Below are 57,671 nucleotides of genomic sequence, written 5' to 3' on the forward strand. Positions count from 1 at the left end.
GGTGCTGAAAGCCCTAAATCTGAGAATTGTTTTGACATGTTTTCTGTTTTTGAAATTCTTGTTGTTTCTTGATATAGCCCGGATGGGAACGGCATCCTTTTCTTTTTTTTCTTTAAAAAAAGAAAAGATACAGTGTACAGCCGGAAAAAGCTCCTAAAAATTAATCTAATTCACTTAAGACTTTTTCTCTATATTTTTTACCAATTAATAAGGTAAGTTTTTGTTTGTAATCATCCACCAACCATTCGCGGTAGTTTTTACTACATTGACTAAGGCATTTTGAATAACGCTTGATACGACATTCAATATCTTCATCTAATTCTTTAGCCAACGCTCTAGCTTCTTGAGGGAGCTCAGCATTATCTACACACATAGAAGCATGTTGATCCAAGGATTTATCAAGGACAACTTTTGAACGTAAATTTTGTTTTATTGCCAGTTTATGTTCTTCATCAACATCAAAAGTGACTACTTCAGTTTTACTAAATTTAGCTCTTAATTCGGGCGACATTTGGTATTTGAAATGCAATTCTATTTCGTGATCATCTCTTAAATTTTCTAAATAAAACTCAGGAGATTTGAAGATATGTTGCCAATTTACAGGTTCACTCCATAAACCAAATCTTGCTGCATTATTTCCTAAATCGATAACTGTAAATTCATCTTTTCCTGGTAATTTTCTTGATCCACGACCAATCATTTGGAAATAAAGCGTCAACGATTTTGTGGCACGATTCAATATAATGGTTTCTACTGTTGGTTCATCAAATCCAGTAGTTAAAATCCCTACGGAGGTTAAAATGGCATCTGGAGTATGCTTGAACCAATGCAAAATTTCTTTTCGTTCATCGTTATTACTGGTATTGTCTAAATGACGAATAGGATAACCTGCCTCACGGAACGTTTCGTAAACGTACAAAGAGGTGTTGATACCGTTATTGAAAATTAAGGTTTTCTTACCTAAAGATTTTTCGGTGTAAGCATGCAATAATTTTTCTTGCATGGCCATGTTAGTGTATAAATCATCGGAAGATTTTACGGTATAATCTCCGTTGATTCCGACTTTAAGAGAAGTCAATCCTACATCATAACTATAAGTTACAGCACGAGCCAAGAATCCTTTGTCTATTAATGAGCCAATGGTATCACCAACAATCAATTCATCATAGCTTTGATGCATAGGTAATTTGATATTAGAACTCAATGGTGTAGCGGTAACCCCAAGAATAAAAGCATTCTTAAACGAACTCAATAATTTTCGAAAGGAATTGTAGTGCGCTTCGTCAATGATGACCAAGCCAATATTGTCTAAATGTAGTTTTTCGTCATTAATACGGTTTTTTAAAGTTTCGACCATGGCTACAAAACAAGAATAATCGTTTTGGTCTGGCAATTCTTTTACTTTACTATTGATGATTTTATTTTTTACATCAAATCCTTTGAGCATTTTTGAAGTTTGTTTGCATAACTCAATTCGATGTGTCAGTACAACCACTTTTTTGTCATGTTGTGATAAATACCTGCGAACTATTTCTGAAAAAACTACTGTTTTTCCACCACCTGTAGGCAATTGATATAATAGATGATGATTATTTGGAGCATTATCTATTCTTTCAAAAATTGCATCTATATCTCCTTTTTGGTAGGCATAAAGTTCTTTTTTATCTTCAACTCGAATTTCTAAAGTGTCTTCTAACATTGTATTTTCTTGGATTTTTGCAAAAATACACCGAAAAAAGAGTTAATCCACTACTATTAAAATAAAAAATATAGTTTTGATTAAATAATTTTATTTAAGAGGCGCTACAAAATTGATATTTTATCGATTAAGGTTTCAAAATCATAACGGTTTTGCCACTTTTTTGTTTTGGTTTCTTCCGCAATTGCTAGAATTCGGTTTTTAAAATCTGTGTAAATTCCATTAGCAATACAATAATTTGTTGCTTGTTCAAAAGAATTGAACATACTTTTATAAAAAGTCTCACTTTTAATGGGATTTTCTGCTGCAAACGTTTGTGCAATTTCTATTGCATACAGCATTAAATCAGTAACTACAAAAGGATCAACTCCTAAAAGAATAAAATGCTTGATAAACTTCTGAGCAACAGAGCGTCTCATTTTGGCTCTGGGCTTGCTCTTTCTGCTTGGGTTTCTTACTGGGAAATATTCATGAGTAACTTTGAGCTTTGCTTCTTGCAAAAGAGTATCTTCCTTTGGATTAAAAACAAAATTGTAATAGACTTTTACGGAACTGAATTTTTCATATAATTCTAGTACTTGTTCTTCCAATTGTTCTTTGGTTAATTGGGCTACATATTTTTTTAATTCGCGTTTACTCATTTTCAATCGTTATGGATTGTAAATGTAAATACTTTGACTTTACAAACGCTGAAATCAACAAGAATCCTTAATTTTGACACAATAAAAATTACTTAAATTTAAGAGATGCTCAAATTATTCAAAATTACTGCCATTTTAGAAGGATGTTCTTATTTAGTTTTATTAGCTAACATGTTGTTTATTAAACCCAACAATATGGATTTATACAAAACGCTCTTGTATCCGATAGGAATGAGTCACGGTGTTTTGTTTATTGGGTATGTATTGTTAGCTATACTATTAAAAAAAGCTCAAAAATGGTCCTTCCCTACTTTTGCTATTATTATTTTAGGTTCATTACTTCCGTTTGGTACTTTTTATATCGAAAAGAAATACTTGAGTAATGAATAAGACATTAGAACAACTCTTTAATTTCCTCTACCCTATTTTTAGAAAATGGGGATTGGGTTATTCGTTTTCTTCTTATTTGAGTTTGGTGTTGAACATCATTATTTTGATTGTTTTAACCTATACTATTTATATGTTTTTCAGGTTTTTGTTTGTTACGGCTATGGCTGTCATTGCGCTAAAAACAAAAACCAAGTTCGACGATTTAATCATATCGAATAAAACGGTGATTTACATCGCACAATTAATTCCGTTTACTTTAATTTATAAATCGGTTCCAATTATTTTAGAACGCTATGATTATTGGGAAGATATTTTCGGAAAATTAGTTGGGGTGTATATTGTATTATTAGTTCTTTGGATTATACGAACACTATTGAATACTACCCAAGATTATCTCAAACATATTCCAAGATACAGCGACAAACCTATTGATAGCTTTATTCAGGTAATTATGATTGTACTTTGGATGTTTGGAATATCGGTAATTATTTCAAAGTTATTTGGTATCAGTCAAAAAGAAATGCTCACCATTCTTGGAGCGGTATCAGCTATAATCATTTTAATATTCAGAGATACTATTTTAGGTTTTGTAGCTAGTGTTCAAGTGGCCATCAATGATATGGTTCGCATTGGCGATTGGATAACCATGGACAGATATGGCGCAGATGGCGATGTAATTGAAATCAATTTGGCTACGGTAAAAGTTAGAAATTTTGATAACACAACCACAACAATTCCGACGTATAGCTTAAGTTCTGATTCTTTTCATAACTGGAGAGGAATGCTGAAATCAGATGGAAGACGAATTAAAAGACATATATTGATTAAAGCAGGAAGTATTCGATTTTTAGAAGATACTGAATTAGATGAATTGCAAAAAATAGAACTTATTCGGCCTTATATTCAATCTCGTAAAGCTGAAATTGATCGGTACAATCGAGCTAATGCAGTAGATAAAAGTATAGCCATCAACGGAAGAAACATGACTAACTTAGGCTTGTTTAGAAAATACATCAATCAATACTTGCATCTGCATCCAGGATTGAATAAAAACATGATTATGCTTTGTCGGCAATTACAACTTACTGCTCAAGGAGTTCCGTTGGAGGTGTATGCCTTTTCTACTGACAAACGCTTTGAAAATTACGAATATATAATGGCTGATATTTTTGATCATGTCATTGCTTCAGTTAAGTACTTTCATTTGGAAGTATATGAAATGCCGTCTGAAAGCAATTTTCTAGATTACGAATTGCCTGTGAGAAAAACTAAAGGGACACTTTAATTGGTGTCCCTTTTTTTTATAGTCTGTTTTTAACATATTCAATTTCAGTTTTTCCATGCGCTTTTGGTTTACCATCAGGTCCAAGGTTTACCATTGTAGTTTTATCAATTGTTAGAATAGTTTCACGTGTCATCATGTTTCTGGCTTCACATTTTAACACTAATGAGGTGTTGCCAAATTGAATAACATCAATACCAATTTCAATAATATCACCTTGTCGAGCCGAACTTGTAAAATTGATCTCTGACATGTATTTGGTCACAATTCGGGAATTTTCGAGCTGAATAATCGTGTACAAAGCCAATTCTTCGTCAATCCAAGCCAATAATCGACCACCAAACAACGTTCCGTTTGGATTTAAATCTTCGGGTTTTACCCATTTTCTAGTATGAAATCTCATTTTTTTAGGTTTATTTCCAAATTTAAGAAATTACCAAAAGACTTTTTGATTAACTTTAAAGAAAAAACAATGAATCAAAGAGATCTTCTTCTAAAAGAATTAAGAGGTGAAGCCATTGGAACAATAACTCAGTACTCCTCAAACGAGGAAGCCTTTCAAAACCAAACACTTCGCCCTATTCTAAAACTTCAAAATGATTTATTTCTAGCTTCATTTGAAAATTATATAACTAAAAATAAAAAAGACTTTTATAATCTATCTACTGAAAAGAAACTGCTTTTGATTGAAAATTCAATTCAAAAGGATATTAAGTTTAGAAATGCTTTAAAAGGAATTGTTATTGGTCTTTTTACCTTGGAAGAATACCAAACCTATATTCAAAATTCATCCAATCTAAACAAACGAATGATGAATATGTTAATTGAAAGACTTAAAAGCCAAATTCAATTGTTAGACAAGTAAGTTCAAAAATCTTTAATGTCATTTTAACGCAATGAAAAACAAATTCAATCTTCTGATATAAATATTAATAAGATAAATAATATAAATAATTGTTTTTAATTCGTTTTAAAATGTTGTTGTTCAAAAAAGTACTCTTAAAAAAATTAATAAATCGTATTCATTTTCCCATCTTGATTCTATTCTTTCATCATTTTCTATAGAAATAAAATAATCATTGCTAATTATTTATTAATGATATTTAATTAAGATTAAAAAAAATAATCTGTCATTTTTTTACTTATTATTGTAATATATTGATAATTAAATTTTTTATTGATAAAAACCTAATCCTTTAAACTTTATTCAAATGGATCGAAGAGAAGCATTAAAAAAAGTAGCTTATTTGATGGGTGGCGCTATTTCTGCTACAACAATGGGTGTTTTGTTTGAAAGTTTTACAGTCTACGAACCAGGAAAAAGTCCTTATTTGTATTCGGCTTCCGAAGAAGAAATTTTAGCTGAATTTGCTGAAATAATTTTGCCTACCACTTCTTCCTCTTCTGGTGCTAAAGCAGCTGGTGTAGGAGCATTGATTCCTTTGATTGTAAAAGATTGTTATCCTCCAAAACTGCAAACGGTTTTCAAAAATGGGTATGAAGTCATGCTTGCAAAATCAAAAACAAAATTCAATAAAGAATTCTTGGCTTTGTCTACTGAAGAAAAAGTCCAATTGATGAATGATTTGAAGCAAGAGGCTATCGATAGTAATAAAGAACCTTCTTTCTTTTTGATAGCGAGAGATTTGACCATTTTAGGTTATTTCTCTTCTGAAATTGGTTGTACTCAAGCTCGTGAATACTTGCCTATTCCTGGAAAATATGATGGAAGCGCTCCCTATAAACCAGGACAAAAAGCTTGGGCCACATAAAAAGAACTGGAATTCAATTGTAGTATTAATTCAAAAAAAAGCAACTCGTGAATATCAATACCGATTTAAAAAAGCAAAATACTTATGACGCCATCGTTATAGGTTCAGGAATAAGTGGTGGTTGGGCAGCCAAAGAATTAACCGAAAAAGGTCTCAAAGTACTCATGCTCGAACGTGGTAAAAACATTGAACATATCAAAGACTACGATTCAGCGATGAAAGCGCCTTGGGAAATTCCGTATGCAGGCAAAATGACCGAGGAACAAAAACGCACACATCCGGTGCAAACCCGTGATTATCCGTACAATCAAGCAACCGAAAGTTGGTGGGTTAATGATTTGGAATGTCCTTATACTGAAGACAAACGTTTTGATTGGTATAGAGGTTTTCATGTAGGAGGAAAATCCTTAATGTGGGGGCGTCAGAGTTACCGCTTGAGTGACCACAATTTTGAGGACAATGCGAGAGATGGTCATGGTAATGATTGGCCTATTCGCTATAAGGATATTGCGCCTTGGTATGATTATGTAGAAAAATTTGCTGGAATTAGTGGGCAAAATGAAGGTTGGCCTTTGTTACCCGACGGACAATTTTTACCTCCTATGGATTTGAATTGTGTCGAGAAATCAGTGAAAGAACGTATCGAAAAACATTATAATAAATCTAGAATTCTAACGATTGGTCGTACAGCCAATTTGACCGTACCTCTTAATGGTAGAGGCAGCTGCCAATACCGAAATTTATGCAGCAGAGGTTGTCCTTTTGGGGCTTATTTCAGTACTCAATCTGCCACTCTACCAGCAGCAATGGCTACGAAAAAACTAACCGTTCGCCCCTACTCGATTGTCAATCATATTATTTATGACAAAGACACCAAAAAAGCCAAAGGCGTTATGGTCATTGATGCTGAAACTAATGAAACGATGGAATTCTATGCCAAAATTGTTTTTGTTAATGGTTCAACATTAGGTTCTACTTTCATTTTATTGAATTCTACTTCTGAGGCACATCCTAACGGTTTAGGAAATAGTAGTGGACAATTAGGGCATAACTTAATGGACCATCATTTTAGATGTGGTGCCGAAGGAACTGCCGAAGGTTTTGAAGACAAATATACTTACGGACGACGCGCCAATGGAATTTACATTCCAAGATACCAAAACTTTAATGGTGATAAACGCGATTATTTGAGAGGTTTTGGATACCAAGGAGGCGCTAGTAGAGGGAATTGGCATAAAGAAGTCGCTGAATTGGCTTTTGGTGGTGATTTTAAAGAAACTATGTCAAGACCAGCTGATTCTTGGACTATGGGTCTAGGTGGTTTTGGAGAAATGTTGCCTTATTACGAAAATAAAGTCTATATCGACCATTCGAAAAAAGACAAATGGGGACAACCTGTTTTGGCTATCGATTGTGAATACAAAGAAAATGAAGCCAAAATGCGCGAAGACATGATGTATGATGCCGCAGAAATGCTAGAAGCTGCAGGGTTAAAAAACATCAAAACTTATGATAATGGCTGTTTCCCAGGTATGGCCATACACGAAATGGGAACTGCTCGTATGGGGAACGACCCTAAGGAATCTGTTTTGAACAAATGGAATCAAATGCACGAAGTAAGCAATGTTTTTGTAACAGATGGTTCTTGTATGCCTTCTGTAGCTTGCCAAAACCCATCATTGACCTTCATGGCTTTGACTGCAAGAGCTTGTGATTATGCCGTAAAAGAATTGAAAAAGAAAAATATATAGAGACCAATTGTCAAGCATGAGAAAATTAAAAATGGGAATGATTGGCGGTGGTAAAAATGCTTTTATTGGAGCAGTACACCGCATTGCCGCCAACATTGATGGTTTGATTGAATTGCATTGCGGTGCGTTTAGCTCTAATCCTGAACTATCGATAGAATCAGGTCAGGCTTTGTTTTTACCAAAAAATAAATGTTACGGTTCTTACGAAGAGATGATTACCGCCGAAGCACAATTACCGCCCAACGAAAGAATGGATTTTGTATCGATTGTTACACCCAATCACGCACATTTTGCCCCAGCTATGATGGCGTTAGACTACGGTTTTCATGTGGTTTTAGACAAACCAATGACACTAACCCTTGAAGAAGCCAAACAGTTAGCTCAAAAAGTAAAGGAAACAGGATTACAATTGTGCCTTACACACACCTATTCTGGCTATCCTATGGTGAAACAAGCCAAAAGTATGATAGCCGATAACCAATTGGGTGCAATCCGCAAAATTATGGTGGAATATCCTCAAGGTTGGTTGAGTACTTCATTTGAAAAGGAAGGGAACAAACAAGCCGCTTGGCGCACTGACCCTTCTAAGAGTGGAATTAGTGGTTGTATGGGCGATATTGGAACTCATGCTGCTCATTTAGCCGAATACATTTCAGGATTGAAAATTACCCAACTTTGCGCTGATATCAATACCGTTGTAGCTAACAGACGATTGGACGATGACGGCAATGTGTTGCTCAAATTTGATAATGGTGCCAACGGAATATTAGTGGCCAGCCAAATTGCCGCTGGTGAGGAAAACAGTCTTAAAATTAAAGTATATGGCGAAAAAGGTGGCCTTGAATGGCACCAAATGGCACCGAATACCTTAATCGTAAAATGGCTAGATGCTCCAGCACAAATTTATCGCACTGGAAATGGTTATGTATCGTCCATCGCTGCATTTAATTCCAGAATTCCAAGCGGACATCCTGAAGGGTATTTAGAAGCTTTTGCCAATTTGTATAAAAACTTCGCTTTAACCCTTCAAGCACAATTAGAAGGTAAAGAACCAACTGCTGAAATGCTTGATTTCCCAACCGTTTCAGATGGTGTACGCGGGATGGCTTTTATAGAAAATGTTATTGCCTCAGGGCGTTCGACTCAAAAATGGACCGAATTTAAAATTTAAATCAAAAGAAATGACCACAATGCAAGGCCCAGCCGTTTTTTTAGCTCAATTTATCTCAGATGAAGCTCCTTTTAATTCATTAGACGGTATTTGTCAATGGGCGGCTGATTTGGGATTCAAGGGGATTCAAATTCCAACTTTGGATGCTCGCTTTATCGATTTACAAAAAGCTGCCGAAAGCAAAACCTATGCTGATGAACTTACAGGAAAAGTTGCCTCTTACGGACTAAAAATATCCGAATTATCAACTCATTTGCAAGGACAATTGGTGGCTGTACATCCCGCTTATGATGATTTTTTTGATGGATTTGCTCCTACTCATGTACGCGCTAATCCTAAAGCTAGACAAGAATGGGCAGTACAACAGATGCATTATGCCGCCAAGGCTTCTCAAAATCTAGATTTAGAAGCGCATGCAACCTTTAGTGGCTCTTTGTTATGGCAATATTTTCATCCTTGGCCTCAGCGTCCACCGGGATTAATTGAAGAAGGATTCAAAGAACTCGCCAAACGCTGGTTGCCCATACTAAATGCATTTGACGAAAATGGTGTCGATGTTTGCTACGAAATTCATCCAGGTGAAGACTTGTTTGATGGCGAAACTTACGAGATGTTTTTAAAAGCCGTTAACAATCACCAACGCGCTTGTTTGTTGTACGATCCTTCGCATTTTGTATTGCAACAATTGGATTACTTGCAGTATATCGATTTTTATCACGAGCGCATTAAAGCCTTTCACGTAAAAGATGCCGAATTCAATCCTACAGGAAAACAAGGCACTTTTGGAGGGTATCAAAGTTGGCTCAATCGCGCGGGGCGCTATCGCTCACCTGGTGATGGTCAAATTGATTTTAAAACCATTTTTAGCAAATTGGCGCAGTACAATTACAAAGGTTGGGCCGTAATGGAATGGGAATGTTGCTTGAAAAATCAAGAAGAAGGTGCGAGAGAAGGCGCTGAATTCATCAAAAAACATATCATTAAGGTCACCGATAAAGCTTTTGATGATTTTGCAGCAGTCAGTACCAACACCGAATTGAACAGAAAAAATTTAGGATTATAAATATAAAAGCAAGAAAAATGAAAATTAAAATAATGGCAGCCATCATTAGTGTAAGTGTTTTGAGCGCTTTTTCTGATTATGAACTCATTCCAAAAAACAAAGTAGTTCCAACAGAACAACCTTCAGAAGGTGAAAAGTTAATCGCAAAACAAGACTGCGCTACTTGCCATAAAATTGACAAAAAAGTAATTGGCCCATCGTATTTAGATATTGCCAAAAAATATCCAATGAATGATAAAAACATCAATTATTTATCGGATAAAATTATCAAAGGAGGTTCAGGTGTTTGGGGCGCTATTCCAATGGCTGCTCACGGTGCGTTGAAAAAAGACGATGCCAAAAAAATTGCGAAGTACATTTTATCATTGAACAAATAAATTGAAACCCATCTATGGATCAAGATTTTAACCCAAAAAAAGAGCCCGAATCCACAATTCGTAGGGATTTTCTAAAAAAAGGCGCACTAGCAACTGCAGCCTTTATGATTATTCCACGTCATGTAATGGGAAGAGGTTTTGTAGCGCCAAGTGACCGATTACTTATTGCGAGTATTGGTGTAGGCGGAAAAGGCCAGTCCGATATTGCTTCATTTGAAAAAAGCGGATTAGCCAACGTAGCTTATTTATGTGATGTTGATACGCGCAGAGCGTCCAATAGCGTAAAGGCCTTGCCAAAAGCAAAATTCTACAAAGATTGGCGTGAAATGCTCGATAAAGAGCATAAAAATTTTGATGCCGTTTCGGTTTCAACACCCGATCATAATCACGCGATTCAAGCCTTTGCTGCCATGCAATTGGGTAAACATGTGTATGTGCAAAAACCTATGACGCATGACATTTATGAAGCGCATATGTTGACTCAAGCTGCAAGTCGCTATAAAGTGGTAACTCAAATGGGAAATCAAGGGGCTTCGAATGATGGTACGCGATTGCTAAAAGAATGGTTTGAAGCCGATTTGATTGGCGATGTGCACACTGTTTATGCTTGGACCGACAGACCCGTTTGGCCACAAGGGATTCCGTGGTCTACTGCAAAAGCCGATATTCCAAAAGAATTAGATTGGGATTTGTGGTTGGGAACAGCACCAAGTAAAAATTATGTCGACAAACTGGTGCCGTTCAACTGGCGTGGTTGGTGGGATTATGGAACAGGTGCCTTGGGCGATATGGGATGCCATTTGCTAGAAGCACCATTTTCTGTATTGAATTTGAAATACGCTAAAGACGTTCAATGTAGCGTGGGTTCTGTGTATGTGGATGAATTCAAAAGAGGGTATTTCCCAGATAGTTGTCCGCCGTCGAGCCACGTGGTATTGACTTTCCCTAAAACGGATAAAACCAAAGGCGATGTCAAAGTACATTGGATGGATGGAGGCATTCAGCCAGAACGTCCTGAGGAATTAGGTGCCAACGAAATCTTTGGTGATGGAGGAAACGGAACTTTGTTTATTGGAACTAAAGGAAAAATGATTTGCGATACCTACAGTGAAAATCCAAGATTATTGCCTTTGAGTCGCAATGAAAACCTAAAGATTGCCGAGAAATATCCTCGTGTGAAAGACGGAGCCAGCGGTCACCAAAAACAATGGATTGAAGGTTGTATTGCTGGTTATGGCAAAAAAGAATTGAGTTCACCGTTCGAGATTGCAGGTCCGTTGACTGAAGCTTTATTGATGGCGAATCTTGCCGTTCGAGGTTATGATTTGTACAAAGAAGTATTGGGAGAAGATGTGTATCCAGGACGTTCGGTAAAACTGCTTTGGGACAATACCGCCAAAAAAGTAACCAATGTAGACGAGGTAAACCAATTTGTAAAACGAAATTACAGAGAAGGTTGGAAAAATTTGAGTTTTTAAGCTTGTAACCAAGAATTCAGCTTGTGGCTCCCTAGCCCCGATGGCAGCGGCATCCTTTGCTTTTTGGGTTAAAAAGCAAAGATATAGCGGACAGCGGGACTTTGACAACAAAAAAGCCTTTTCCTAACCGCTCCAAACAATTAAATGAACTAAAAAATAATCTATAGATATGAAGAAAATAGTAGCAACACTTATGGTTTTGGTAATCGCTCAAACCGTACAAGCACAAAAAGGATTTAAACCGATTTTTGACGGAAAAACAACAACCGGTTGGCATACTTACGGCAAAACTAACGTGGGTGCTGGATGGAAAGTAGAAGACGGTGTCTTGCATTTTGACCCCGAAGCAGCCAAAAATGGTCAAGGTGGCGACATCGTTACCGATGCGGAATACGAAAACTTTCACTTGAAAGTGGATTGGAAAGTAGCCCCAAAAGCCAACAGTGGGATTATTTTTTATATCAATGAAAATCCACAGAAATACAAAAACACGTATGAGACTGGTTTAGAAATGCAGGTGTTAGACAATGACGGTCATCCTGATGGAAAAATTACCAAACACCGTGCGGGAGATTTGTATGATTTGATTCAGAGTAAATCAGAACCGGTAAAACCTGTAGGGGAATGGAATACCGCAGAAGTAGTTTGTAAAAACGGCAAATTGACTTATGTTTTAAATGGTGTAATTATCGTAGAGACAGTACTTTGGGATGATGCGTTTAAAGCATTGGTAGCAGGAAGTAAATTCAAAGCTTGGCCTGGATTTGGAACCTTCAAAAAAGGAAAAATTGCCTTGCAAGACCACGGAGACAATGTTTGGTACCGTAACATTCTAATCAAAGAATGGAATACCATGGAAACCACAACAGGCTGTAAATAGCCCCTAACCCACTAGCTACTAACCTAAAAAACCACCTAAAACTATGAATAACACTATCCGCATTAAATTATCTGTCATGATGTTTCTTGAATTTTTTATCTGGGGGGCATGGTTTGTCACCTTGGGGACATTTTTAGGAAACAATTTAAAGGCTTCGGGTGCTGAGACGGCAGCAGTTTTCTCTACCCAATCTTGGGGAGCCATTATTGCACCATTTATCATTGGTTTGATTGCAGATCGTTATTTTAATGCCGAAAAGATATTGGGTATTTTGCATTTGGCAGGTGCTTTTTTGATGTATCAAATGTATCAATCGCAAGATGTAAGCTTGTTTTATACTTATGTGTTAAGTTATATGGTGTTGTACATGCCCACTTTGGCTTTGGTGAATTCCGTGGCGTTTAACCAAATGAAAGATGCTGAAAAAGAGTTTGCGAACATTCGCGTTTGGGGAACCATTGGTTGGATTTTGGCAGGGTTAGCGATTAGTTTTATTTTTCATTGGGACACGACCGAAGCTATTGGTCAAGGATTGCTCAAAAACACTTTTCTATTAGCAGGTATTGCGGCATTGATTTTAGGAATTTTTAGTTTCACTTTGCCTCAAACACCACCAAAAGTAAGCGACGAAAAAGTAAAAATCACTGATATTCTAGGACTAGACGCACTACAATTATTAAAAGACAAAAACTTCTTAATCTTCTTTATATCGTCAATCCTAATTTGCATTCCGTTAGCTTTTTACTATCAAAATGCACATCCTTATTTGACAGCAGCTGGTGTTGAAAATCCAACAGGGAAAATGGCAATTGGACAAATTTCAGAAGCCTTGTTTTTACTTTTGATTCCAGTATTTTTTGGGCGTTATGGCTTTAAGAAAACCATACTTGTTGGAATGCTTGCTTGGGCGATTCGTTACGTTTTGTTTGCGTATGGCAACGGCAGCGATTTGAGTTTTATGTTGATTATAGGTATTGCATTACACGGAATTTGCTATGACTTTTTCTTTGTTTCGGGACAAATTTACACCAACTCCAAAGCGGGTGAAAAATACAAAAGTGCTGCACAAGGCTTGATTACTTTGGCAACCTATGGTATCGGTATGCTGATTGGCTTTGCTGTCGCAGGTTGGATCACCGACAATTACAAAACAGTTGACGGAGGAACAAACTGGCAGATGGTTTGGATTATTCCTGCTGGAATTGCCTTTGCAGTGTTTTTGATTTTTGCCCTATTTTTTGATCAAAAAAAAGAAGTCAAAACAACGGTCACTCTTTAAAATCCAAAACATGAGCCAAAATTTTGATAGAAGAACCGCACTAAAAGGCCTTATAGCTGGTACTGTGGCTATAGGAATTCCTAGTTCACTTTCGGCTATGGCACAGACTGTAGAACCCCATACCTCTGATTTTATGACCAAAGGAAAAATAAACCATTCCGTAGCGCGCTGGTGTTTTGGCGATATGGAACTCGAAGCGCTTTGTATTGCAGCCAAGAAAATAGGCATCACAGGCATTGATTTGGTGGGTCCCAAAGACTGGCCCATCCTACAAAAACACCAATTAGTATCGACCATGTGCAATGGCGCCGAATTGAATCTCGTAGACGGATTCAACGATACTAAATTTCATGACCAACTCATAAAGAATTACACTGCTATGATTCCGTTAGTGGCTCAGGCGGGCTATAAAAACCTGATTTGCTTTAGTGGCAACCGCAGAGGCAAAACCGATGAAGAAGGCTGGAACAATTGTTTAAAAGGCTTGCAAACCTTGATTCCGTTGGCCGAAAAATACCAAGTAACCTTAGTGATGGAGTTGCTCAACAGCAAAATCGATCACAAAGATTATCAGTGCGACAGAACGTATTGGGGCGTAGAATTGGCCAAAAGAATCAATTCGCCACATTTCAAGCTCTTGTACGATATCTATCACATGCAAATTGATGAAGGCGATGTGATTCGCACCATAAAAGAAAACCACCAGTACATTGCCCACTTTCACACGGCGGGCGTACCGGGCCGCAACGAAATAGACGAAACCCAAGAACTTAATTATCCCGCCATCATGAAAGCCATTGCAGCCACTGGATTTACAGGTTTTGTGGGACAAGAATTTATGCCGAAACAAAAAGATAAAATGGCCGCTTTGCAACAAGCCATCACCATTTGTGATATTTAACACCTAAAAACGAACCATCATGATCAAGCGTAGAGATTTCATCATCAATAGTGGGTTGGCCTTGGGCGCCGTTGCCCTAGCTCCTTCCCTAGCCTTTGCGGCAAAATCTAAAAATATCGGAATTCAATTGTACACCTTGCGCGAAGCCTTTTCCAAAGATGTCAAAGGCGTGCTAGAACACGTTGCCAAAGCCGGCTACAAAGAAGTAGAAACCTACGGATTTGCGGGCGAAAAGGGCTTTTTTGGCACCTCGCCCAAAGACTTTAAAAAAATCCTAAACGACAACGGACTCAAAGCACCTAGTGGGCATTATGATTTCAAAACGTTTATCAAAGACAACAATGCCGACTTCCTCAAAGCCTCCATCGAGTGCGCCAATCAGTTGGGAAGCGACTATGTGGTGATTCCGTGGCTAGAAGACGCTTTGCGTAGCCAATTGGACGACTACAAACGTATCGCCCAAAAAGCCAACGAAGCCGCACTTTTGTGTAAAAAAGCAGGACTTAAACTGGCCTACCACAACCACGATTTTGAATTCACGAAATTTGGTGACCAAACCGGTTATGGCATTTTGCTACAAGAAACTGACAAGCAATTGGTCGATTTTGAATTAGATTTGTATTGGGTAGTGCGCTCCGGCAATGACCCTTTGCAGTTGTTCCAAAACCATGCTGGCCGCTTCACCATGTGGCACGTTAAAGACATGGACAAAAACAATCCCGCTTGGAATGCCGAAATTGGCGAAGGCAACATCAATTTCAAAGCCATTTTTGCACAAGCCAAAGCCTCAGGCATGCAGCACTTTTTTGTGGAGCAAGAAACCAACTACTCTCCCAACCCAATGGAATCCATCAAAACAAGTTGCCAGTACGTTAGTAAGCAATTGCTATAAAATATTTCCCTTTATTATTTAGGCATGACCCCGATGTACACGAATGTGTCAAAAACACGACAGTGCTACATCGGGGTCGCGCTGTACGCTATATCTCTTGGGGCGAACCCCGCCTCAAGAGGATGCCGCTCCCATCGCTCATGCGAAGTAAGTCGGCAGTTTGCAGAAGGCAGAAGGCGGTTTTCAGAAGGCAGATTTAAAGATGGAAAACAGGACGCTATATTTTAGAGAATCGTTGTGTTTTTTGAGGGGAAACGGTTATATTTGAAGGAATGAAGTTTGATTTAAAATTTTAACTAAAGGCAAACCAAAATTTAAATGAGATGGAAGAAATAATCATTATTGACAAACAAAAATATATAAATGAAAATTATCCTTTTGGTAATATTCCAGAAATAACAAGCGAAATATGTTGTATCCATTGTGATACAATTTATAAAGTTGAAGAATATAAAGTTTTTAGGGATGAAGATGGAGATGAATTTATTTGTTGCCCAAATGCACCTGATTGTGATGGAACAGTCATAGATTGGATTCCAATTGGCTAAAATAATTAAACAGCTAAATGATTAAAAACATAAATTACTATAAACGTGACTAAATTTCATTCTATTTGCCCGATAAATATAGTGCGGGAAAGTTGTGGGAAATGTGACCAAAAATCTAGAAAATACGAACTAAGATATTAAAGAAGATAAAAAATGACCAATGTATTAGAATTAAAAACAATAAATGAGTTATTAAAATATAACTTTTTTATTCCATCTTACCAAAGAGGATATAGATGGAGTGAAAATGAAATAATCGATTTATTAAATGATATTTCAGAATTTAAACCAAGAGAAGTTGAAAACTCAAACGATAAGACTTGGTATTGTCTTCAACCTATTGTAGTAAAAAAAATAAACAATAATTTATTTGAAGTTATTGACGGCCAACAAAGATTAACTTCAATTTATCTTATTTTATTCAGATTAAATCAATTCTCAGCAGAAGAACATCGAGAAACATTATTTGAATTAGAATATGAAACAAGGAAAGAATCTTCAACTTTTTTAAAGGAATTAGCTAATTTAAATGATGACAATTTAGAATATCAAAATATTGATTTTCACTATATATTTCAAGCTTATAAAGCTATAAAACAATGGTTTGCAGATAAAGGTAACTCTTTTAACAGATATGAATTCTTATCAAATTTTCAATATAACACAAAAGTAATTTGGTATGAAAATTTAGAAGAAGATTCTATTTCAATTTTTACACGTATAAATATTGGAAAAATTCCATTAACAAATTCGGAATTAATAAAAGCATTATTTTTAAATAGCTCAAATTTCGAAGATAGAAATAAAGAAAAAGTTAAATTAAGACAACTTGAAATTGCCACTGAATGGGATTTTATAGAACAATCTTTGCAAAGAAATAGATTTTGGTACTTCTTAAATGGAAAAGAAAAATCTGTAAACAGAATAGAATTTATTTTTGATTTAATGAACGATGAAGATGATAAAAATGATAAATATTCAATTTTTAGATTTTTTAATAAAAAGTTTCTCAATAAAACCAAAAGTACTATTGATAATAATTGGCAAGAAATTAAACAAAGGTTTCAAAGATTTAGCGAATGGTATGAAGAAAGAGATTTATATCATAAAATAGGCTACTTAGTTTGTATTAACCATAAAACTATAAAGGAGTTATATAATAAATCAATTGATTTCACTAAGTCAGAGTTTAGAGATTATTTGGACATTTTAATTAAAGATAGTGTTAAAAATATCGATTTAGAAAATTTACAATATGATGACAAAGAAAATGTTAAGAAAATATTATTACTGTATAATATTTTAACATTATTGAAAAGTAAAGTTGATAATTCTTATTTCCCTTTTGATTTATTTAAAAATGGAAAATGGGATATTGAGCATATAGCTTCAATTAAAGACCCAAATAATATGCCCGACAAAAATAGAGAATTATGGCTTAGCGAAGCTTCCACATTTATTGATACAGCATTTAAAGGTGGTTCAGAATTAAAAACTGAGACTACTAAATTTACTGATTTCAGAGATGATGATAAATTTAGATTATTATATGAAGATGTTATATCGCATTTTAATAATGATTTTATAGAAGAGGACACGAATCATATTTCAAACTTAACTCTTTTAGATTCAGAAACAAACAGAAGTTATAAAAATGCTGTTTTTCCAATAAAACGTAAAACTATAATCGATAGAGATAAGCTTGGTGTCTTTATTCCAATTTGTACTAAAAATGTATTTTTAAAATATTTCAGTGAATATCCTCCAAAAATATCTTTTTGGACACAAGAAGATAGAGAAAATTATGAAAAAGATTTATTCAATGTTTTAGAAGATTACTTAAAAAAATAAATTAAATGGACAATAATTATAATCACGACTCAATCACTTTTTTTGACTTAATAAAAAGTCAGGACAAAATTGAAATACCAATAATTCAAAGAGATTATGCTCAAGGAAGAGAAGACAAAAAGGAAATCAGAGATAACTTCTTAAATGCAATTTATGAAAATATCATTCAAGAAAACAATTTAAAATTAGATTTTATTTATGGTAGTAAAGTTGATAACATCTACCAACCTTTAGATGGACAACAACGTTTAACAACATTATTTTTATTACATTGGTATGCATCCATAAAAGAGGATAAAATCAATGAAGCTCAAGAAATACTTCTAAAATTTAGTTATGAAACAAGAATAACTTCAAGAGAATTTTGTGAAGCCTTAGTTAAAAACGATGTTATTATTTTATCTGAAAAAGAATTAGAAATTAGTTATCAAATAATAAATTCCAAATGGTTTTTTCTCTCTTGGAGAAATGACCCAACAATAAACTCAATGTTAAGAACATTAGATGCTATTCATAATAAATTTTACTTAGTAGAAAATATTTGGGAAAAATTAACTGTCAAAAATTTAATTTCTTTTTATAACATAAATCTTGATAACATTGGTCTTACCGATGATTTATATATTAAAATGAATGCCAGAGGGAAATTATTAACTCCTTTTGAAAATTTTAAGGCAAGTTTTGAAAAATATATTTCTGATTCTAAATGGGAACTTAATTTAAATCCTACACAAACTCTTGCTTTTAAAATTGACACTAAATGGACAGACTTTTTTTGGTCAAATTTTAGAAAAAACAACAAAATTGATATTGCTCTAATGAGATTTATATCAAGCTTATTAATGTATCGATTAGCAATTGAAAAAAACAATAATAGGATTCAAAATATTAGAAGCATTCAAGATAATCAAAATAACATAAAAATAAATTTTATAACACTAGAAAGCTATAAATACATATATAATGTTTTTGAACTATACTCTGAAAAATATAACAATTTAGATTTATCTATTAATTTTCCATTATTTAGCCATAATCCTAAATTAAACTTTTTAAAAGAAGTAGTTTTTGAAGAAAATGTTTTTTCTCCTAATGTCAATAGCGCATCATACTCTCAAAAAGTTTTGTTATTTGCTCAGATTGAATATTTAATCAATAATGAGAATTTTGATAAAGATAAATATTTAGATTGGCTAAGAGTAATAAGAAATATAATTGCTAGAGGAAGTGTTGAAAAAGGAGGTAAAAGACCTGATATAATTAGAAGTCCTGAAACTTTTGATGGTGTAATTAATCTAATTTTAGAATTATCAGAAGGCTGTGATGATATTTATAAATTTCTTTCAGCAAAAGAAAAATTTAGTTCAGCTTTTGCAAAAGAACAAATTGAAGAGGAAAAAAATAAAGCAAAATTGATTATTAAATATCCTGATTTCAAAAGTGCAATATTTGAAATGGAAGATTTAGTATTCTTTAAAGGACGTATTGATTTTGCTTTTAAATGTATTAGTTATAATTATAATTTAGACAATTTTGATATTGATTCGTTTGTCAAAATTAAAGATATTATAATTAAATATTTTGGAAATGATGAAAATAATAATGATTTCTCAAATGATATAAGAAGAGGTTTATTGACAATTGAGGTAAACAATAATTATAATTTTTATGATTATTGGTGGTCAAGATGGTACGTCGTTGATTCAATAAAAAGATGTTTAATTGAAAATTTTAGAGAGTTAGAGTATTACATATATAATACAGACTATTCTTTATTTTTAAACAAATTATTAAATAAATTGAAATTTGAATCTCTTGATAATATTATTGATAATTTTATTCCACCAGCTAATATGCCCAATTGGAAAGTAAGATTAATCAAAGAAAAAGATTTATTAGATAAACAAAGTAAATCAAACTATATAGCAATTGACGATCAAAATAAAGTTTGCTATCTATTAAGGAGTAAAAGACCTAGAGATATAGCAGGATGTATCGAAATAAATTAAGATACTTCACATAAGCGATTTTAAGAAATTGTGTTTTTAGAACTTACTTTAAAGTTTGTTTTGTATTTGGTATGATTTGACAAATCTGAAGAATGGGGCTTTGTTTAGTCTAAAACCCACTGAATAACAAGAACTTTGATAACAAGTTTAAAAACAAACTTACTTAAACATGAAGAAATTAATTCCATACTTGATATTGTTGATTCTACTCGGCTGTAAAGATTCAGAAATCATTAAGCATAAAGCAAAAAAAATAGAATTTGATAAGATTGACACTTTATACTTTAAAAGCTTTAATGCTGAAAAAAGTGAATTTTCACTATTAATTTTTGGCGGAGGTTATTTTAATTCTAAATTGTTGTAGTACCAGAACTCAAGCGACCAACTAAAAAATAACAGATATAAAAATTGATAAATTCTAGCAAAATATTTTCCGAAATACAACTTATAAATAATTCTATATTTAAAGTTTGCGGAATACAACTTGAAAACTTAGCAATTGAAAAAGAAAGTCAAGAATATTTTGCTCATAATTTTGAACTGAATAGACAAAAAGTGAAATTCAGAATGGCGAAAATTACGCCAACTAAGACTGGGCAATTTGTAACAATTTGGAAGCGGAATGAAAACGGTATAACTGAACCGCATAATGTTGACGACGAATTCGAATTTTACTTAATTGCAACTCGTCAAGCAGAAAAGTTTGGAGTTTTCATTTTCAACAAAACAGTTTTGAGCGAAAATAAAATTTTGACAAGTAAAAAAGGGGAAGGAAAACGTGGAATTAGAGTTTATCCAAATTGGAGCGTAACAGAAAATAAACAAGCACAAAAAACTCAAAATTGGCAAACAAAATATTTCGTAGAAATTGGAAACAGAATCGAAATTGACATAAACAAGCTAAAAAAGTTACTGAAAATAAATTAAGAAAATCACTTATATTTAGACGAAAAAGAAAACTAACCGTACAAAAAGAATACAAAACAAATAGAAAAGCATCAATTCAAAATCGATGATTTTAATTTTATAATCATTTAGTTTTAAACATCTATAAAAAAGTTAGTTAGAATTAAAACAAATTAAAGAATGAGAAATAACATGATTAAAATTACAGTACTGGTATTTTTAATATTTTTAAGTGCTTGTAAAACTGTGAAGTCTGAAACAAAGAAGAATAATCCTTTAGCAGAAGAGAATCTTTACTTTGGACATAAACCACCAGGATTAACCCCCGAAATTTTTGTTCCTAAAAAGAGCACCTCTCAAGATTGGGAATTATGTAATGCAGACTCTTTGAATATGGATGAATTTTATTTTACATATCAAGGTAACGACCCGTTTGAGCCTCTCGTTGTTGTGTATCGTAATGAAGGTAGCTATTACAAGGTTAATAAGTATAACTTTAAACATAATCCTAGCGATAGTAACATCTTATACTCTAGATGGAACTACATAGAGCGTACAGATTCTGGTTGGTCCAAAATTAAAAGCCTAGGTCCCATGTTTGATAGGGAAGATTTAGGTATTATGGTGATGTCAGTATCTTCTAAAGGCACTCTTGTTTTTGACGATTATAAAAGTAATGTCGGAATCCGTATATCAAGGATTATAGACGGAAAGCATGAAGAACCAAAACTACTCGGTAAGGGGATTAACTCAGGGGAATTGACAGCCCACCCCTTTATAGCACCTGATGAATCCTACTTAATATGGGATAGTGAGAGAGAAGGTGGACATGGCAAGTCCGACATTTATATCAGTTTTCGACAGCAAGATGGCTCATGGGGTTCAACTATCAATATGGGAGATAAGATAAATTCAGAACTAGTAGAAAACGGTGCAAGATTAACACCTGATGGAAAATATTTGCTTTTTGAAAGGTCAGAAGAAAAAGTAAGGGAAAATGGAAGCACATATTGGGAGTCAAAAAAATATTGGGTTGATTCTAAAATTATTGAACAGCTAAGATCTCAGCAATGATCTTATGTAAAAATGTAAGAGTATAAAATATAACTACCGCCAACACAAGTAGCTGTTGCGCAACTCTCTTAAAAAGCAAATTTTCAAAATCAGCATAAAAAAACAACCTCGTTTAAGGATATTTAAACGAGGTTTATTTTTGGTTTTGAGTTGTAGTTTTTAAAAAAGTAAGGCTGCTATCAAAAAGCACTAGACTTGTTTTTTTATGTTTAGACAACACATTTTTAAAGCCTTCTAAGGCTCTAATTTTTTGGAAAGTAAACCAAATTGCTTTTCACCGTAAATTATATTTTTGTAGTTTAAATCAACTATATTTACCTTAAAAACAACAAAAAACGAAGGTTTTTAGATAAACTGACGTTAGTGGGAAGCTATCCGAAAACAGCAAAAAAATCAATTCAAAAAGATAGAATCATCGAACAGCAAGAAAAATTATTTAGACATTTTGAAAACTACATCAAGTTAAACGATGGATTAAAAGCGGCATTAAGTAACAAAATAAGTTTTGTTTCTTTCAAAAAAGGTGAAATAATTCATCATGCCGACAAAATATGTACAAAATCATATTTTATTCAAAAAGGTTTGTTCCGTATTTATTTTATTAAAGATGGAAAAGAAATTAGCGAATATTTTCCAGCAGAGGGAGAATGGAGTAATTCGCCTAGAAGTTTTAGAACAAGAGCAATTGATATATATTATATTGACGCCATAGAAGATACTGAGGCATTATGTTTAGATGTAGATGATTTAATGTTTTTATTTGAAAGCTTTCCAGAAATGGAACGGTATGCCAGATTATCAATGGGTACCGTTTTTGGTCATTTTATGGAAAGAATTACATCCATGCGGTTTACAACAGCTAAAGAAAAATACAATCACTTTATTAAAACCTATCATGACATTCATCATAGAATACCTCTTGGAATGATTGCTTCTTATTTAGGCATTACCCAAGAAACCTTGAGTAGAATTAGGGCCGAAAAATGATTTTTTGATATAGGTCAAATGCTATTACATTTATTTGCTTCAACTTTGTCGAAACTTTTAAATTTAAAAAATGAATATTTCAAAATTAGTATTTATAGCATTTTTTACCATTAGTTCAATTTCTATACATGCACAAGACACTATTAGAGTAAAAAATATTGAAGCCATTTTATATCTCGGAAAAGGTAAAAAACAGCCTTTAATAGTTGGGTTGGGTGGCTCAGAAGGAGGAAACGCTTGGACAAGCGATTATTGGAAAAAAACTCGAAATAAATTTATAGAAAAAGGCTATGCGTTTTTAGCAATTGGTTATTTTGGCTGTAAAAATACGCCAGCTATTCTAGACAAAATTGCAATTGAAGATGTACACAACGCTATACAAGAAGCATCAAAAAACAAAAAAATAAACAAGAAGAAAATTGCTATTGTTGGTGGTTCTCGCGGTGCTGATTTAGCACTATTAATCGGAAGTTATTATAAAAACATCAAATGCGTCATTGGTTTGGTTTCAAGTCATGCTGTTTTTCCTGGACACACTCAAGAGTTTAATTCCTCTTGTTGGACGTTTCAAGGAAAACAACTTCCATTTGTACCTGTAAATGACGAAGCAGTTCCTTTTTTAATGAAAAGAGATTTGCGTGGTACATTTGAAGCAATGTTAAAAGATTCTGTTGCAGAAGAAAAAGCATTAATAAAAGTAGAAAATATAAAAGCACCAATTTTATTGCTTTCAGCAACTAAAGACGAAATATGTCCTTCAACACCAATGGCTGAAAAAATAATAAGACGATTAAAATCATTTCATTTTAAATACCATTTCAATCATATTTCTATCGAAGGAAGTCATTCTGAACCGCTGAACCACTTTGATTTAGTTTTTGATTTTTTAGAAAATAATTTTAGATAAAATAAAGTTAAATAAAAAAAGTTAGCCATTAACGTGAGATTTATCTGTACAGCCTACAACCTGCGCAGACACTTAAACTTAATTCCCCAAATGAGTTCAAACAATACCTAAAAGCATTGGACTTATTTTTTTATGTTCATACAACTCTTTTAAAGCCTTTTGTTTTTCTATTTTCTGGGCAGTAAACCAAATTACTTTTTACCGTAAATTATTTTTTTGTAGTTTAAATCAACTATATTTACCTTAAAAATAAGAAAAAACGAGGTTTTTTAGAGAAACTGGAGTTAGGCATTATTTTAGAACAACAGAAAACTAAAAACATATAAATTTAAAAAATGAAATTGAGGCAATTATTTTTAGGATTAATAATTTTAGGATTTTTATCATTCAATATTATTGAAAAAAAATCATTTGAGTTTATTTATCCAAAACAAAAGGACGTTAAAATAAGTTTATTGTCAGAGCATTTCAAAAAATTTGACAAAGAATGGAGAGGTTCTGACTATTATTACTTTGCTGAAAAAGATGGTTTTATTTGTTCTGTTTTATTTTACAAACTTAATGAACAAGAAAGGATCTCTTTAGTTGATCTACCAAAACTAGAATTAGGTAAAAAAATTAAAGAAGCAGGAAAAGAATTTCCCGAAAATTCTCCTTTGTTTGCTTATTCGTATTTTAAAAATTATTCGAACTTAAAAAATATGGAAACGAATGATAAAAGTTGGGGAGAAATGACAGATGATTTTATGTTTAGAGAAAACGTAATACATATCGAAGGAACTAAATTTACTCAAAATCATATGTACGGATATGCAATGTTTGGAAATGATATATTTGTAAACGTACATTTATCAAAAATGAATTGTACAGAAGATGAAATATTAGAAATGAAAGAAATTTTAAATTCACTAAAAAAAGAGAATAAATAAATAAAACAATTCCTAACAGGCACCACAACGGATTTACTTCATCTTTTGGACTTGAAGCCTCGGTTGGGCAATTGACTTAATGGAAAGTTATTTTTGTATTTGGAAGATTTGGCAAATCCGAAAATTGGGCATAATTTAGTATAAAACCCACTGTAGTAACAGAGCATTATATCCCATTTCCGAACCTACATATTTCATAGAAAATGAAACTAAAACTTCCAATTATTATTATTTTATTACTCACATTTATTTCATGTAATAGAAATATTTATGGAATATATACTAGTGGATATTTGACAGACAAAAGCTCATTACTTCAAATCAGAATAGATTCAAACTATACTGTTGAGAAAAATGAAATTCATACAATCAGAATTGACTCTAAAGGGACATGGAAAAAAGAAGATGGAAAGATAATTTGCTACTTTCATCCAACAGATACAGGATTTCCAGCCGATACTATGAATTTGAAAATTATTGGAAGTAATATGTACATTGAAAAAAAAGGAACAACCAACAATAAAGGGGTTTACTTGAAAAAAGTAAAATAAGGTTGTTTAAAATCGAAAAAGAAACAGCATATAAGAGCTACAACGGATTTGGGCAATTGACTTAATGGAAAGTTGGTTTTGTATTTATGTCCCAAAGTCTCACTTCAGGATAGTAAATCCGAAAATAGGCTTAATTTAATTCCAAACCCACCGTAATATCAGTACATTAGACACAAGCTAAAAGAACACCTTAAGTGAAAAAAGACAACTCTATTCAAAATATAACAATTGCGTCTGTAAAACGTTCAGCGATGGATATTGACACTTGGAAATATTCAAAAATAGTCACAGCTGAAACTGAAAATAAATATATTGACTTCGAATTGGATAAAAATGAGCTTCCAATCTTTGAAATAAAAAGTCAAACTAAACATACTTTAATAACAACTCGTCAAATTTTAGAAATAGAAAACAACAAAATTAAATCAATTGATTTTAAGTTGATTGATGATGTTATTTATGGAGATTTTAAAGGTAATCTACATAAACCAAAGTTATCAATCTTTAGAATTGTTGATATTTACGGAGAACAAATAGATTTTCAAATGGAAACTGGAAAAGCATCAATTGGGTTAATTAAAAGTATAAATACTGTTATAAATTTAAAAGGGGAATCTTTAAATGAATAGTAAAACTCAAAAATGTGACGAATGTAAAAGTCTTTACTTTTCAGAATCATCGAAAATGACCTCATTATGTCCTGAATGCTCATTTTATTTGTATGGAAAGAAAAATTGCGAACACAAATTTGAAAATGGTAGATGTATAAACTGTTATTGGAATGGAAGATCATCCAAATATATTAATAATTTAAAAAGCGATAAATAGCTTGAACCTAACCGCTTCAATCAATTAATTTTAGTTTTTACTCAATTAAATTATAACGTTATGCGTTATAATGACATAAATAGTGTTAAAAAAGAATGAAAAAAAACAGTAAAGCAACTTTTTCGTGGATATTTATGATATTATTCTATTTGGGATATACATATTTCATTTTTGCTAAACCCAACATAATTGAAAGTAAAAACTTAATTGAAATTAAAGCAGAATTGGCTGAACTGCCAATTTATTATGAATCTACAGGAGACAATGTTCCTTCCCTAGATTTTAAAATTGTGGGTACACCAACTAATTTTACTATACAACCTTGTGGTTTACAAAACTTAAACTTGAGTCAATTTGAGAATATGAAATTTAGAGATTCAATATCATTTTTAACAAATAAGGAATCGACTCTATATGAAAAAATAGTAGATGAAAAAGAAGTGTTTTCTTTTGTTTTTCGAGAAAACAACTCTGAATTATTAAAACTAAGTGATTATAATATTTGTGAGAAGTCGGTTTGGAAAGAATTCTTTATATTAACATTCTTGATGATTGCCTCATTGATATTTAGTCTTTTTCGAAAAAATGAAGCCACATTGACGAAGGAGAATTAAACATAAAATAATTAGATGAATAGAGGAACTAAAAACTCAATATTAGCAATTATACTTGGAATTATACTTTTGTTAATTTCTTTAACTTTATTTAGGGTTGTTTTAGGTGGTTTTGGATTTTTACTTGCATTAAGCCTCATATTTTTCGGCTTAATTTATTTAATAATTTCTATTATCCATAGAAACTAATTTTTTTTCAAAATAATAACAAAAAAGCAGGCCAAAATTGATCAATAAAATTAGAGAATTGTAAAAATATGGAAAACCTAAATACTTTAGAGAATCAATTTGGAGTTGGTAAAGCTGAATTTTCTACTGGAATTGTATATAATAAATTCAATTCTACCCAAACCAATTGTAACAACAGAAAGCTCTAAATCAATTATTTCCCCAAAACGCAAGAAGTATGATTCCAGAAATGATTAAGTTACTTGTAACAGTCATATGTTTACCCCTCGTTGGTTGCCTTATTTACTTCCTAATTTTTTATTATACTTGATATTGTTTCTTTGCTCTCAATAGTAGTTATTGAATTATTGCTATGAAGTAAATTAGAACTTTAAAGAATAAGTTTTTTGCTAAAATTTCAACGCTAAACGCTAATAAGTACTTCTTACTCAATAATCAGTTGGTTAGAGTAGTATATAAAAAATAACAATTCATAGTGTGTTTTACTCAAAATTTACTTTTTTTGTGTTTTATAAAAAATAGTTAAAGATGAAGAAAACATTACTTACTGGCGTTATTCTTTTAGGTACAATTTTAATAAGCCACTCACAAAACTCTTGCCTTACAGATGAAATGCAAAAAAAAGCAGTCTCAAAAGATTTGACTTTAGATAAAAAAATAGCCCCAAATAACACAAAATCACCTTCACTAGATATTGAAAAGTTCTTACTTTCCAAAGGATTTTCTATAGATAAAACGGGAGCATATAACGGAAAAATCTATACTATTCCTGTTGTGGTACATATTATAGTACCTAATAATGAAGCTGTTGGAACCCAATTTAACCCCTCAGATTTAGAAATTGAGACATGGATAGATAACTGCAATAAAATACTTAATACTACTTATGGGGATTTTGTTTATCCAGAAGGAAATGGACTTTTGGATGGAACTGTAATGCCATTCAAACTTGCTTTAGCCAAAAGAACCGAATCATGCGAAGCTACTACTGGAATTATTAGACATTATGCTTCAGGAACTACATTACCCAATTATGCAACCTATGGTTTGGATGATGCTAAAGGGGTAACAGCAGATCAAGTTAGAACTTTTGCGCCACATTGGCCTGAAGCTTCTTATTTTAATATCTATGTTATAAATGGTTTTAAAGGGAACTTCAATGGAGGGGATACGGGTTTTAGTGGTTTGCCTAAAAATGAGGACAAAAGTTATGACGCTTTTATGACTTGTAGAGTTGCAACCAAACTTAATGCTTTTAATATTAGCATTTTACCTCACGAAATAGGCCATGCCGTGGGATTAGAACATACGTTTGGCAAAGATTATGATTTTACTACCTCACCTTGTCCTGTTGCAGAAACAGCACAAAACTGCCTCACTGTTAATGACTATGTTTGCGATACAGCTCCATGTAAACCCTATCTTAATCCTCTCCCAGACAACACTATTATCAACCCATGTACAGGGAGTACTTATGATGGTATACAATACAACATGATGGGGTACAATAGTGGAAGAAAATTCACCCTTGGACAAAGAGAGCGAGCTATTACAGAATTTTTAGGATCACGTGAAAATCTAACACTCTCTTTGGGAGCAACACCAATAGAAGACAATTCTGGTGGAGGTATCGTAAGTAATGCTTCGTGCGAAATCACTTCAACCAACAATGCCTCTAATTTTTGGTTGGGTCCTACTCTGATTCAATTAGGCACTATTAATAATGTTTCACTTCCTAGAAAGACTTCTTCACAGGTCTTTTATACTGATTTTACTAAAAAAAACTGTATTGATCCCAACGTTTATACCGATTTGACCATTGGACAAGCTTACACATTACAAATAGGAATTGTAGGGAATTCTCAATATATCAATGCTTGGATTGATTACAATAACAATGGTTCATTTGAAGCTTCGGAACTTGTTGCTACTTCTGGGACAAAAATTGCTCCAACAAATGGGTTTAATACAAATACAATGTGGTCTGCCACAATAACACCGCCATCAACCGCAACTATAAACAAACCTTTGCGATTAAGAGTGAGAACTGGTGATGAAATAGGAGCCTGTGATGCAACAAAAGATGGGCAAGTTGAGGATTATACAGTAACCTTAAGACCTTCTTTAGGAATTAAAGAACAAATTGCGGAATCAAAAAATATAATTTGGTACTCAAAAAATGACAATAAACTAATATCAAATAGTGTTTTGGGTAACTATAGAATATTTGATATTTCAGGGAGATTAGTGCAAGAAGGAAATAATGATTCCAAAGAAACAATCTTAAATTTTAGCCCAATAGGTGTTTATATTTTTCAGAACGAAAAAATAAACATGAAATTTACAAAACAATAAATTATTTGTATTGACCATACTATTAGATTCTAAATAATAAGATGATGAATATCTAACTTTTGAAATATCAATAAGGGTCAACTTTCCTAATAATTTAAATCCAAATAAATCCCGTTCCAAAAGCGCCCATGATGCGTGATGGAAGCGGGATTTTTTGCTTGAGTTACGGGATGAGTCCAATAAGGAATTCCGTTTTCTTTACCAATCGTGGCTTCGGGTGACAACACTTGTATTTTAGAAAAAAAAGCCGCATCACTAACGGCTATTGTATACATGCTACTCTTTTTTATTTCGGTACGAGTACTGTAAATTTGGTTTTGGATGGCAACGGTCCCTTCAAAAGTGTCGTTAACACTACAAGCAAATTGCAACGGGTTAAAGGCTCGAATTTGCGTTTGGCGATTGAAAATTTTATACGCAGCTTCTTTTCTAGTCCATAAATTCCAAACCATCTGTTCTGGATTTTCGGCAGTCCAAATCAGTTGTTGTTCTTGGGGCAAAAAAAGTTTATCTAAAAATCCTTTTCGCTTCCAAGCACTTTGCGAACGAGCTAAGTCCAAATCTACCACATCGTTTCCTATCATCAAGTGGCTAGGATTCGTTTAACTTGTTTTCAATAATTTCTAAAGCGGCTTTTACGGTAAGCATGCGTTCCATCGACGAATTATCAATTACGATTTCATATTTCTCTTCAATATCCAAAACGATATCCACTAAATTTGCTGAATTGATTTGTAAATCTTTGATAAAATCAGTCTCTTTAGTCAGTGTTTCCAAGGCTTCTGAGTTTTGAATGTAAGGCTTAATGATTTGTTTAAGCTCTTCGATTCTCGTGTTTTGATCTGTGTTCATATACAATCGTTAAGTTGAATAATTTTAAGTTGTACTCCATTTTTTAAAAACAATACAAGCATTTACATCTCCAAATCCAAAACTTGCTTTAGCAATATACTTCATTTTTTTAGTAAGTGCAAGTTGTGGAATACGGCTCGTAGGTATCCACTCCAAAACTTCGGGATTCAAATCCTCGCAATTCAGGTTGGGAAAAATGAAATCATGATGGAGTTGCAAAACTGTAGCCACACACTCTATGCTTCCCGCAGCCGACAAACAATGTCCTACCATAGATTTTAAGGAGTTGATATACGGAAAATCATCTCCTTTTAGATTTAATGCTTGGCACCAATTCTCAATTTCAAAAGCATCTTTGGCGGTGGCGGTCAAATGTCCGTTAATCGCATCTAAATCGGTTGCTGCAATTCCAGCATTCACAAGCGCATCTGTAATACATTTTTGCACGGCGATTCCATTGGGTGCCGTCATAGAGCCTTGCCCTCTTTGTCCGCCAGAATTGCAGTTACCACCCATAATTTCGCCATAAATGGTGGCTCCGCGTTCCAAAGCTGAGTCCAAGTCTTCAATCACCAACGCTCCTGCTCCACTACTCGGGACAAAGCCCGAAGCCGTTGCCGAAAGCGGTCTAGAGCCTCGCTCGGGCTGATCGTTGTGTTTAAAAGTACAAACTTTCATCGCATCGAATCCGCCCCAGATATAAGGTCCCGAATCGCTAGTACTTCCCACGAGCATTCTTTTGGCTAATCCTGATTGAATGCGTTCGTAGCCCATCAAAATGCTTTCGGCACCTGTGGTACAAGCCGAAGAATTGGTCGTCACTTGATTGCCTAAACCCAGTTTTCCACCTAAATAAGCGCTAACGCCACTGTTCATAGTTTGTGCTACGGCAGTACTTCCCAACCGACGGGTTTGCCTATCGTCTATTTTATAAATACTCTCTCTAAATTTTTCAATGCCAGAAGTCCCTGTGCCAAAGATTGTACCGCTTTCCCAATCAGGAACATCATTGGTTTCAATGGTCAAACCAGCATTTTTCCATGCTTCCATCCCCGCGATAACACCATATAAAATTCCAGTTGCCTTAAAATTACGCAGCTCTAAAGAAGTAAAATACTCAAGCGCTAGTTCATCAGAAACTGAAGGTTTACCAGAAATTTGACATGAAAAGTCAAGACGTGTTAACTCAGGATCGTGTTGTATTCCTGAAATTCCATTTTGGATGGCTTGCGTAAAAGTGGGAACCCCTACTCCATTTGGAGCTACCACACCTAGTCCTGTAATTACTACTCTTTTTTTCATGGCAGCTTTAGTATAAAAACTCGAATCATTATTTAATCATACCCGCAATAAAACCTTTACAAACAGTTTCCTTCTTTTGATTTTCCATCCATACTTTGCATTTTAATTTCCCAAAACGGAAATATATTTTTTCAGAAAAAACAGTTACGGTCTCACTTGGAAAAACAGGTTTCAAAAAATCAATTTCACTTGATGTTAAAGCAATTACGCTATCCTTAGTAAAGCTATCATTTAGAATAAAAATTCCCAAGCAAACGACACCAATTTGTGCCATGGTTTCGGTCAAAATCACACCAGGTGTTACTGGATGATCTACAAAATGTCCTTTGTAAAAAGATAAATTCTCGTCATAACGATAAGTGCCTACTACACCACTTTCATCTATTTTTTCGATAGTATCAACAAACAAAAAAGGCTCTGAGTACGGTAATTTAGCTAGGATATCTTCTATTTTCATAGTTTAAAATTGTAATAAAACACGTTGTGCCGAAAAACCGGGACCAAAACTCAACATCAGTCCTTTGGTTCCTTTGGCGGGTTTTTTATTCATAATTGCTTCTAAAACATAAAGTACGGTTGCGCTGGACATGTTTCCATATTGACGCAAAACAGCTTTGGTTTCTTCAATGTCTTTGCCTAAGCCTTCAAAAAGTGTTTCCACCGTTTGAACAATCTTTTTACCACCAGGATGAAAAATCAAATAATCCATATCCGAAATCGACAATTGATATTGTGCTAAGAAAGGATGAATAATTACCGGAAAATGACTCGCAATAGTTTCAGGAACAGCACTATCGAGTACCATTTGCAAACCCGAATTGGTTAATTCAAAACCCATCATATGAATGGCATCATAAAAATGATACATTTCCTCACCAATGATTTCAGGCCCTTCGTCTGAATCATGTGAAGAAAGCAACACACAAGCGGCTCCGTCTCCAAAAATTGCTGCGCTTACAATATTGGCCATCGAATAATCATCGAGTTGAAAAGTGGCTGTGGGACTTTCGACTGCAATTACTGCAGCTCTTTTTCCGGGATTAGCTTTCAGAAAATTTTTAGCATAAATAATACCTGATACACCAGCAGCACAACCCATTTCAGTCACAGGCAAACGCACCACATCTTGTCGCAATTGCAAACTATTAATTAAATAAGCGTCAAGTGATGGAATCATAATTCCTGTACAACTTACGGTAATTATGTAATCAATGTCGGTCGCCTTCCATTCGGCTTGGAGCAATGCTTTTTGCAATACTTTCTCTCCTAATGTGATGACTTCACGTACATAAATGGCATTGCGTTCAGCGAAAGATGTTTTTGTAAATACCTCGATCGGATCCATGATAGAATAGCGTTTATCCACAGCCGCTCCTTCGAATATTTTTTTTACTTTTCGAATAAAACGCTCGTCTTGTCCTTCGAGCCAAGCATCCAAAAAAGGAATAATTTCTTCGGTAGCTTTTGAATAGCTAGGCAATTGTTTGGCTACGGTACAAATTTTTACACTCATAATTTTGAAATTATCCATTGGTATCTAAAAGCCCATCTCCAACGTATGGACCATGTACTAAATTTCATTTGAGTTGAAAAATGGATCAACTCTTCTTTGGTAAAACCTCTTAAAATAGAGGTTAATCCGTCTTCTCGTGACATCGTATTCAGACGAAAAACAAAACATAAAAGTTGGAATAGCCTATAGGCCAAGCTGCTTCGCTGCAAATCATTAATGATTATACCTAATCGGGCATTTTTATAAAACAACGGCAACAAATACTCTATTTCCTCATTTTTGAAATGATGTAAAGTCAGTGTGCACAAAAACAAATCTGCTTTTACTACTTGAAACGCAGCATCAAATATATCCTCACAACGAAAGGAAATGTTTTCATAATCAGCAGACAGCTGCTCGGCGTGATTCACTGTAAACCTATTGGCATCAATCCCGATTAATTCGAATACCAAACTCTTATTTTGTGCATACTGAGCTAAGGTACGCAACATGTCACCATTTCCGCACCCAATATCTACAATTGTGATGGTTTCATCACGAGAGACGTTTCCAAGTAACTGTTCTACACCACCGAGCGTGACTTTGTTACCACCTAAAAGTTGATTGATGGAAGCAATTTTATCCAAAGCCTCTCTGAGTTCTTCTCCTTCAAGAGAAAAATCATCCATAATTTCTGTAGAAGTAGTTCTGTATTTTGTGGGGACTCTAAAATTCATTTATGAAATGGGTGTACCATGAGTACGTTTGATGATTTGTTTGATAATAAAAGGAAAAAGGACAGCTACTTGGAGAACGATTAATGTTAGAATCGGCTGTTCTAAAATAGCACTCAAACTTCTTCCCATTCGTAATCGTGCTTTGAAATTGATATTCCAAGTTTCGGTATAGGCTAGTTCTAAAGTTGCTCTACTGCTTTTATATTGAAGGAAATCAATACTGGCTTCAGCCGCTATTTTGGCACTATGAATCGCCATAGCCATCCCGTTACCGCACAAAGGATGAATGAGACCAGCCGTGTCGCCTATCATCAGTATATGAGCTGAAACAGGCTCTTTTTTTTCAAAAGAAATTTGACTGATTGTTAATGGTTTCTCGAAAACAGGAACCGAGGTTTCAAAAATATGCTTCAATTTTTGATTTTTGAAGAGTACACCTTTTTCAAAATCATCTAGATTCTTATACAGCTTAAAATCTTTATAATGAGCAATATAACATATATTTATGCGGCCATTCTCTACTTTTGAAACACCACAATAACCGCCTTTAAAATGATACAACCCCACCACATCGTCTGGAAAATTACCTTGAAAATGATTTTTGACCGCTAACCAAGGTGATTGTTTTTGAATAAACGTTCTGTGCAAATAATAATCTAAATTGGCTCTTTTGCCAAAGGCACCTAAAACAATTTTGGCTGTATATATTTCTTGATTTTGCGTAGTGACGAAGAACTGATCCTCTTTAAAAACACAGGTTTCTACGGTATTTTTTATGATGTTACAACCATTTTCAATCGCTTTTTGATACAACATGTGATCTAAGGTATAGCGACTGATACCAAAACCACCCAAGGGTAATTTCTGATGTAAACTCGCACCGTATAAAGTCGCAAATTCTAATTGAGTAATCGAAGTTGGATGCGCATTTTGAATAGGAATTCCCAAAGATTCTAGATAAGGCTTGACTTCATTAGAAATATATTCGCCACAGACTTTATGTTTGGGATATTCGTTTTTTTCAATAATAACTACAGCAAATCCTTTTTGGGATAAGTGAATTCCAGCAGTCAATCCTGCTAAACCTCCCCCAATTATTACAATTTCTGTATTTACCATATGGGTAAATTTAATGAAATGTTTTGAATGCGATAGCTTATAAACTTTTATAAATAAAAAAAAACTGCTTTATCTTTTGAATAAAGCAGTTAGTGTGAATTATTTGATATACTAATTACAATCTATTGTTCTTAATTTCATCCACAATTTCTGGGTTTATCAACGTAGTGGTATCTCCAAAGTTAGAGAAATCGCCTTCTGCAATCTTACGTAAAATACGACGCATGATTTTTCCTGAGCGTGTTTTTGGTAAGCCTGTTACAAACTGAATTTTGTCTAATTTCGCAATTGGGCCAATATGATCGGTAATGATTTGGTTAATTTCCTTGATCAAGTTTTCTCTATCTCTAGATTCCCCTGATTCTTTCAGAATAACATAACCGTACAAGGCATTTCCTTTAATATCGTGTGGGAATCCAACAATAGCAGATTCTGCAACCGCTGGATGTTCATTTATAGCGTCTTCAATTGGTGCTGTTCCTAAATTATGACCAGAAACAATTACCACATCATCTACACGACCTGTGATTCTATAATAACCTACTTCATCGCGTAATGCACCGTCTCCCGTAAAGTATTTACCTGGGAAAGATGAGAAATACGTATCAACATAACGTTGGTGATCACCCCAAATCGTTCTAGCAATACCTGGCCATGGGAATTTGATACATAAACTTCCAACAACTTGATTACCTTCGATTTCGTTGCGTTTGTCATCCATCAAAACAGGCTGAATTCCTGGTAAAGGCAAAGTAGCATAGGTTGGTTTGGTTGGCGTTACAAAAGAAATAGGCGCAATCATGATTCCGCCAGTTTCGGTTTGCCACCAAGTATCCACAATTGGACAACGTTTGTCTCCAACGTGGTCATTAAACCAGTGCCAAGCCTCTTCATTGATAGGCTCTCCAACAGAACCAATAACTTTTAATGATTTAAGAGGGAAACGTTGTACATATTCTAAGCTTTCTTTAGCCAAAGAACGGATGGCTGTTGGAGCCGTATAGAATTGTGTAATTTTATGTTTTTCAATAGTTTCCCAGAAACGGCTAAAATCAGGATAAGAAGGAATTCCTTCAAAAATAACTGTGGTTCCACCGTTTAACAATGGACCATAAAGTGTGTAAGAATGTCCTGTAATCCACCCGATATCTGCGGTACACCAAAAGATATCATTTTCTTCGTGATTAAAAACATTTTTAAAAGTATAGGAAGTGTATACCATATAACCCGCTGTAGTATGTACCATTCCTTTTGGTTTTCCCGTAGAACCCGAAGTATATAGGATAAACAAAGGATCTTCGGCATCCATTATTTCGGCAACATTATTATCTGATGCTTGATCCAAAAGAGGTTGTAGCCATTGGTCTCTCCCTGGTTTCATGCTAATTGGTGTCTCAATTCTTTTGGCAACCAAAACAGATTGTACCGAAGGGCAAGATTCTAAGGCTTCATCAATAATTCCTTTCAAATCAATGGTTTTATTTCCTCGATACCCTCCATCAGAAGTAATGACCATTTTGCATTCGCTATCATTAATTCTTGACGCTACAGCCGAAGAAGAAAATCCTGCAAAAATTACAGAGTGAATGGCTCCAATTCTAGCGCAAGCTAAAATCGAAACTGCCAATTCTGGAATCATTGGCAAGTAGATACAAACACGATCTCCTTTTGTAATTCCTTGTTCCCTCAATACATTAGCCATTTTGCAAACTCTTTGATGCAATTCGTTATAGGTAATGTGTTGTGCGGCTTCCTCTGGATTGTTAGGTTCAAAGATGATGGCATTTTTTTCACCTCGCTTGGCTAAGTGTCGATCAATACAGTTTTTGGTGATATTTACTTTCGCTTCGGTAAACCATTTCACTTCAGCCGTAGCCATATTAAAATCAACTACTTTATCCCAATATTGATACCAAGTAAAATTTTCTTCAGCAATTTTTCCCCAAAATTTTCTTGGTTCTCTAACCGATTTATTATAATGTTTAAAATATTGTTCTAAATTTTCGATTTTAAAATAACTCATCTTTTTTAATTTTTTGCGAAGGTATTAATTCTAAATTTTATACGTTGGTTTTATTGAAAATCAAATATACTAATTCCTTGATTGATGTTTATAATTATTTTATTTTTTTATAACACGATGGTGCAATAAAAAAGGCAAACTACTTACAGTTTGCCCTTTACAAATAACAAATTAACTACAATTTATAACAATCTATACTTTTCTTTCGGATTACATTCACTTAACTCCCCAATGAAGTTAAGTGAATCTGAGAATATCAAATCGTTTAGCCCAACTTTAAAATTTAATAACTAATTCAAACTAAAACCATGAGAGTATCGATAAGATAGTTATTCAGCACACGCTCCCTGTGTGGTAATTCCATTCTTTAACCTATTTTTTTCATCGCAGTCATCGATTCACGTAACCAAGCACCTACTTCTTCAATTGGGTGTTGACGGATGCTATTGTTTACTGCAATCAACACCGCATTATCTACTTCATTAGAAGTTGAAAATGTTTTACCAATCACATTCGTATCAATAGCTTGCATAAAATCTACCAACAAAGGTTTGCACGCATGATCAAACAAATAACAACCATATTCAGCCGTATCCGAAATGATTCGGTTCATTTCATATAATTTTTTTCTAGCTACAGTATTAGCAATCAAAGGCAATTCGTGTAATGACTCATAATAAGCAGATTCTTCAATAATTCCAGACTCTGTCATGGTTTCGAAAGCCAATTCAACCCCTGCTTTAACCATTGCAATCATTAAAACACCATTATCAAAGTATTCTTGTTCAGATATTGGTGCTGCTGTAGGTGCTGTTTTTTCAAAATTAGTTTCAGCTGTAGCGGCTCTCCATGATAATAAATTGATGTCATCGTTTGCCCAATCTATCATCATGTTTTTTGAAAATTCACCTGAAATAATATCATCCATATGCTTTTGGAATAATGGACGCATAATGTCTTTTAGTTCATCAGCCAATTCGAAAGCTTCAATTTTCGATGGATTGTTCAAACGATCCATCATATTGGTGATTCCACCATGTTTTAAAGCTTCAGTAATCGTTTCCCAACCGTATTGAATCAATTTTGAAGCATAACCTGGCTCAATTCCCTTTTCGACCATTTTGTCAAAACACAAAATAGAACCCGTTTGTAGCATTCCACATAAAATGGTTTGCTCTCCCATCAAATCTGATTTTACTTCGGCAACGAAAGAAGATTTTAAAACACCTGCTCTGTGGCCACCTGTAGCCACTGCATATGCTTTTGCTTGCTCTAATCCTACTCCATTTGGATCGTTTTCTGGGTGAACAGCAATTAAGGTAGGAACTCCAAAACCTCTTTTGTACTCTTCACGAACCTCTGATCCTGGGCATTTTGGAGCACACATAATTACCGTAATATCTTTACGAATTTGCATTCCTTCTTCAACGATGTTAAAACCGTGAGAGTAAGCTAAAGTAGCTCCTTCTTTCATCAATGGCATAATAGCACTTACTACAGCAGTATGTTGTTTATCTGGAGTTAAATTACAAACTAAATCTGCACTTGGAATCAATTCTTCATAGGTTCCAACTTTAAAATCATTATCTGCAGCATTCATATAAGAAGCTCTTTTTTGAGCAATTGCCTCTGCACGTAAAGCATAAGAAATATCTAAACCAGAATCTCTCATGTTTAAACCTTGGTTTAAACCTTGAGCTCCACAACCTACAATGACTACTTTTTTTCCTGCCAAAGCTGTTATTCCATTTGCAAATTCTGATTGGTCCATAAATTCGCAAACGCCTAATTGTTCTAATTGTAATCTAAGTGGTAATGAATTGAAATAATTTGCCATTTTTTTAATATTTAATGAATGTGAAATTTTATAATTAATAGTTTTATTTGGTTTTTGTTTTGAAATTCTAGTTAAGACTATTTCGATAAATATTACTTTATAAACTCTCTAATATTGCCGAAATTTCCATTTTCGTTTTTGAAACTGAAATGCGTCCTGATCGCACAAATTGCATGATTCCGAAAGGCTTTAACTTTGCATACAACTCCTCTATTTCAGAGCGCTTTCCTGATTTTGAAATCACAAAAAAGTCTCTCGAAACGGTTACAATTTGTGAATTGCTTTCTTTGATTATATTTTGAATTTGTCGCTCATCAAAAAGCAAACTAGATTCGATTTTAAAAATGGCACTTTCCAAGAAGATGGTTTCTTCGTCGATGTGGTAAAAAGCCTTAATTACTTCAATCTGTTTTTCGATCTGACCTACAATATTTTGTACCCATTTTTCGGTTGTATTTACAACAATGACAAATCGAGAAACGTTTTCTATCTCAGATTCGGATACATTTAAACTCAAAATATTTATGTGACGTTTCAGAAATATGCCTGAAATCCTATTCAATAAGCCTACGTTGTTTTCTGAATATACAGAAATCGTGAATGTTTTATTTTCCATAACTTTTAACTTAATCTGATATCAGAAACTGAGGCTCCTGTTGGAATCATTGGAAATACATTATTTTCTTTTTCTACCATTACTTCCAAGAAATACGCTTCTTTTGAAGCTAACATTTCCGCAACAGCAGCATCTAAATCCTCTCTTTTGTTTACTTTTTTGGCTTTTATATAATAGCCTTCGGCAATAGCAATAAAATTGGGATTTATCATCTCGGTAGACGCGTAGCGTTTGTCAAAAAACAATTGCTGCCATTGTCTTACCATTCCTAAAAATTCGTTATTAAGCACTACAATTTTTACAGGAACTCTAGTTTGAAAAATAGTACCTAATTCCTGAATCGTCATTTGAAATCCACCATCCCCAATAATAGCGACTACCTCACGATCTGGTTGTCCCATTTTAGCACCTATAGCAGCAGGCAATGCAAATCCCATAGTTCCTAATCCACCAGAAGTAATATTACTTTTTGTTTTATTGAATTTTGAATAGCGACAAGTAAACATTTGGTGTTGTCCAACATCAGAAACCATTATAGCATCTCCTTTCGAATGCTTATTGATCATTTCGATTGTCTCCCCCATTGAGATTCCTTCGCCCTTCGGCTTTAACTCGTCATTGATAACGCTTTCCAATTCAATTTTATATTTTTCTTTGAATTCGTTATGCCAAGCTTCATGTGATTTAGCTTCTACCAAAGGTAAAAGAGCTGCCAATGATTCTTTTACATCACCCAAAACAGCTACATCAGTTTTCACATTCTTATCTACTTCAGCTGGATCTATTTCAAAGTGAATTACTTTGGCTTGTTTAGCATATGTAGCTAAATTGCCCGTTACACGATCATCGAAGCGCATACCAATGGCAATCAAAACATCGCATTCATTGGTTAAAATATTCGGTCCATAATTACCGTGCATTCCAAGCATCCCAACGTTTAAAGGATGATCTGATGGTAAAGCAGAAAGACCTAAAATCGTCCAAGCTGCTGGTATTCCCGTTTTTTCAATTACCGCTTTTAATAATTCCTCGGCTTGCCCCAAGATTACACCCTGACCAAAAACGACATAAGGCTTTTTAGCACCATTAATCAATGCAGCCGCTTCGGCTACTTTTTGGTGATCTAAAACAGGCTTTGGAAAGTAACTACGAACTCCTTTACATTTGGTATAACTAAAATCAAGTTCGTCAAACTGAGCGTTTTTGGTAATATCCACCAAAACTGGCCCTGGACGTCCTGAACGAGCGATGTAAAAAGCTTTAGCGATGATTTCAGGAATTTCCGAAGCTTCTGTAACTTGATAATTCCATTTGGTTACAGGAGTTGAAATTCCTATAATATCTGTTTCTTGGAAAGCATCAGAACCCAATAAATGTTTCCCAACCTGACCTGTAATACAAACCATTGGAGTCGAATCGATTTGAGCATCGGCAATTCCAGTGACTAAATTAGTAGCTCCTGGTCCTGAAGTAGCGATGGCTACTCCAACTTTCCCTGTAGCTCTTGCATATCCTTGTGCAGCATGCGTCGCTCCTTGTTCGTGCCGAACTAGAACGTGATGCAACTGATCTTGAAATTTATATAATTCATCGTATACAGGCATTATGGCTCCACCTGGATATCCATAAACGATGTCTACACCTTCTTCTAAAAGGCATCTGATGATAGCTTCAGCGCCTGAAATTTTATTTGTTACCATTGGTATTCTTATTTTAAAATGAAATTGCTTTCATTTTTATATCATCTAGTTATTTATCGGTTACACATCCTGTTGAAGCACTAGAGACCGATCTGGCATATTTAAGCAATACCCCTTTTGTAGCTTTTAGTGGTGGTTGTACCCAATTAGCTTTTCTTCTAGCAAATTCTTCATCGGATATTTTAAGGTTGATTGTGTTCTTGACGGCGTCAATACTAATTACGTCCCCTTCTTCGATTAATGCAATTCCACCCCCATCATAAGCTTCTGGAGTGATGTGACCTACCACAAAACCATGAGAACCACCAGAGAATCTACCATCAGTAATTAAGGCTACCGAATTTCCTAAGCCTGCTCCCATTATGGCAGAAGTTGGTTTCAGCATTTCGGGCATACCAGGACCACCTTTTGGACCACAGTATCTAATCACTACTACGTTACCTGGTTTTACTTTTCCAGCTTCTATTCCAGGAATTACTTCAAATTCACTTTCAAAAACTACGGCAGTACCTTCAAAATATTCACCTTCTTTACCACTAATTTTGGCTACACAACCTTCTTCAGCAAGATTTCCGTATAAAATTTGAATATTTCCTGTAGGTTTTAATGCCTTTTGTATTTCATGTATTACATCTTGTCCATCGCTCAAATCTGGAATATTAGCCAAATTCTCGGCTACTGTTTTACCAGTTACTGTCATACAATCACCGTGAATCAAGCCGTTTTTCAATAAATATTTTAAAACTGCTGGAACTCCTCCTGCATAATGAAGATTCTCCATCATGTATTTACCACTTGGTTTCAAATCTCCTAGCATAGGTGTTTTATCACTAATATTTTGAAAATCTTTCAAAGTGATTTCAATATCAACTGCGTGTGCCATTGCGATTAGATGCATAACCGCATTTGTAGATCCTCCAAGAACAGCTACAATCGTAATCGCATTTTCAAACGCTTTTCGAGTCATAATATCCCTTGGCTTAATGTCTTTTTCAAGCAACAATCGGATGTATTTACCAGCATCCAAACATTCATTTCTTTTTTGTTCACTTAAAGCTGGATTAGATGAGCTGTATGGTAAACTCATTCCTAATGCTTCAATTGCCGAAGCCATAGTATTGGCAGTATACATTCCACCGCAAGCACCTGGTCCAGGACAAGAATTTTGAATTACCCCTTTAAAATCTTCTTCAGAAATTGTTTTTTGCAATTTTTTACCCAAAGCTTCAAAAGCTGAAACGATATTAAGCTTCTCACCTTTCCATTCTCCTGAATGAATTGATCCTCCATAAACCATAATTGAAGGTCTATTTACTCTTCCCATAGCAATTAAAGCACCTGGCATATTTTTATCACATCCTGGAATAGCAATCATAGAATCATACCATTGAGCCCCCATAACGGTCTCAATAGAATCAGCAATTACATCTCTGGAAACCAATGAATAGCGCATACCATCAGTACCGTTAGAAATTCCGTCACTAACTCCAATCGTATTAAAAATCAAACCTACTAAATCGGCATCCCAAACGCCTTGTTTGACTTGTTTTGCTAAATCATTTAAGTGCATGTTACAAGTATTTCCCTCGTAGCCCATACTCACAATTCCTACTTGTGCCTTTTTTAAATCTTCTTCAGTTAATCCAATTCCGTACAACATCGCTTGTGCTGCTGGTTGTGTTTCGTCTTGTGTAATTGTTTTACTGTATTTATTTAATTCCATTTTATGTATATCTATTTTTTTTAAAATTTGTGTAAAAAAAAAACCTTCCAGATTCTTGGAAGGTTTCTCTAAATATGTTCATAACATATTATCATACCATTCCTCTTGCCTGCGTAATAATTACGATGACATTAATAATAGAGGTAATAGTACTGTTATGTTTTTGCATTGTTTTTTATAATTAAAGTCCAAATCTACTAAAAGTTTGAATAAAAAACAATGAATCCTCTATTTTTAATGTTTTGTCAAAAAACTATACTATAGTTGATCGACCAATTTGTACAAAATCTTTTTTGAAGTACAAATCTTCTGCATCCATAATGTGATTCGCGATAAAATCCCCGACTTCATTTGTTCCAAATCGAGAATCTACCTTTAAATCAACTGTGACGACTTGATTGCTTATGGCAGTTTCTACCGCAGCGATTACTTTTTTTGCTTCTTCAAACAATCCAAAATGTTCCAATAACATTGCTACCGACAAAATAGATGCGATTGGATTAGCAATATTTTTATCTTTAGCTTCAGTATAACAACCGTGAATAGGCTCAAATAAAGAATGATAATCTCCAATAGAAGCAGATGCCATTAATCCGATTGAACCTGAGATAACGCTTGCTTCATCTGATAGAATATCACCAAACAAATTGTCGGTCAGTAAAACATCAAACTGTCTTGGATTCAGAATGATTTGCATTGCAGCATTGTCTACATACAAGAAATTCAATTCAACTTCAGGATAATCTGTAGCAATCTCCGTTACTACTCTTCTCCAAAGACGAGAGGTTTCTAATACATTGGCTTTGTCCACTAATGTCACTTTCTTACGTCTAGCTTGAGCAGCTTTGAAAGCTAAATGTGTAATTTTTGCAATTTCGGATTCATTATATTCACATAAATCCGAAGCATACGTTTCGGTTTCGTTGGTTGTTTTTTTACCAAAATACAAGCCTCCATTCAATTCTCTATACACTACAAAATCAGTTCCATCCAAAACTTCTTTTTTTATGGGTGAAGAACTCATTAAATGAGGATAAGCTTTTATTGGGCGAATATTGGCATACAAGCCTAATTCTTTTCTTAACTTTAGTAATCCTTGTTCAGGACGAACTTTTGCAGTAGGGTTATTGTCGTAAATAGGATCTCCAATAGCTCCAAATAAGATACAATCTGTGTTTCTACACAAATTTAAGGTTTGATCAGGAAGAGGTTTTCCTGTTTTTTCGATGGCTATTGCACCAATATAAGCGTCTTCAAAAACAAATTCGTGATTGTAAACCACACCAATAGCGTTCAACGCTTTTTTAGCTTGCATTGTTACCTCTGGACCTATTCCATCTCCTGAAAGTACTGCTATCTTTAAATTCATAATCTTTTGGTCTTAATAGTCTTGGTTTAGTTTCTGGCTAACTCGCTTTCTATTTTACAAGCAGCTATAATTTGATGAATATCGGTATCAACCACTTCTTTTTTAATGTCAGCAAACTTTAAAAATTCTTGATAGACAATATCCAATTGCACTTTGGTTAGTTCATAACCCACTTTTTTTGCTCGGTATGCCAAGGCTGCACGACCACTTCTAGCGGTTAAAATGATAGAAGACTCATTGACGCCAACGTCTAAAGGATCCATAATTTCATAGGTCGCTCTGTTTTTAATAACTCCATCTTGGTGAATTCCTGAACTGTGAGCAAAAGCATTTGCACCAACTATCGCTTTATTGGGTTGTACAATCATTCCCATACTTTCAGAAACCAAACGACTCATTTCATTCAATTGTCGTGTATTGATATTGGTATACAAATTCAAATACGGATGTTGCTTAAAAACCATGACCACTTCCTCGAGTGCCGTGTTTCCAGCGCGTTCTCCAATACCGTTTATAGTACATTCTATTTGTCTGGCTCCGTTTATAGCTCCTGCGATAGAATTAGCTGTAGCCATTCCTAAATCGTTATGACAATGACAAGAAAGAATTACGTTTTCAATACCTTTTACGTTTTCTTTCAAATATTTTATTTTGGCACCGTATTCTTCCGGTAAACAATAACCTGTTGTGTCAGGTATGTTTAAAACTGTTGCACCCGATTTAATGACTTCCTCACAGACTCGCGCCAAAAATTCATTATCGGTACGACCAGCATCTTCAGCATAAAACTCTACATCTTCCACATATGATTTTGCATGAGCAACAGCCGCTTTTGCTCTTTCTATTACATCTTCCCTAGTTGTATTCAATTTGTGCATTACATGCGAATCTGATGTACCAATTCCTGTATGAATTCTAGGTTTTTTAGCATATTTTAATGCATCAGCAGCAACATCTATATCGTTCTTTACGGCTCTGGTTAAACCACAAACCGTAGCATTTTTTACAATTTTGCTAATTTCAGAAACAGATAAAAAATCACCTGGACTAGAAACCGGAAAACCTGCTTCTATTATATCAACTCCCATTTCGTCTAAACGATTTGCAATCACTAACTTTTGTTTGGTATCTAGCTTGCATCCAGGAACTTGCTCTCCATCTCTTAGTGTGGTGTCAAAAATTTGAACTTTCTCTCTATTCATTTTAATTTATTTAATGTAATTTCACATCTCTAAACAAAAATAGATTTCGTTAGACAAGTACAAAAACCAATATATTCAAATATACTCTTTATAAAAGCAGTTAATTGTTTTTAATTAATTGATTTTAAATATTTTAAGATACATTATTTTACAATGGCTAACCATCAAAAAGATTTTTTATTTGTATTAATCAAGTCCCTTTCTAAGTCTGAAAAACGTCAATTTAAGATTTTTGCCAGCCGATTAGAAACTAGTTCAAATACTAAATTCATCGAGCTTTTCAATATTTTGGACAAATCAGAAGTCTATGATGAAAAAATGATTTTAAAGAATGGATTGATTAAAAAAGTGCAATTATCCAATTTGAAATCGTATTTGTACAAACAAATCCTTGTTAGCATTCGATTAAACATTCCTAGTCAAAATATTAGATATCAATTGCGTGAACAAATTGATTTCGCGGTGATATTGTACAACAAAGGATTGTACAAACAAAGTCTAAAAATTTTAGATAAAACTAAAGCCTTAGCTATTGAGAATGATGAAAAGTATATGGCTTTTGAAATTGTTGAATTTGAAAAACTAATCGAGTCACAATACATCACGCGAAGTATTCAAGGACGTGCAGACGAATTAGTGGTACAGGCCAAAGAATTGAATTATCGTAATACCATTTCGAGTAAACTATCCAATCTTTCCTTGCAGCTATACGGAACGATGCTAAAAACTGGTTATGTAAAAAGTGATGTCGAGTACAAATACATTGATGATTATTTCAAAAAACATATTTCCAAATTAGACGAAGGTAAATTTGGTTTCAGAGAAAAATATTGGTTTTATAATGCCAATTTGTGGCGTAGTTTCTTAGTTCAGGACTTTTTGGCCAGTTATAAATATGCCTTTAAATGGGTAACCTTGTTTTATGACAATCCCAATATGATTTATTTGAATCCTGTTTTTTTCTTAAAAGGCAATAATTATCTTTTGGAGTCATTATACATGCTGAAGTACAAATCAAAGTTCAAAAAATACTTGGTTTTACTCGAAGAAACAATCAAAGATCCTCGTTTTCCTATTAATGATAACATTGCCTGCTTGTCCTTTTTGTATTTGTATAATAACAAACTCAATTATCACATTCTAGAAGGCTCCTTTGTAGAAAGTGAATATTTGATTCCTGAGATTTTGAACAAACTAAAAATTCATAGCGACCATCTGGATGAGCATCATGAGATGTTGTTTTATTACAAGATAGCTTCAATCTATTTCGGAAACGAAAAATATGCGGAATGCATTAATTATCTTGAAAAAATAATCAACAACAAAAACTTATCGATGCGTGAGGATTTGATGTGTTTTTCTAGACTTTTATGTTTAATTGCTCATTATGAACTAGGCAAAGATTTTTACATCGAAAACCAAATCAAAAACACCTATAAATTTTTGATAAAAATGAATGATTTACATGAAGTACAAAAAGAAATTATTCGTTTTATGAAAAACCTAAACTCGATTTATCCAAGTGACATTAAAAAAGAGTTTATAAAAATGAAAGAGCGATTCGTAGAGCTCGACAAGAATACCTATGAAAAAAGAGCTTTTTTATACTTGGATATCATTTCTTGGCTTGAAAGCAAAATTGAAAACAGAAAAATTAGCGATATCATTAAAGAAAAAGCCAAAATAAATAATAGATAGACAAAAAAGGAGGTAGTGATTAACCTCCTTTTTATTTATAGTTCTTTTCTACCCCTCAGAATATCTTCAAACGTACAGCATTTAACAATTTCTTGCTCACCTTCTATCATCATCGGTAAATAAATATATTCCACCTCCGAAAGGTCTTCTTTTAGGTAAAAAGCCATATCCTCCAAATTGAAAAACCACTCTGTATCGTACTGTACTTTATGAATTGTAGCATCCTGAATTAAAAGTTTTTCTTTGAGAGGTTTCATAATCTATTATTTTTGGGATACAAAAATAAATTAATATGCTATTAAATCCAGCAATTCTTTTTCAAATCTGCCTTTAGGTAAATATTGGTCTTCCAACGCCTTAGTAAAAGGGATTGGCGAATCCAAACTGGCTACTCGTTTTACTGGCGCATCCAAATATTCAAAACAATTTTCCATAATCAATGCGGACAAATCACTCGCAATTCCTCCGAAAAGACTGTCTTCTTGAACAATAATTGCCTTTCCTGTTTTCTTTACAGAAGCAAAAATGGTTTCGGTATCCAACGGCTGTAAGGTTCTTAAATCAATCACATCAGCACTAAGCTGTGGATTTTTAGCTAAGGTTTCTAATGCCCAATGAACAGTAGCTCCAAAAGCAATAATGGTGATTTGTTCCCCTTCTTTCAAAAGAGCTGCCTTACCTAAAGGAAGCGTGTAATACTCCTTTGGAACCTCTTGATAAATAGATCGGTATAATAATTTATGTTCGAAAAATAAAACCGGATTAGAGTCATTAATGGATTCGTTTAATAATCCTTTGGCATCATAAGGAAAAGCAGGATACACTACTTTTAATCCCGGTGTTTTAGTAAACCAAGCTTCATTGGTTTGAGAATGAAAAGGTCCCGCTTGAGTACCTCCACCACAAGGCATTCGGACCACTACATCAGCTTTTTCTAACCAACGATAATGCGATTTAGCCAAAAGATTCACTATTGGATTAAAACCTGTAGACACAAAATCTGCAAATTGCATTTCCATAATGGCTTTGTATCCATTAATAGATAATCCCATAGCCGCAGAGACAACTGCACTTTCGCAAATCGGGGTATTACGAACGCGTTCCTTTCCAAATTCAGCCACAAAACCATCGGTTATCTTAAAAGCACCACCATATTCAGCAATATCTTGCCCCATGATAACTGAGTTTTCATACCGCTGCATAGATTGTCTTAATCCTTGACTAATGGCATCTATGAAGCGAATATTTTCAGTAGCTCCTGATGGTTCAACAATTTCTGCAACGTAGGGTTTATAAACATCATTTAACTCTTCGTCGAAACTTGCTTCAATTTCCGGTTCGGCATTCGCCAAAGCCCAATCGGTATCGATTTCCTGTTTTATTTTTGCTTTGATTTCAGCATCTTCTGCTTCTGTAAGAATGCCATTTTGAAGTAAAAAGTCTTTGTAATTCGCAACAGGGTCTTTCACTGCCCATACATCCATCAACTCTTGAGGAACATATTTAGTACCGCTTGCTTCTTCGTGGCCTCGCATTCTAAAGGTTTTAAACTCTAGCAAAATAGGACGTGGACGCTCAATCATTGAAGCTTTTAATTCTGAAATCAAAGTAAAAACTTCCAAAATATTATTGCCATCCACAATATGGCTTTCCATTCCGTAACCTTTTCCTTTATCGGCTAGATTTTCACAACGGTATTGTTCATTTGTTGGCGTTGAAAGTCCATAACCGTTATTTTCAATCACAAAAAGAACTGGTAAATCCCAAACAGCGGCAATATTTAAAGCTTCGTGAAAGTCGCCTTCACTTGTAGCCCCTTCACCAGTAAAAACGGCTGTAATTTTATTATTCTTTTTTAAAGTATTGGCCAAAGCAATCCCATCTGCCACTCCCAATTGAGGTCCTAAGTGCGAAATCATTCCAATAATTTTATATTCTTGGGTACCGAAGTGAAAACTGCGATCTCTACCTTTTGTAAAACCATTTGCTTTACCTTGCCATTGAGAAAATAATCGGTGTAACGGAATATCTCTTCCTGTAAAAACTCCTAAATTTCTATGCATTGGCAAAATATACTCATCTTGGTCTAAAGCAGCAGTTATTCCAACAGCAATAGCTTCTTGACCAATGCCTGAAAACCATTTGGACACTTTACCTTGTCGTATCAAGATTAACATTTTTTCCTCAATAAGTCTAGGAAGCAGTATTTTTTTATAGAGACTAATTAATTGTTCGTTGCTAAGTTCTTTTCTATCAAAAGTCATGGTTTTCGATTTTTATGAGTGCTTCAAAGATATAAAAATATAACAGTTTTGATTGTTTTTGTTATATTTTTTGATTTTCAAATGATTTTTTAAAAAGTCAGAATTGAAAATATTCTTTACATTTGTAACTAGAAGTTTTAAAAAGCTTCTAAATTATCAAAATTCAAATAATATGCAAAACATTCCTAGTGTTGACTTGCGTGATTTCCTTTCGGATGACCCGAAACGTAAACAAAAATTTGTAAATGAAATCGGAACCGCTTACGAAGAAATAGGCTTCGTAGCATTAAAAGGTCATTTTTTGAATGACGAATTAGTTGAGAACTTGTATACCGAAGTTCGTAACTTTTTTTCACTTCCTCTCGAAGTAAAAGAAAAATATGAAATTCCAGGTATTGGTGGACAAAGAGGCTATATTTCTTTTGGAAAAGAACATGCCAAAGGACGCTCAGCTGGAGATTTGAAAGAATTTTGGCATTTTGGCCAATATGTAAGCGAAGGTTCAAAATACGCTGGTGAATATCCTGCCAATGTTGAAGTTTCAGAATTAGCCAATTTTAATACAGTTGGAAAAGAAGCCTATCAAATGTTGGAGAAAACCGGAGTTTATGTATTAAGAGCATTAGCCTTGTTTATTGGTTTGGACGAATTTTACTTTGACCAATATGTAAAAGATGGTAATAGCATTTTGCGACCCATTCATTATCCTCCAATAACAGATGAGCCAAAAGACGGCGCCGTTCGTGCAGCAGCTCACGGAGATATTAATTTGATTACCTTACTAATGGGTGCTCAAGGAAAAGGGTTGCAAGTGCAAAATCACGATGGCGAATGGATTGATGCTATGGCACAACCTGATGAATTAATGATTAATGTTGGTGATATGTTATCTCGTCATACCAATAATCGTTTGAAATCAACTATTCATCAAGTGGTGAATCCACCAAGAGAATTATGGGGAACCTCACGTTATTCTATTCCGTTTTTCATGCATCCTGTTAGCGATATGAAGCTGAATTGCTTGGAAAATTGTATCGATGACCAACACCCTAAATTGTTTGATGATATCACTGCTGGCGATTATTTATATGAGCGTTTGGTGGATTTGGGTTTAATCAAAAAATAATAAGGATAAACATACTATCAGTAATTCCAAATTCCAAAGGTTACCCACATGGAATTTGGAATTTGATTTTTTTAAAGTTTAATTTTATGGATTTACAAGACCAATTAAAACATCTTTTTCCAGATCATCAATCCCTTCCTGACGAACCTGTCGAGGAAGTAGCGCACGAATTGTACGTGCAAAAAGAACCGATGATTTGCAAATACGAAAAAAGAAAAGGCAAAGCCACCACGATTATAGAAGGCTACGAAGGAACCGATGAAGATTTCAAAATTTTAGCCAAAGAAATCAAAACAAAATTAAGTGTGGGTGGTACTTTTAAAGAAGGAGCAATTATCATTCAAGGAGATTACCGCGATAAAATTATGGCTCTTTTAAAAGAAAAGGGCTTTAAAACAAAAAGAGTTGGAGGGTAAATAGTAAGTGTTCAGTATGCAGCTTCTAGTGTTCAGTTTAACAGATAAAAAACACAAAAGCACGTACTCCAGTCCTCAGAATGCAGGCTTTAGTACTCAGTTTAACAACATTAAACGATTAAACCTTAAACAATTTAAACATAGGTTATGATTAAAGATTCCGAATTAATACTCAATCCTGATGGTAGTGTGTATCATCTTAACTTAAAGCCAGAACAAATTGCAACTACAATTCTGTTTGTGGGTGATCAAGATCGTGTAGAAAAAATCACTAAGCACTTTGATGCTATTGAGTTTACCGTTCAAAAAAGAGAATTCAAAACGCAAACAGGAACCTTTAAAGGCAAGCGAATTAGTGTGGTTTCTACTGGTATTGGTCCAGATAACATTGATATAGTTCTCAATGAACTTGACGCTTTAGTCAATATCGATTTAAAAACCAGAAAGATAAAAGACACCCTAACAGCATTGCGAATCATCAGAATTGGAACTTCAGGGTCTCTACAAGCTGATATCCCAGTAGATCATTTTGTGATGGCCCAATACGGACTAGGATTAGACAACATGCTTCGCTCCTATTTGATTGATTCGATTTCTGAGACTCGTTTAGAAAAAGCCTTTATCGAACATACCCACTGGGATTTAAAAAAAGGAACACCTTATGTTATTGGTTGTTCCACTGAGTTGGAGCAATTAATTGAAAGTGAACAAATTCATAAAGGAATTACGGCAACGGCTGGTGGTTTTTATGGTCCACAAGGACGTGTGTTGCGTTTAGGAATTCAAGATTCAGCATTGAATTCTAAAATGGATTCCTTTAGTTTTGAAGGGCATCGCATTACCAATCTAGAAATGGAAACAAGTGCTATTTATGGACTCGGTAAATTACTAGGACATCATTGCTTATCTATGAATGCCATCATTGCCAACCGCGCGAACGGAACTTTTAGCCAAGATCCTTATAAAGCTGTAGACGAACTTATTTTGTATACGCTCAATAAACTAGCCCAATAATTACCACAAATGGATTTACTTCTCGAAACTGACCGATTGATTCTTCGCCCATTTACGCTTGACGATGCCGAAGCCATGTTTATTATGGATTCTAATCCTATTGTTCACAAATATTTATGGAACAAACCCGTTCAAGATATTACGGAAATATATCCAGTGATTGAATCGCTCCAAAAACAATATGCAGCCAATAAAATTGGCCGTTTTGCTACTTTTTTAAAAGATGATGGTCAGTTCATTGGTTGGACGGGTATTAAGTTTATCAATGACCATATAGAAAACGGAAACACCAACTTTTACGATTACGGATACCGCTTAGACGAGCGCTTTTGGAACAAAGGCTACGCCACGGAAGCCACAAAATTTTGGCTGGAGTATGGTTTTAATCAAATGAATATTAAAGAAATGAATGCTTACACGCACGCCCAAAATGGTGCTTCCAATCATATCCTGAGTAAATGTGGGATGCAATTTGTAGAAGAATATACGGCTGAAGATGGCATCAATTGGAAATGGTGGCAACTATTTAATCCAAATCAAAAATAAATGACAACAATACGAATAGCTGGTGTGCCAGAACATTTTAATTTACCTTGGCATTTAGCCATAGAAAATGGAGATTTTAAAAAAGCAGCCATCGACTTGAAATGGACGGACGTCCCGGAAGGCACCGGTAAAATGTGCCAAATGCTTCGCGATGGAAGTACTGATATTGCTATTATTTTAACTGAGGGAATAGTAAAAGACATTACGGCAGGCAATCCTTCAAAAATTGTTCAAGTCTATGTAGAAACTCCTTTGATTTGGGGAATTCATGTTGCAGCACAATCCAAATACGAGAACTTGGGGCAACTAGAAGGTACCAAAGCAGCCATTTCAAGAATAGGTTCTGGTTCCCAATTAATGGCTTATGTCAATGCTGGTAATCAAAATTGGGATGCTAATTCCTTGTCATTTGAAATTGTAAATACGATTGACGGAGCTGTTACTGCTTTGACGGAAGGTACCGCTGATTATTTTATGTGGGAACGATTCATGACACAGCCTCTAGTTGACAAAGGAATTTTTAGAAGAATCGCTGATTGCCCAACACCTTGGCCTTGTTTTGTAATTGCCGTTCGAGATGAAATTCTAGAAAAAGAACCTCAAATAATCTCTAAAATACTTGAGATAATTAATTGTAACACTTTAAAATTTAGAGAATTAACCAATATAGTAACAAAACTCGCAGAACGCTTTCATCAAAAAGAAGAAGACCTAGAAAAATGGTTGGCTTTAACCGAATGGTCACAAAACCAATTAAGTGAAAATGTGTTAAACAATGTCCAAAATCAATTGTTGGAACTCGGAATTATTGATAAAAAAAGTACATTTGCTGAAATAGTAAAAGTGGTATAATCGTACTCCTTTTTTAAGATATGATAGACCCAAAAAAAATTGATTTAAATAAGCTAAAAACCCAACTTCAAGTCAAGAAACCTTGGGACATTATTATTATATCTTTTTTGAACTTGGTCATCACCTTTCCTATCTTTATCATTATTCATCATAATGTTATTGATCCCAATTGGCCTTTTAGTCTAGACCGCATTCTTATTTTTTTGGTAGTTTTTATAGTGATTCATTTCGTCCTGAATGCTATGAGAACCTTTATGATGATTGCCATTCTCATTTATTTTTTTGTTCTTATTTACGGCAGCATCTTCGGAAATTATGGTTTTAACAGTGTCGTCGAAGATTACAATTCAATGGTCTACACTATGTCTGACAGTCCATACCCTCAAGATATCATTATCGCCAAACTTCTTCCCTTCCCCAATAAATCAAAGATTTTGAGCGCCATTGAATATGAAAATCCAAAAGTTCGAAATTTCGCTATTATGGCTACAACAAAGCACTTTAGAAACCTAAAAGGATATGGCGATTATAGAACTATTATTCAGTGTTTTGCGGTTTTCAAAGAAATCAATTCCCGTTGGAATTACGTTCACGATCCCAAAGAAGGTGACTATATTGCCACTGCTACAGAATCTTTACTATATTTTTCTGGTGATTGTGATGATCATTCCATCCTTATGGCGGCTTGTGTTAGAGCGATAGGCGGCACTCCAAGATTAATTCACACCAAAGGACACATTTATCCTGAAATTTTAATTGGCTCAATGGAAGACTTAGAAAAAGTAAATTATTTAATCAAAAACGAATTATTTCCAAGAGAAAGTGCAAAGAAACAACTACATTACCATATCGATGAACGTGGTCAAGTATGGATGAATTTGGATTATACCGCAAAATATCCAGGAGGACCTTTCTTGTTTGAGGAAATTTTAGGAGCGTTAACCTTAAACTAGATTATTGCTTACTTTTTTGATGCAATTGTCGACCGAGTTCTGCTAGAAATGAAAATCCAATCGAATCATATTCGTAAATTCCATCATTAAATATTTTGTTTTTGTTGACCAATATGGTAGTCGAAACTAAAAACTCAATTTTGTTTTTCGAATCAACAATATACGCACAATCCGTAAGTTTTCTGTAGGCTTCATATTATCAAATCTTTTTGCGTAATCCCCAACTTTTGGACTTGAATCCTTGATCCTTCTATTTCAGGACTAGACAAAAAATAAAAAAACTCCTTAATTTCTTAAGGAGTTTTTTTTGGTGGGCGATGAGGGGTTCGAACCCCCGACCCCCTCGGTGTAAACGAGGTGCTCTGAACCAGCTGAGCTAATCGCCCTATTGCGTTTGCAAATATACAGCTAGAATTCGTATTTGCAAGACTTTTTTTGAAAAAAAATAAAAAAAATTACACCTATTTTAATTAAATCCTCACGCACAGCATTTTAGTTTTACACACTTAGTTCATTATTTTTTTGAATTCCATTTTCAGAATGGTACATTTGAAACATAAATAAAAACCAATGGGAAGATTTAAAGAAAACGATTTACCAAAAGCTAAAATCACGGCCTCTTCAATAAACAAAGCCAAAATTATTTTCAGATATGCGGGCAAAAATACCTGGAAATTCTATTTAGGATTATTATTTCTATTACTAACTAGCATAACAGCACTAGCTTTTCCTAAATTTATGGGGATGCTCGTGGACTGTGTTAATAAAAAAGATAGCGGGTTGGCTAACCAAATAGCTTTGGGATTAGGATTAGTACTAATTTTACAATCTGTTTTTTCATTTTTTAGACTTTCGCTTTTCGTGAATTTTACAGAAAATACTTTAGCTAATGTGAGATTAGCGTTGTATACGAATTTAGTCAAATTACCAATGTCTTTTTTCTCTCAAAAACGTGTGGGCGAATTGAACAGCCGAATCAGTAACGACATCAGTCAAATCCAAGATACTTTAACAACCACTATTGCCGAGTTTTTGCGACAATTCATTCTAATTATAGGAAGTTTTGTGATGTTGGCTAGTATCAATATTAAGTTAACCATAATGATGATTTCTGTTGTTCCGTTGGTTGGTGTTGCAGCAGTGTTTTTCGGTAGATTTATTCGTAAATATTCCAAAAAAGTTCAAGATCAAGTAGCCGAAAGCCAAGTTGTAGTTGAAGAAACAATGCAAGGCATTAGCATAGTAAAAGCCTTTGCCAACGAATGGTATGAAATTGAACGCTACACTACAAAAATTAGAGAAGTCGTAAAAGTGGCTATAAAAGGTGGACAATTACGTGGTTATTTTGCTTCTTTTATTATTGTTTGTTTGTTCGGAACAATAGTAGCAGTAGTTTGGTATGGTGTACAATTAAGCATTGCTGGTGAGATTACTGTGGGTGAATTATTCACCTTTATTCTTTATTCAAGTTATGTTGGTGCTTCCTCTGGTGGTATAGCCGAATTGTATGCACAAATGCAAAAAGCCATTGGTGCAACAGAACGTGTTTTTGAATTATTAGAAGAAATTCCTGAAAAAATCAATAGTACAGAAATTCAAAATTTCCCAAAGATAAAAGGAGATGTATCATTTGAAAATGTTGCCTTCACCTACCCTTCTCGTAAAGAAATTCAAGTCTTAAAAGAAGTAAGTTTCACCGCCTTATCAGGTCAAAAAATTGCTATTGTTGGACCAAGTGGCGCTGGAAAATCTACTATTGCCTCTTTGTTATTGCGCTTTTATGACACTACAGGAGGTAGTATTACCATTGACAATAAAAATATGTTGGAATATGATTTAGAAGCCTTACGTGGTAATATGAGCATTGTTCCTCAAGATGTGATTTTGTTTGGTGGAACTATTAAAGAAAATATTGCTTACGGTAAACCCAATGCTACCGAAGAAGAAATTATATTGGCCGCTAAACAAGCCAACGCGCTACAATTCATTCAAGGTTTCCCAGAACAATTTGAAACTGTGGTCGGAGAAAGAGGAATTAAACTTTCTGGAGGTCAAAGACAGCGAATTGCTATTGCGAGAGCATTACTCAAAAACCCAAGTATTTTGATTTTGGATGAAGCCACTTCCTCATTGGATAGCGAAAGTGAAAAATTAGTCCAAGAAGCTCTAGAGATTTTAATGGAAGGAAGAACAAGCATCATTATTGCGCACCGTTTATCAACGATTCGTAGTGCTGACCAAATTTTGGTTTTAGATCAAGGACAAATTACTGAAAAAGGAACCCATCAAGAACTGATTGCTATAGAAAATGGTATTTATAAAAATTTAAGCAACCTGCAGTTTAGCGATTTTTAAAAAATCACATCAAAAAAGGCTTTTATTTTGATTAAAAATTTCACTGCAAATTAACAAATGTTATTAGCTGATTTGTTTTGAAAACAACTACCTAGCCCTGATGGGAGCGGCATCCTTTATTTTACGGCTGCCCTTTTTTTTGAGGGCAGCCGTAAAATAAAGATATAGCGTACAGCAGGATCAGCTCCAAAAAAGAATCCACTACCTACTTGTTATAGTAAATAGTGGATTGAAAATAATTTTTGCTTTTTTATCCTCTTATCAATTTTCTGTATTTCAAACGTTTTGGGGTTAAATCACCACCTAAACGTTTCTTTTTGTTTTCTTCGTATTCAGAGAAACTTCCTTCGAAGAAATACACTTCTGAATCGCCTTCGAAAGCTAGAATGTGTGTACAAATTCTATCCAAGAACCATCTGTCGTGAGAAATCACTACCGCACAACCTGCAAAATTCTCTAAACCTTCTTCAAGTGCACGTAACGTATTTACGTCCAAATCATTCGTAGGCTCATCTAAAAGTAATACATTACCTTCTTCTTTCAAGGTCATCGCTAAGTGTAAACGGTTGCGTTCTCCACCAGAAAGCATCGATACTTTCTTGTTTTGCTCGCCTCCTCCAAAGTTGAAACGTGACAAATAAGCTCTGGAATTCACTTGCTTCCCACCCATCATAATCAATTCTTGCCCATCGGCAAAATTTTCCCAAATGGATTTGTTGGGATCTATATTTGAATGCGATTGATCAACGTAAGCGATTTTTACGGTTTCTCCCACAGAAAATTCTCCGCTATCGGTTTGTTGTTCGCCCATAATCATTTTGAAAATAGTCGATTTACCAGCTCCATTCGGCCCGATAATTCCAACAATTCCGGCTTGTGGCAACGTAAAGTTCAGATTATCGTATAATAGTTTTTCTCCAAAGGCTTTGGCAACATTTTTAGCTTCGATTACATTCGTACCCAAACGAGGACCATTTGGAATGTAGATCTCTAGTTTTTCGTCTAATTGTTTTTGGTCTTCATTCAAAAGTTTGTCGTAGTTCTGTAAACGCGCTTTTTGTTTCGTTTGACGCCCTTTAGCACCTTGACGCACCCAGTCCAACTCACGTTCTAAAGTCTTTCTACGTTTAGAAGCCACTTTTTCTTCTTGA

55 protein-coding genes and 1 tRNA gene (2 of these 56 cut by a window edge) are annotated in these 57,671 nt (G+C 34.3%); 34 read left to right on the plus strand and 22 right to left on the minus strand.

All coding sequences use genetic code 11. The features are described 5' to 3' along the window. The 3 genes from WFZ86_RS12710 to WFZ86_RS12720 form a co-directional block, all read right to left on the minus strand. A protein-coding gene (locus WFZ86_RS12710; protein ID WP_342692267.1) for a DEAD/DEAH box helicase crosses the window boundary here: on the minus strand, window positions 1-38 show its 5' portion. Its footprint begins 1,297 nt before the window's first position; 38 of the gene's 1,335 nt are visible here — the first part of the coding sequence; its start codon is at window positions 36-38; the stop codon falls past the left edge of the window. A gap of 122 nt (window positions 39-160) precedes the next feature. Beyond that, entirely contained in the window at window positions 161-1,699 is a 1,539-nt protein-coding gene (locus WFZ86_RS12715; protein ID WP_342692268.1) for a DEAD/DEAH box helicase, read from the minus strand. 104 nt (window positions 1,700-1,803) lie between these two features. Further along, window positions 1,804-2,340, minus strand: coding sequence for a DUF6155 family protein (locus tag WFZ86_RS12720; protein ID WP_342692269.1), 537 nt, complete (start codon window positions 2,338-2,340; stop codon window positions 1,804-1,806). Between the two features lie 105 nt (window positions 2,341-2,445). Here WFZ86_RS12720 and WFZ86_RS12725 point away from each other — a divergent pair, with 105 nt between their 5' ends. Both WFZ86_RS12725 and WFZ86_RS12730 read left to right on the plus strand, forming a co-directional pair. Further along, window positions 2,446-2,730, plus strand: a complete 285-nt coding sequence (locus WFZ86_RS12725; protein ID WP_315154854.1) for a DUF3817 domain-containing protein — start codon at window positions 2,446-2,448, stop codon at window positions 2,728-2,730. Then, a complete protein-coding gene (locus WFZ86_RS12730; protein WP_342692270.1) occupies window positions 2,723-4,015 on the plus strand; it encodes a mechanosensitive ion channel family protein in 1,293 nt (430 codons plus the stop codon). Before WFZ86_RS12725 ends, WFZ86_RS12730 begins: the two co-directional genes overlap by 8 nt. 16 nt (window positions 4,016-4,031) lie before the next feature. On the opposite strand, the gene WFZ86_RS12735 is transcribed toward WFZ86_RS12730, so the two are convergent. Beyond that, window positions 4,032-4,415, minus strand: coding sequence for an acyl-CoA thioesterase (locus WFZ86_RS12735; RefSeq protein WP_342692271.1), 384 nt, complete (start codon window positions 4,413-4,415; stop codon window positions 4,032-4,034). Window positions 4,416-4,484: 69 nt separating this feature from the next. Here WFZ86_RS12735 and WFZ86_RS12740 point away from each other — a divergent pair, with 69 nt between their 5' ends. The 24 genes from WFZ86_RS12740 (at window position 4,485) to WFZ86_RS12855 (ending at window position 29,324) form a co-directional block, all read left to right on the plus strand. Beyond that, entirely contained in the window at window positions 4,485-4,877 is a 393-nt protein-coding gene (locus WFZ86_RS12740; RefSeq protein WP_342692272.1) for a glyoxalase, read from the plus strand. A gap of 346 nt (window positions 4,878-5,223) precedes the next feature. Then, entirely contained in the window at window positions 5,224-5,784 is a 561-nt protein-coding gene (locus tag WFZ86_RS12745; RefSeq protein WP_342692273.1) for a gluconate 2-dehydrogenase subunit 3 family protein, read from the plus strand. A gap of 47 nt (window positions 5,785-5,831) precedes the next feature. After that, the gene (locus tag WFZ86_RS12750; RefSeq protein ID WP_159685388.1) at window positions 5,832-7,535 is read left to right on the plus strand and encodes a GMC oxidoreductase; all 1,704 of its coding nucleotides are present in this window, start codon (window positions 5,832-5,834) and stop codon (window positions 7,533-7,535) included. A 16-nt stretch (window positions 7,536-7,551) separates the two neighbouring features. Continuing rightward, a complete protein-coding gene (locus tag WFZ86_RS12755) occupies window positions 7,552-8,706 on the plus strand; it encodes a Gfo/Idh/MocA family protein (protein WP_342692274.1) in 1,155 nt (384 codons plus the stop codon). Window positions 8,707-8,716: 10 nt separating this feature from the next. Next, window positions 8,717-9,769: a sugar phosphate isomerase/epimerase family protein gene (locus WFZ86_RS12760; protein WP_342692275.1), complete on the plus strand. Its 1,053-nt coding sequence runs from the start codon at window positions 8,717-8,719 to the stop codon at window positions 9,767-9,769. Between the two features lie 17 nt (window positions 9,770-9,786). Then, window positions 9,787-10,146, plus strand: a complete 360-nt coding sequence (locus WFZ86_RS12765) for a c-type cytochrome (RefSeq protein WP_342692276.1) — start codon at window positions 9,787-9,789, stop codon at window positions 10,144-10,146. A gap of 14 nt (window positions 10,147-10,160) precedes the next feature. Beyond that, the gene (locus tag WFZ86_RS12770; RefSeq protein WP_342692277.1) at window positions 10,161-11,624 is read left to right on the plus strand and encodes a Gfo/Idh/MocA family protein; all 1,464 of its coding nucleotides are present in this window, start codon (window positions 10,161-10,163) and stop codon (window positions 11,622-11,624) included. A gap of 169 nt (window positions 11,625-11,793) precedes the next feature. Continuing rightward, entirely contained in the window at window positions 11,794-12,504 is a 711-nt protein-coding gene (locus WFZ86_RS12775) for a 3-keto-disaccharide hydrolase (RefSeq protein ID WP_342692278.1), read from the plus strand. A gap of 43 nt (window positions 12,505-12,547) precedes the next feature. After that, entirely contained in the window at window positions 12,548-13,783 is a 1,236-nt protein-coding gene (locus WFZ86_RS12780; RefSeq protein ID WP_342692279.1) for a nucleoside permease, read from the plus strand. A gap of 10 nt (window positions 13,784-13,793) precedes the next feature. Beyond that, window positions 13,794-14,684 carry a hydroxypyruvate isomerase family protein gene (locus WFZ86_RS12785; RefSeq protein ID WP_342692280.1) on the plus strand — a complete coding sequence of 297 codons (891 nt, stop codon included), beginning with the start codon at window positions 13,794-13,796 and terminating at the stop codon, window positions 14,682-14,684. A gap of 19 nt (window positions 14,685-14,703) precedes the next feature. Then, entirely contained in the window at window positions 14,704-15,576 is an 873-nt protein-coding gene (locus tag WFZ86_RS12790) for a sugar phosphate isomerase/epimerase family protein (RefSeq protein WP_342692281.1), read from the plus strand. Between the two features lie 323 nt (window positions 15,577-15,899). Further along, entirely contained in the window at window positions 15,900-16,124 is a 225-nt protein-coding gene (locus WFZ86_RS12795; protein ID WP_342692282.1) for a hypothetical protein, read from the plus strand. Between the two features lie 153 nt (window positions 16,125-16,277). Next, window positions 16,278-17,975 carry a DUF262 domain-containing protein gene (locus tag WFZ86_RS12800; RefSeq protein WP_342692283.1) on the plus strand — a complete coding sequence of 566 codons (1,698 nt, stop codon included), beginning with the start codon at window positions 16,278-16,280 and terminating at the stop codon, window positions 17,973-17,975. Window positions 17,976-17,980: 5 nt separating this feature from the next. After that, the gene (locus tag WFZ86_RS12805) at window positions 17,981-19,984 is read left to right on the plus strand and encodes a DUF262 domain-containing protein (RefSeq protein ID WP_342692284.1); all 2,004 of its coding nucleotides are present in this window, start codon (window positions 17,981-17,983) and stop codon (window positions 19,982-19,984) included. Window positions 19,985-20,153: 169 nt separating this feature from the next. Further along, a complete protein-coding gene (locus tag WFZ86_RS12810; protein WP_342692285.1) occupies window positions 20,154-20,348 on the plus strand; it encodes a hypothetical protein in 195 nt (64 codons plus the stop codon). 44 nt (window positions 20,349-20,392) lie between these two features. Continuing rightward, complete coding sequence (locus WFZ86_RS12815; RefSeq protein WP_342692286.1) at window positions 20,393-20,911, plus strand: MepB family protein; 519 nt, start codon at window positions 20,393-20,395, stop codon at window positions 20,909-20,911. A gap of 159 nt (window positions 20,912-21,070) precedes the next feature. Next, window positions 21,071-21,964, plus strand: coding sequence for a TolB-like translocation protein (locus tag WFZ86_RS12820; protein ID WP_342692287.1), 894 nt, complete (start codon window positions 21,071-21,073; stop codon window positions 21,962-21,964). A 363-nt stretch (window positions 21,965-22,327) separates the two neighbouring features. Beyond that, window positions 22,328-22,951: a Crp/Fnr family transcriptional regulator gene (locus tag WFZ86_RS12825; RefSeq protein WP_342692288.1), complete on the plus strand. Its 624-nt coding sequence runs from the start codon at window positions 22,328-22,330 to the stop codon at window positions 22,949-22,951. A gap of 70 nt (window positions 22,952-23,021) precedes the next feature. Next, the gene (locus tag WFZ86_RS12830; RefSeq protein ID WP_342692289.1) at window positions 23,022-23,858 is read left to right on the plus strand and encodes an acyl-CoA thioester hydrolase/BAAT C-terminal domain-containing protein; all 837 of its coding nucleotides are present in this window, start codon (window positions 23,022-23,024) and stop codon (window positions 23,856-23,858) included. A 335-nt stretch (window positions 23,859-24,193) separates the two neighbouring features. Then, window positions 24,194-24,787: a hypothetical protein gene (locus WFZ86_RS12835; RefSeq protein WP_342692290.1), complete on the plus strand. Its 594-nt coding sequence runs from the start codon at window positions 24,194-24,196 to the stop codon at window positions 24,785-24,787. A gap of 203 nt (window positions 24,788-24,990) precedes the next feature. Beyond that, the gene (locus WFZ86_RS12840) at window positions 24,991-25,338 is read left to right on the plus strand and encodes a hypothetical protein (RefSeq protein WP_342692291.1); all 348 of its coding nucleotides are present in this window, start codon (window positions 24,991-24,993) and stop codon (window positions 25,336-25,338) included. A 194-nt stretch (window positions 25,339-25,532) separates the two neighbouring features. Then, on the plus strand, window positions 25,533-25,967 hold the full coding sequence (locus tag WFZ86_RS12845) for a hypothetical protein (protein ID WP_342692292.1): 435 nt from the start codon (window positions 25,533-25,535) through the stop codon (window positions 25,965-25,967). Between the two features lie 294 nt (window positions 25,968-26,261). Further along, complete coding sequence (locus WFZ86_RS12850) at window positions 26,262-26,780, plus strand: hypothetical protein (protein WP_342692293.1); 519 nt, start codon at window positions 26,262-26,264, stop codon at window positions 26,778-26,780. A gap of 717 nt (window positions 26,781-27,497) precedes the next feature. Continuing rightward, window positions 27,498-29,324 carry a GEVED domain-containing protein gene (locus WFZ86_RS12855; protein ID WP_342692294.1) on the plus strand — a complete coding sequence of 609 codons (1,827 nt, stop codon included), beginning with the start codon at window positions 27,498-27,500 and terminating at the stop codon, window positions 29,322-29,324. 86 nt (window positions 29,325-29,410) lie between these two features. On the opposite strand, the gene WFZ86_RS12860 is transcribed toward WFZ86_RS12855, so the two are convergent. The 14 genes from WFZ86_RS12860 to WFZ86_RS12925 all read right to left on the minus strand — a co-directional run bounded on the left by WFZ86_RS12860 (window position 29,411) and on the right by WFZ86_RS12925 (window position 45,296). Beyond that, complete coding sequence (locus tag WFZ86_RS12860) at window positions 29,411-29,908, minus strand: 4'-phosphopantetheinyl transferase family protein (RefSeq protein WP_342692295.1); 498 nt, start codon at window positions 29,906-29,908, stop codon at window positions 29,411-29,413. 7 nt (window positions 29,909-29,915) lie between these two features. Continuing rightward, a complete protein-coding gene (locus WFZ86_RS12865; RefSeq protein WP_342692296.1) occupies window positions 29,916-30,176 on the minus strand; it encodes an acyl carrier protein in 261 nt (86 codons plus the stop codon). Window positions 30,177-30,200: 24 nt separating this feature from the next. Continuing rightward, complete coding sequence (locus WFZ86_RS12870) at window positions 30,201-31,478, minus strand: beta-ketoacyl-[acyl-carrier-protein] synthase family protein (protein WP_342692297.1); 1,278 nt, start codon at window positions 31,476-31,478, stop codon at window positions 30,201-30,203. A gap of 28 nt (window positions 31,479-31,506) precedes the next feature. Next, window positions 31,507-31,935, minus strand: coding sequence for a 3-hydroxyacyl-ACP dehydratase FabZ family protein (locus WFZ86_RS12875; RefSeq protein WP_342692298.1), 429 nt, complete (start codon window positions 31,933-31,935; stop codon window positions 31,507-31,509). A gap of 3 nt (window positions 31,936-31,938) precedes the next feature. After that, window positions 31,939-32,991: a type III polyketide synthase gene (locus tag WFZ86_RS12880; protein WP_342692299.1), complete on the minus strand. Its 1,053-nt coding sequence runs from the start codon at window positions 32,989-32,991 to the stop codon at window positions 31,939-31,941. Further along, complete coding sequence (locus WFZ86_RS12885) at window positions 32,988-33,707, minus strand: methyltransferase domain-containing protein (RefSeq protein WP_342692300.1); 720 nt, start codon at window positions 33,705-33,707, stop codon at window positions 32,988-32,990. The genes WFZ86_RS12880 and WFZ86_RS12885 overlap by 4 nt, the downstream gene beginning before the upstream one ends. After that, complete coding sequence (locus WFZ86_RS12890) at window positions 33,708-34,826, minus strand: NAD(P)/FAD-dependent oxidoreductase (protein WP_342692301.1); 1,119 nt, start codon at window positions 34,824-34,826, stop codon at window positions 33,708-33,710. Between the two features lie 115 nt (window positions 34,827-34,941). After that, a complete protein-coding gene (gene acs, locus WFZ86_RS12895; protein ID WP_342692302.1) occupies window positions 34,942-36,849 on the minus strand; it encodes an acetate--CoA ligase in 1,908 nt (635 codons plus the stop codon). Window positions 36,850-37,216: 367 nt separating this feature from the next. After that, the gene (ilvC, locus tag WFZ86_RS12900) at window positions 37,217-38,686 is read right to left on the minus strand and encodes a ketol-acid reductoisomerase (RefSeq protein WP_342692303.1); all 1,470 of its coding nucleotides are present in this window, start codon (window positions 38,684-38,686) and stop codon (window positions 37,217-37,219) included. A 97-nt stretch (window positions 38,687-38,783) separates the two neighbouring features. Next, window positions 38,784-39,302 (minus strand): acetolactate synthase small subunit, encoded by a 519-nt coding sequence (gene ilvN / locus WFZ86_RS12905; RefSeq protein ID WP_342692304.1) that lies wholly within the window; start codon window positions 39,300-39,302, stop codon window positions 38,784-38,786. Between the two features lie 5 nt (window positions 39,303-39,307). After that, window positions 39,308-41,002 carry a biosynthetic-type acetolactate synthase large subunit gene (ilvB, locus tag WFZ86_RS12910; protein WP_342692305.1) on the minus strand — a complete coding sequence of 565 codons (1,695 nt, stop codon included), beginning with the start codon at window positions 41,000-41,002 and terminating at the stop codon, window positions 39,308-39,310. A 49-nt stretch (window positions 41,003-41,051) separates the two neighbouring features. Continuing rightward, window positions 41,052-42,725 (minus strand): dihydroxy-acid dehydratase, encoded by a 1,674-nt coding sequence (gene ilvD, locus WFZ86_RS12915; protein WP_342692306.1) that lies wholly within the window; start codon window positions 42,723-42,725, stop codon window positions 41,052-41,054. Window positions 42,726-42,978: 253 nt separating this feature from the next. Next, window positions 42,979-44,094, minus strand: coding sequence for a 3-isopropylmalate dehydrogenase (gene leuB / locus WFZ86_RS12920; protein ID WP_342692307.1), 1,116 nt, complete (start codon window positions 44,092-44,094; stop codon window positions 42,979-42,981). Between the two features lie 26 nt (window positions 44,095-44,120). Beyond that, window positions 44,121-45,296, minus strand: a complete 1,176-nt coding sequence (locus WFZ86_RS12925; RefSeq protein ID WP_342692308.1) for a 2-isopropylmalate synthase — start codon at window positions 45,294-45,296, stop codon at window positions 44,121-44,123. A gap of 153 nt (window positions 45,297-45,449) precedes the next feature. Between WFZ86_RS12925 and WFZ86_RS12930 the strand changes: the two genes are divergently transcribed. Further along, complete coding sequence (locus WFZ86_RS12930; RefSeq protein ID WP_342692309.1) at window positions 45,450-46,994, plus strand: hypothetical protein; 1,545 nt, start codon at window positions 45,450-45,452, stop codon at window positions 46,992-46,994. A gap of 35 nt (window positions 46,995-47,029) precedes the next feature. Here WFZ86_RS12930 and WFZ86_RS12935 read toward each other — a convergent pair whose 3' ends face one another. After that, entirely contained in the window at window positions 47,030-47,251 is a 222-nt protein-coding gene (locus WFZ86_RS12935) for a hypothetical protein (protein ID WP_342692310.1), read from the minus strand. A 30-nt stretch (window positions 47,252-47,281) separates the two neighbouring features. Then, window positions 47,282-49,258 carry an alpha-ketoacid dehydrogenase subunit alpha/beta gene (locus WFZ86_RS12940; protein ID WP_342692311.1) on the minus strand — a complete coding sequence of 659 codons (1,977 nt, stop codon included), beginning with the start codon at window positions 49,256-49,258 and terminating at the stop codon, window positions 47,282-47,284. Window positions 49,259-49,430: 172 nt separating this feature from the next. On the opposite strand from WFZ86_RS12940, the gene WFZ86_RS12945 reads away from it, so the two are divergent. The 6 genes from WFZ86_RS12945 to WFZ86_RS12970 all read left to right on the plus strand — a co-directional run bounded on the left by WFZ86_RS12945 (window position 49,431) and on the right by WFZ86_RS12970 (window position 54,165). After that, window positions 49,431-50,384: an isopenicillin N synthase family dioxygenase gene (locus WFZ86_RS12945; RefSeq protein ID WP_298294315.1), complete on the plus strand. Its 954-nt coding sequence runs from the start codon at window positions 49,431-49,433 to the stop codon at window positions 50,382-50,384. Window positions 50,385-50,470: 86 nt separating this feature from the next. Then, window positions 50,471-50,800 carry a translation initiation factor gene (locus WFZ86_RS12950; RefSeq protein ID WP_342692312.1) on the plus strand — a complete coding sequence of 110 codons (330 nt, stop codon included), beginning with the start codon at window positions 50,471-50,473 and terminating at the stop codon, window positions 50,798-50,800. 147 nt (window positions 50,801-50,947) lie between these two features. Beyond that, window positions 50,948-51,814 (plus strand): nucleoside phosphorylase, encoded by an 867-nt coding sequence (locus WFZ86_RS12955; RefSeq protein WP_342692313.1) that lies wholly within the window; start codon window positions 50,948-50,950, stop codon window positions 51,812-51,814. Between the two features lie 9 nt (window positions 51,815-51,823). After that, window positions 51,824-52,360 (plus strand): GNAT family N-acetyltransferase, encoded by a 537-nt coding sequence (locus tag WFZ86_RS12960; RefSeq protein WP_342692314.1) that lies wholly within the window; start codon window positions 51,824-51,826, stop codon window positions 52,358-52,360. Next, window positions 52,361-53,212 carry a substrate-binding domain-containing protein gene (locus tag WFZ86_RS12965; RefSeq protein WP_342692315.1) on the plus strand — a complete coding sequence of 284 codons (852 nt, stop codon included), beginning with the start codon at window positions 52,361-52,363 and terminating at the stop codon, window positions 53,210-53,212. Window positions 53,213-53,232: 20 nt separating this feature from the next. Further along, window positions 53,233-54,165: a transglutaminase-like domain-containing protein gene (locus tag WFZ86_RS12970; protein ID WP_342692316.1), complete on the plus strand. Its 933-nt coding sequence runs from the start codon at window positions 53,233-53,235 to the stop codon at window positions 54,163-54,165. Between the two features lie 308 nt (window positions 54,166-54,473). Here the strand turns inward: WFZ86_RS12970 and WFZ86_RS12975 are convergent. Continuing rightward, a tRNA-Val gene (locus tag WFZ86_RS12975) sits at window positions 54,474-54,551 on the minus strand. A gap of 184 nt (window positions 54,552-54,735) precedes the next feature. On the opposite strand from WFZ86_RS12975, the gene WFZ86_RS12980 reads away from it, so the two are divergent. Further along, complete coding sequence (locus WFZ86_RS12980) at window positions 54,736-56,520, plus strand: ABC transporter ATP-binding protein (RefSeq protein ID WP_342692317.1); 1,785 nt, start codon at window positions 54,736-54,738, stop codon at window positions 56,518-56,520. A 250-nt stretch (window positions 56,521-56,770) separates the two neighbouring features. On the opposite strand, the gene ettA is transcribed toward WFZ86_RS12980, so the two are convergent. Then, a protein-coding gene (gene ettA / locus WFZ86_RS12985; RefSeq protein ID WP_342692318.1) for an energy-dependent translational throttle protein EttA crosses the window boundary here: on the minus strand, window positions 56,771-57,671 show its 3' portion. Its footprint extends 794 nt past the window's final position; only the last 901 of its 1,695 coding nucleotides appear in the window; its start codon lies beyond the right edge, outside the window; the stop codon is at window positions 56,771-56,773.

This window comes from Flavobacterium polysaccharolyticum (genome assembly GCF_038739875.1).
GTDB classification, from domain to species: Bacteria; Bacteroidota; Bacteroidia; order Flavobacteriales; family Flavobacteriaceae; genus Flavobacterium; species Flavobacterium polysaccharolyticum.

Excerpts from the sequence above, each read along its gene's own strand:
- WFZ86_RS12715 (WP_342692268.1), bottom strand. The coding sequence starts at position 1,699 with ATGTTAGAAGACACTTTAGAAATTCGAGTTGAAGATAAAAAAGAACTT.
- WFZ86_RS12720 (WP_342692269.1), bottom strand. The coding sequence starts at position 2,340 with ATGAGTAAACGCGAATTAAAAAAATATGTAGCCCAATTAACCAAAGAA.
- WFZ86_RS12725 (WP_315154854.1), top strand. The coding sequence starts at position 2,446 with ATGCTCAAATTATTCAAAATTACTGCCATTTTAGAAGGATGTTCTTAT.
- WFZ86_RS12730 (WP_342692270.1), top strand. The coding sequence starts at position 2,723 with ATGAATAAGACATTAGAACAACTCTTTAATTTCCTCTACCCTATTTTT.
- WFZ86_RS12735 (WP_342692271.1), bottom strand. The coding sequence starts at position 4,415 with ATGAGATTTCATACTAGAAAATGGGTAAAACCCGAAGATTTAAATCCA.
- WFZ86_RS12740 (WP_342692272.1), top strand. The coding sequence starts at position 4,485 with ATGAATCAAAGAGATCTTCTTCTAAAAGAATTAAGAGGTGAAGCCATT.
- WFZ86_RS12745 (WP_342692273.1), top strand. The coding sequence starts at position 5,224 with ATGGATCGAAGAGAAGCATTAAAAAAAGTAGCTTATTTGATGGGTGGC.
- WFZ86_RS12755 (WP_342692274.1), top strand. The coding sequence starts at position 7,552 with ATGAGAAAATTAAAAATGGGAATGATTGGCGGTGGTAAAAATGCTTTT.
- WFZ86_RS12760 (WP_342692275.1), top strand. The coding sequence starts at position 8,717 with ATGACCACAATGCAAGGCCCAGCCGTTTTTTTAGCTCAATTTATCTCA.
- WFZ86_RS12765 (WP_342692276.1), top strand. The coding sequence starts at position 9,787 with ATGAAAATTAAAATAATGGCAGCCATCATTAGTGTAAGTGTTTTGAGC.
- WFZ86_RS12770 (WP_342692277.1), top strand. The coding sequence starts at position 10,161 with ATGGATCAAGATTTTAACCCAAAAAAAGAGCCCGAATCCACAATTCGT.
- WFZ86_RS12775 (WP_342692278.1), top strand. The coding sequence starts at position 11,794 with ATGAAGAAAATAGTAGCAACACTTATGGTTTTGGTAATCGCTCAAACC.
- WFZ86_RS12780 (WP_342692279.1), top strand. The coding sequence starts at position 12,548 with ATGAATAACACTATCCGCATTAAATTATCTGTCATGATGTTTCTTGAA.
- WFZ86_RS12785 (WP_342692280.1), top strand. The coding sequence starts at position 13,794 with ATGAGCCAAAATTTTGATAGAAGAACCGCACTAAAAGGCCTTATAGCT.
- WFZ86_RS12790 (WP_342692281.1), top strand. The coding sequence starts at position 14,704 with ATGATCAAGCGTAGAGATTTCATCATCAATAGTGGGTTGGCCTTGGGC.
- WFZ86_RS12795 (WP_342692282.1), top strand. The coding sequence starts at position 15,900 with ATGGAAGAAATAATCATTATTGACAAACAAAAATATATAAATGAAAAT.
- WFZ86_RS12800 (WP_342692283.1), top strand. The coding sequence starts at position 16,278 with ATGACCAATGTATTAGAATTAAAAACAATAAATGAGTTATTAAAATAT.
- WFZ86_RS12805 (WP_342692284.1), top strand. The coding sequence starts at position 17,981 with ATGGACAATAATTATAATCACGACTCAATCACTTTTTTTGACTTAATA.
- WFZ86_RS12810 (WP_342692285.1), top strand. The coding sequence starts at position 20,154 with ATGAAGAAATTAATTCCATACTTGATATTGTTGATTCTACTCGGCTGT.
- WFZ86_RS12820 (WP_342692287.1), top strand. The coding sequence starts at position 21,071 with ATGAGAAATAACATGATTAAAATTACAGTACTGGTATTTTTAATATTT.
- WFZ86_RS12830 (WP_342692289.1), top strand. The coding sequence starts at position 23,022 with ATGAATATTTCAAAATTAGTATTTATAGCATTTTTTACCATTAGTTCA.
- WFZ86_RS12835 (WP_342692290.1), top strand. The coding sequence starts at position 24,194 with ATGAAATTGAGGCAATTATTTTTAGGATTAATAATTTTAGGATTTTTA.
- WFZ86_RS12840 (WP_342692291.1), top strand. The coding sequence starts at position 24,991 with ATGAAACTAAAACTTCCAATTATTATTATTTTATTACTCACATTTATT.
- WFZ86_RS12850 (WP_342692293.1), top strand. The coding sequence starts at position 26,262 with ATGAAAAAAAACAGTAAAGCAACTTTTTCGTGGATATTTATGATATTA.
- WFZ86_RS12855 (WP_342692294.1), top strand. The coding sequence starts at position 27,498 with ATGAAGAAAACATTACTTACTGGCGTTATTCTTTTAGGTACAATTTTA.
- WFZ86_RS12860 (WP_342692295.1), bottom strand. The coding sequence starts at position 29,908 with ATGATAGGAAACGATGTGGTAGATTTGGACTTAGCTCGTTCGCAAAGT.
- WFZ86_RS12865 (WP_342692296.1), bottom strand. The coding sequence starts at position 30,176 with ATGAACACAGATCAAAACACGAGAATCGAAGAGCTTAAACAAATCATT.
- WFZ86_RS12870 (WP_342692297.1), bottom strand. The coding sequence starts at position 31,478 with ATGAAAAAAAGAGTAGTAATTACAGGACTAGGTGTGGTAGCTCCAAAT.
- WFZ86_RS12875 (WP_342692298.1), bottom strand. The coding sequence starts at position 31,935 with ATGAAAATAGAAGATATCCTAGCTAAATTACCGTACTCAGAGCCTTTT.
- WFZ86_RS12880 (WP_342692299.1), bottom strand. The coding sequence starts at position 32,991 with ATGAGTGTAAAAATTTGTACCGTAGCCAAACAATTGCCTAGCTATTCA.
- WFZ86_RS12885 (WP_342692300.1), bottom strand. The coding sequence starts at position 33,707 with ATGAATTTTAGAGTCCCCACAAAATACAGAACTACTTCTACAGAAATT.
- WFZ86_RS12890 (WP_342692301.1), bottom strand. The coding sequence starts at position 34,826 with ATGGTAAATACAGAAATTGTAATAATTGGGGGAGGTTTAGCAGGATTG.
- acs (WP_342692302.1), bottom strand. The coding sequence starts at position 36,849 with ATGAGTTATTTTAAAATCGAAAATTTAGAACAATATTTTAAACATTAT.
- ilvC (WP_342692303.1), bottom strand. The coding sequence starts at position 38,686 with ATGGCAAATTATTTCAATTCATTACCACTTAGATTACAATTAGAACAA.
- ilvN (WP_342692304.1), bottom strand. The coding sequence starts at position 39,302 with ATGGAAAATAAAACATTCACGATTTCTGTATATTCAGAAAACAACGTA.
- ilvB (WP_342692305.1), bottom strand. The coding sequence starts at position 41,002 with ATGGTAACAAATAAAATTTCAGGCGCTGAAGCTATCATCAGATGCCTT.
- ilvD (WP_342692306.1), bottom strand. The coding sequence starts at position 42,725 with ATGGAATTAAATAAATACAGTAAAACAATTACACAAGACGAAACACAA.
- leuB (WP_342692307.1), bottom strand. The coding sequence starts at position 44,094 with ATGAATTTAAAGATAGCAGTACTTTCAGGAGATGGAATAGGTCCAGAG.
- WFZ86_RS12925 (WP_342692308.1), bottom strand. The coding sequence starts at position 45,296 with ATGAATAGAGAGAAAGTTCAAATTTTTGACACCACACTAAGAGATGGA.
- WFZ86_RS12930 (WP_342692309.1), top strand. The coding sequence starts at position 45,450 with ATGGCTAACCATCAAAAAGATTTTTTATTTGTATTAATCAAGTCCCTT.
- WFZ86_RS12935 (WP_342692310.1), bottom strand. The coding sequence starts at position 47,251 with ATGAAACCTCTCAAAGAAAAACTTTTAATTCAGGATGCTACAATTCAT.
- WFZ86_RS12940 (WP_342692311.1), bottom strand. The coding sequence starts at position 49,258 with ATGACTTTTGATAGAAAAGAACTTAGCAACGAACAATTAATTAGTCTC.
- WFZ86_RS12945 (WP_298294315.1), top strand. The coding sequence starts at position 49,431 with ATGCAAAACATTCCTAGTGTTGACTTGCGTGATTTCCTTTCGGATGAC.
- WFZ86_RS12950 (WP_342692312.1), top strand. The coding sequence starts at position 50,471 with ATGGATTTACAAGACCAATTAAAACATCTTTTTCCAGATCATCAATCC.
- WFZ86_RS12955 (WP_342692313.1), top strand. The coding sequence starts at position 50,948 with ATGATTAAAGATTCCGAATTAATACTCAATCCTGATGGTAGTGTGTAT.
- WFZ86_RS12960 (WP_342692314.1), top strand. The coding sequence starts at position 51,824 with ATGGATTTACTTCTCGAAACTGACCGATTGATTCTTCGCCCATTTACG.
- WFZ86_RS12965 (WP_342692315.1), top strand. The coding sequence starts at position 52,361 with ATGACAACAATACGAATAGCTGGTGTGCCAGAACATTTTAATTTACCT.
- WFZ86_RS12970 (WP_342692316.1), top strand. The coding sequence starts at position 53,233 with ATGATAGACCCAAAAAAAATTGATTTAAATAAGCTAAAAACCCAACTT.
- WFZ86_RS12980 (WP_342692317.1), top strand. The coding sequence starts at position 54,736 with ATGGGAAGATTTAAAGAAAACGATTTACCAAAAGCTAAAATCACGGCC.